Below are 57,671 nucleotides of genomic sequence, written 5' to 3'. Positions count from 1 at the left end.
CCGATTTCATCTTTCAGCTCAGTCGGGAAAGGACCGTCGCCGACACGAGTCGTATATGCTTTTGATACACCGACAACGTGCTGAATTTTGGTCGGACCGACACCAGAACCGATCGTGACACCGCCGGCAACCGGGTTAGATGACGTAACAAACGGGTATGTTCCTTGGTCGATATCGAGCATAACCCCTTGCGCGCCTTCAAACAATACACGGCGCCCTTCATCAAGAGCATCATTTAAGACAACAGATGTATCGCAAACATACTTTTTAATCTGCTGGCCGTACTCATAATATTCGTCTAAAATATCCTCAATTTTAAATCCTTCTGTCTCGTACATTTTCTCAAGCAGACGGTTTTTTTCTTCCAGATTGCGTTCAAGCTTTTCCGCAAATGCGTCACGGTCTAACAGATCCGCGATGCGAATTCCGATGCGGGCTGCTTTATCCATGTAAGCAGGGCCGATTCCTTTTTTCGTTGTACCGATCTTGTTAGCCCCTTTTCGCTCTTCTTCCACTTCATCCAATTTCAAATGATACGGCAGAATGACATGAGCCCTGTTGCTGATTCTCAGGTTATCTGTACTGACGTTGCGCTCATGAAGATACGCAAGCTCTGTGACTAATGCTTTCGGATCTACAACCATTCCGTTTCCGATCACACACGTTTTATCCTTATAGAAAATTCCTGACGGGATTAAGTGAAGCTTGTATGTGATGCCGTCAAACTTGATTGTATGCCCTGCGTTATTTCCGCCTTGATAACGGGCGATCACTTCTGCATTTTCTGACAGGAAATCTGTGATTTTACCTTTCCCTTCATCGCCCCATTGCGTACCTACTACAACTACTGAAGACATGTCCGTGCACCTCCGTTAACCTTTCAAAACGATTCTATTCAAACAAATCAAGTTTATCAGTGAAGAAACAGAAAGTCAATTGTAAATCCGAACATTAAATTCTTGTAAATCTATATTCGTTCGCTTTCATTCGTTTTATAAGCGTTTTCTCACCGTTTTGTCATAAAAAGCTCGTGAAACTTTCATTCTTTAGCATAAAAAAGACTCACTTGCCTGATATTCCTTTTGTATTCATAAAAACGACTCGCCATCCATCCGGATCCTCTATTGTGACGCCGCCATGGCTCCAGTACGGATTCTCAGATTCGACCTCTTGATAGCCCATTCTTTTCAGCCTTAAAGTGATTGCTGTCAATTCCTCTGCATTCGGCACATAAAAAACGAGGAGGCTGTCGGGGTGAGGAACAGGGACACTGCTTTCCTCCTCATGCTGAGTGAATTCGAGATGATAATCGGCATGAGGGAGACCGAACATGACACCGTCATACCCATTATGCTTCGAAAACCCTCCTATTCGTTTTAAACCCAGCCCTTCTTCATAAAAAAGAATGATCTCACGAAGCTGGCCCGTAGGCCGCGCAATCCGTATTTGCGCTGCATGAAAATATGAAAAATGATTTCCCATATTACCATCTCCTTTTTGCACCATTTTATTAAAACGCTTTCAAATAAACATCCGCTGAGCGGACGGTATTTCTTCCGCCTTTCGAATGAAAAAACCCCAAGATCAGCTCTTGGGGGTTATGCGCCGGGCGGAACACCTGCGTCATCAAAACGCCGTTCCAGATTGACGAATTTGTTGTATTCTTTTACGAACGCAAGAGACACGGTTCCTACCGGGCCGTTACGCTGTTTGGCAATAATGATTTCGATAATGTTTTTGTTCTCTGTTTCTTTGTCATAGTAGTCATCACGATAAAGGAACGCAACAATATCCGCATCCTGCTCAATACTTCCTGATTCCCGGATATCAGACATCATCGGACGTTTGTCCTGACGCTGCTCAACGCCACGTGAAAGCTGAGAAAGCGCGATAACAGGGACTTGCAGCTCCCTTGCAATCGACTTCAGTTCACGGGAAATTTCGGATACTTCCTGCTGGCGGTTATCCTTCGAACGTCCGCTTCCCTGAATCAATTGCAGGTAGTCGATCAAAATCATGCCAAGTCCGCTTTCCTGCTTTAAGCGGCGGCATTTGGCGCGGATTTCACTCACACGGATCCCCGGTGTATCATCAATGTAAATTCCGCTGTTCGACAGGCTTCCCATCGCCATCGTCAGCTTGCCCCAATCCTCTTCCGTCAGGTTGCCGGTACGGAGATTCTGGGCATTGATATTTCCCTCGGCACAGAGCATACGCATAACCAGCTGCTCAGCACCCATCTCTAGACTGAAAATCGCTACGCTCTCGTCAGTCTTGGTCGCCACGTTTTGTGCGATGTTCAGGGCAAAAGCGGTTTTCCCCACTGACGGACGGGCAGCCACAATGATCAGGTCGTTGCGCTGGAACCCGGCAGTCATCCGGTCAAGCTCGGTAAACCCTGTCGGAATCCCCGTGATATCGCCTTTTCGATTGTGAAGCTGTTCGATATTGTCATAGGTCTGCACAAGGACGTCCTTAATATTTTGAAAGGCACTCGTGTTCTTGCGCTGCGCCACTTCCATAATCGTTTTTTCCGCTTCACTGAGTAAATCCTCGACCTCATCCTCACGGGTATACCCATCTTGAGCAATCGTTGTCGCTGTTCTGATCAATCTGCGAAGAATCGATTTTTCCTCAACGATTTTCGCATAATATTCTATGTTAGCCGCTGTCGGCACCGAGTTTGCGATATCTGTCAGATATGAAATCCCGCCGACTTCTTCCAGCAGGTCTGTATTCGCAAGCTCTGACGTTACCGTCACTAGATCAACCGGTTCACCTCGGTCACCGAGCACAAGCATCGCATTATAGATTTTTTGGTGGGACATTCTATAAAAATCATCTGGAATCAATACTTCTGAAGCCAGTGTTAAAGCAGACGGCTGTAAAAAAATAGCGCCTAACACGGCTTGTTCAGCTTCTATATTTTGCGGAGGAAGCCGATCATTCAGAAGGTCTGTCATGCTAAGCACCGTCCTCTCATTAAAAAATCTCCAAACTCCATTCTACCATTTCTGCAGAAAAAAAATAGAAGAATTGTCTGTTTCCTGTTTTTTTCAGCTAGCAGATTGAATCGTTTCGGACCATAACAGGGCGGGAAAAATGCAATAAAACATAAGGGAGGAATGAAAGATGATCAAAAAATATGCGGTTACACCTAATGTTGATGCGGATGGCTGGTTTATTAAGGTGGAGAATGTGGCCCCGACAGCTTTGTATACATCTAAAGACGCCGCGATTGAAAAAGCCAAACAGATGGCAAAGGAAAACAGCCCGGCAAAGCTTGTGATCTATGACCAGTTTAAGAATGTGGAAGAAGAACACTCATTTTAAAGAATGAAAACCTTCGCTGCAGCGAGGGTTTTTTAGCGAATATCAGCTTATTTCATCCATTGGATGCCTGTGTGCATCATCAGATCCGCCGCCTTTTGATACAGATCCCACTCCTCGAACGAAGCACATTTCCCCATCAACTCCTGAAGCTTTAGCCTCACCGCTATATATTCTTCAAAAGTGTCAGCCTTCTCAGAGTCTAATTGGTGTTCCTTCAGCATTTGTTTTAATAATGACAACGGTGCATACATAAGACCCCTCCTTTCCTCTTTTATAACGGTCATTTTCGGATTGCTCCATTCCTTTGTGACATCTTCTTACATTTCACATCTGATTCTTGTACAATGGACAGAAGAGAGGAGGGATCTTTTGTGAGACCTTTGCAAATTTCTGCTGAAACTGCACAAAAGCTTGCAGCGTCCTTGAATCTGCCGCTTGAACAAATGATGCATATGCCTCAGCATATCCTGCTTGCCAAGTTGGCTGAATTGCAGAAAGAAGAACAACAATCGTAGCGTTCATTCGCATACTTGCTTACACCTTACGGAATCATAATCATTATATGTTAGAAAGAAGGAGTAACTGCTTTGCCACATACACAAAATAAAAAAGTCCAATCATTTTGGCTGATCGCCGGCATTATCTTTATCGCGTTTAACTTACGGCCCGCGATCACTTCAGTCGGTCCGGTCATCAGCTCTATCCGCGCAGAGCTGCACATGTCCAATGGGGCAGCCGGGTTTTTGACCGCACTTCCGCTACTTTCGTTTGCAGTTCTCTCTCCGCTTGCGCCTAAGCTCGGACAGCGACTCGGAAATGAGCGAACCTTATGGCTGGGTCTCATGGTACTTTTTATCGGGGTTTTGACTCGTTCTATCGGCTATACTGCCGCTTTGTTTTTCGGAACAGCACTCATCGGTGTCGGAATTGCGATTGGAAACGTGCTTTTGCCAAGCTTAATCAAACATAAATACCCTGAAAAGCCAGGGATTATGATTAGCCTGTATACGACATCAATGAACATATTCGCTGCTTTAGCATCGGGTGTCAGTGTTCCTTTAGCGACCCAGATGGACGGCGGATGGAAGCAGGCCTTTCTCTTATGGGGCGGACTGGCTTTCCTTGCATTGCTGATCTGGATCCCTCAGCTGCGCCACCGGGATACGGCAAACCAGACGATGAAACTTCAATCAAGTTCCATATGGGCTTCCAAAATGGCATGGTTTGTCACAATCTTTATGGGACTCCAATCATTTTTATTTTACAGCAGCATCGCCTGGTTTCCTGAAGTACTCCGTTCTCATGGGATTGATACGTCAACAGCCGGATGGATGGTGTCACTCATGCAATTTGCGAGTCTGCCCTCCACTTTTCTGACACCGGTTTTAGCTGACCGTGTGAAACATCAGCGCGGAATCGTTGCGGCGCTGGCCGCAGTCTATTTGATCGGCCTATGCGGATTATTAGCAGGCGGCAGCCACACCATGCTTGCCATCTGGATGGTGATTATCGGTATCGGGCAGGGCTCCAGCATTAGTTTGGCGCTCACTTTGATTGGTCTCCGCAGTGAAAATGCCCAGCAGGCCGCGGCGCTGTCAGGCATGTCACAGTCATTCGGCTACCTGCTTGCAGCCGTCGGGCCTATCTTTGTCGGCTATCTCTTTGACCAGACACATTCATGGACAATGCCGTTAGTGCTTCTCATAGCCGCCTTGATCGCTATGGGTGCAGCCGGGCTGGGAGCCGGACGAGATCGATACATTCTTCAGACAGAGAAGCAAAGAAATTCAGCATAATAAAGCGGGGAGATATCTCCGCTTTTTTCTTTGAAATTCTACGAATATTTATGGTTTATTCATAAGTTTTTCATATTTTTTTTTTACAATAAGACACCATAAAGAGGTGAAAAACGATGAAAACCAAACGACTCGACTTCATTCTTATTCTCATTTTGCTTACAGCGGCTTTTCTGAATATGTACAACATTTGGCAGGATGACACTGCGAACCAGTACTATTTGGCAGCGGTGAAAAGCATGACGCAAAGCTTCCACAATTTCTTCTATGCATCATTTGACCCTTCCGGATTTGTAACAGTGGACAAGCCGCCAGTTGTGTTATGGATTCAAACGATTTTCGCACTGATTTTCGGTGTTCACACGTGGAGTGTGATTCTTCCTCAGGCTCTCGCGGGAGTTGGATCTATATTCCTTCTCTACAGAATGATCAAACCGGCCTTTGGAATCGGGGCGGCCCGCATTGCCGCGCTTGTCATGGCACTGACGCCTATCTCAGCGGCTGTCAGCCGGACAAACAATATCGACAGTATGCTGGTCTTTACCTTATTGCTCGGTTCAGCTTGCCTGCTTCAGGCAGTGAAACAAGGCAAGCTGATTTGGCTGCTGACAGCATTTAGCCTGATTGGACTCGCCTTTAATATGAAAATGATGCAAGCGTTTATGGTATTGCCTGCGTTTGTGTTATTCTACTTGATTGCATCTTGGGCATCTCTGAAGAAAAAAATCGGGTCACTGATTCTGTCTCTCGTCCTTCTGACGGGCCTTTCCCTCTCATGGGCAGTTGTGGTGGATTCAACCTCATCCTCCAGCCGGCCTTATGTAGGAAGCAGCCAGACCAACTCAGTGTTAGAATTGGCCTTCGGCTACAACGGCACAGAGCGTCTGCTAGGACAAACCACCGGCCTTGCAAGGGGTGATATGAATGCCGTTGGCGGCGGGAAGATGCAAAATCAAAACACCACGCAGGTGCCAAACGGAAGCGAATCATCTTCCTCTCAGAACGGAAACAGCAGGCCTGACGGAAGTGCCGCTAATCAAAATGGCAATCAGTCATTCGGGAATCATTCGGCGCCTCAGCCGCCTAGCGGACAAAACGGCACCTCCAGTGAAGGCAGAGGCACACCACCAATAGGCGGTGGCGGACCTGGAAAGGGAGGGCCTGGCGGTGGCGGCGGAAAAAGCATGAATATGTTTGGCACCGGTGATGCTGGACCGCTTCGTCTCGTCCAATCGGCGCTTTCCGGCCAAATCAGCTGGATGCTTCCATTCGCATTGATCGGATTGCTGGGCGGTATCGTCAGCTGGTACCGTGATCGCCGAGGACAGGCAGCTGAAATGAAAGAAACGATTTTCTGGACGGCTTGGCTCGTTCCTGTGGCTGGTTTCTTCAGCATCGCAGGATTCTTCCACCAGTATTATTTAATTATGCTGGCACCTCCGATTGCTGCCCTTTCCGGTATCGGATGGTATACGATGTACCGCTTATACAAAAACAATAAAGACTGGGCCAGCTATCTTCTGCCGGCAGCCGTTCTGATCACAGCCGTGTTCCAGGTGTATATTCTAAGCGATTATACAAGCCAAATCGGCAGTGTATGGATGTACGTACTGGGCCTCTTAGGACTCGGCATCACCCTTGCGCTTCTGATGCTTAAACGCAGCCATCCGTTCAGTAAGCAGCTGACCATCATCAGCTTATGCATTCTGCTGCTCACACCGGTCTACTGGTCAGCAACGCCGCTTCTATACGGAGGCAACAGCGTCCTACCTGAATCGGGCCCGCAGCTCAAAAGCCCAACAAACGGCGGGAACATGTTCTCCTCGGAGGTTGATACCGGACTCCTGTCCTATTTGAGAAAACATAATACCGGCGAAGAGTATCTATTTGCTACTTTGACAACCGTAACCGCTGCGCCATACATCATTCATGAAAATGAATCAGTGATGGCAATGGGCGGATTTAACGGCACAGATCCCATTCTGACTGTGTCCGAACTGAAAAAGCTGGTCAAAGAAGGCAAAGTGAAATACTTCCTTCTCACCGAAAATAACTCAGGCAACAGCGAACTTGTTTCTTGGATTAAGAAAAACGGAAAGGAAATATCAGCTGACAAGTACAGCAGTTCCACAGGCAGCTCAAACAGCAGCCTGCAAGGCATGAGAGGAGGACCTGGCGGAGAAAGCCAGCAAACTCTTTATCTCGTGGAATAAAAAAAGAGGCTTGGGTTGCCCCCAAGCCTCTTTTCTATTAAGCTTCTTCTTTCACATGTACCTTCAACACAGCCTGCACCTCAGGATGCAGCTTCACAGGCACGTTGGTATATCCTAACGCACGAATGCCCTCCGGCAGTTCAAGCTTCCGCTTATCCACTTTAATATTATGGTCTTTTTGGAGCTGTTCAGTAATTTGTTTGCTTGTCACAGAACCAAATAACCGGCCGCCTTCACCTGATTTTGCACTAAGCTCAACAGTCAGTTTTTCTAATGTCTCTTTTAAGCTCTTTGCCTGCTCAAGCTCAGCGATGGCTTCTTTTTTCTCTTTCTGCTTTTGTCCGTTTAACGCGCTGATGTTTGACGCGTTCGCTTCAACCGCGAGGCCTTTTTTAATCAGAAAGTTATGCGCATAACCGTCTGCTACGTTTTTGACTTCGCCTTTTTTCCCTTTTCCTTTTACATCTTGTAAGAAAATAACCTTCATCTCTGTACGCCTCCCTCAAAATACTCATCTATGGCGTGCTTCAGCCGTTCCAGCGCTTCAGAAACTGATATGCCGGACAGCTGAGTCGCCGCATTTGTTAAATGTCCTCCGCCTTCCAGCGCCTCCATGATGATTTGAACATTTACCTCGCCAAGTGACCGTGCACTGATACAAACGGTTTGTTCATCCCGTCTCGCCACCGCAAACGAAGCCTCAACCTCACTCATCGACAGCAGCGAATCAGCCGCCTGCGCAATCAGCACTTGATCGAAGTATTCCTCTTCATTTTCAGGAAGAGAGGCAATCGCAATGTTCTCTTTATAGAGGACCGTATGCTGAATCAGCTTCGCCCGTTTAATATAGGAATCAACGGTTTCTTTCAAGAACTTCTGTACAAGCACCGTATCGGCGCCCTTTGCCCTTAAATAAGAAGCCGCATCAAAAGTCCGCGAACCTGTGCGGAGAGAAAAGCTCTTTGTATCCACTATTATACCAGCTAATAGGGCAGTTGCTTCAATCATATTGATTTTTAAGCGCTTCGGCTGATATTCAAGCAGCTCTGTGACCAATTCCGCTGTCGAAGAAGCGTACGGCTCCATATAGACGAGCAGCGGGTCTCTGATAAACTCCTCACCCCTGCGGTGATGGTCGATGACTACGATATGTTCAATTTTATTGACCAGCCGTTCCTCCATGACAAGTGACGGCTTATGTGTATCAACGATCACAAGCAGCGTGTCATCATTGGAAATCTCCATTGCTTCCTCAGGGGTAATAAACCTTGACCACAGTTCTTCATATTTTTTGATTTCCTCAATCAAACGCTGCACACTGGAACCGATTTGATTTGGGTCAATCACGATAAACCCATCTTTGTTATTTGCCTGAGCCACCTTTAAAATCCCGATCGCAGCGCCGATAGAATCCATGTCGGGGAATTTATGGCCCATGATAATCACATTGCTGCTTTCGGAGACAATTTCCTTTAAGGCATGAGAAATCACGCGGGCCCTCACCCTTGTTCGTTTCTCCATCGGGTTTGTTTTACCGCCGTAAAACTTCACCTTGCCGTTCGGCAGCTTGATGGCTACTTGGTCTCCCCCGCGTCCCAACGCTAAGTCCAAGCTGGATTGCGCCAAATCGCCAAGTTCTTTCAGTGAGGAGACGGAAGCTCCAATACCGACGCTTAACGTGAGGGCTACACCGTCAAAAGAGGTTTTTTCCCGTACCTCATCAAGGATCGAAAACTTCGAATTTTCGAGTTCAGTTAAGATGTGTTCATTAAGTACAGCGATAAAGCGTTCTGAAGACGTTCTTTTCAGGAAGATCCCGTACTCCTGTGCCCAGGCGTTCAGCAAGGATGTCACCTGGCTGTTCATCGTGCTTCTCGTCTGGTCATCTAATCCTTGTGTCACATCATCATAGTTATCAAGGAAAATATACGCCAGCACGGTTCTTTCGTTTTCATATCGCTTTTCAATCTGGATTTGTTCCGTTACATCAAAAAAATACAGAAGGCGCTCATCCCGTTTGATGACAACCTTAAACTTGCGGTCATTCAATGTAACCGTTTCCGATTCCACCTCTTGTTTGATGAGCGGCACAACCGATTCACACGTGTCGTAAAGGGATCTCCCCACTAATGTGCTTTCATTAAAGCAAGAAGAAAGAAACGGATTTGCCCATTCTATATAATATTGGTCATTAAAAAGCATGATGCCGATCGGCATTTCCATCAATGCCTCTTCACCGACTTTTTTCAACCTGTAGGATAACGTAGAAATATAAGCATCAATCTCTTGCCGAATAAGAGAATCAGCACGTTTAATAAAAAACAAAATAACTGCAAGCAGCAGCACTTCGACGGTTCCTAAAATCCAGTTAAAATAAAAGCTGATGAGGATTGTAATGATTGACAAAGCAATCAAAGCATAGATGGGATACCGAAACAGCGGTTTTTCATAAAAGCTTGGCATTTCTATCACTCCCCACCATGTGAGTAAAACTCATGTTCACTTCACCTTATTCCTTATATTAAAGCCCATATCTATAACGCCTAAAATGCGAATGGCTGCCATAAAGATCGGAAGCATCAGTCCAAGAACCACCGCAATCACAGCCGCAGCCTTCGGATAATTTTTCTTATGGCAATAGAAAAAGATAAATGATAAACCTTGGATGAAAATCAGAAACCCGAGTATAAACTCCCCATTTAAAGCGATAGAGTACAGCATATGGCCTTTTTCTAAAGGCAAAAATGATAGCATGACAATCATTAAATACAGCACTACAACACTTTGCGGAAACTTCAACTCTCTAAAAGGCTTTAGATTAGGAATATCGGGGGAGAATCGCCTTAAGAGCGGCTTAGCGATAAGGTAACTGAGGAAAGAAAAAATAGCTCCTACCATCACAATAGCTGTTGGAAAAAGATATTGAACGATACCCAATTGTTCTTCCATCAGTTTCAATTGCTTCTCAAGCTGTTCAGCATTCCCCGACTGCTTCACTACATTTTCTACAATATCAAGGGACTGCCGGTATTGTGTCATCGCTTCATCAATGATATTGATACCCAAAAACTGAATGCTTATCACAAAATAGATGACAATACAAAGCATATAAATAAGAGCGCCCGAAATAATGGCGTGCCCGGGTTCTTTCCTTTTGAAAAAATGCCCCATGGCAATGCCGGCGCATGCTGACATAAAAGCTACAGTAAGCCCGGTAAAGGACCCGACAATAAAAACAACCGGAAGACTGACAGCACCCATCCATATCCCTAACCTCAATCCATGTCTGATTGTATACAGGATCATGGGCAGCGGCAGTGCAAATAACAGAATTGTTCCAATCACAGGAACATAAACGACCAAAAGCGTGATGATCGCAAACAGACTGATTAAAATAGCACCTTCCATTAATGCTCTCGTTTGTTTCACTTAGTCACCTCGTATCATCCTGAACATACGAATAGAAAAGAGCAGCATAAACGACTGCTCTTTTTTCATCGCTGCAACATGTTTTGCACCGAATGTTTTTATATCATCTCTACATTTTGCTTTTATATTTTAACATAAGTCCAAATCGCAAGTAAAATGACGCTAATGTTTCATGTGGAACATTGCAAATGAAAAGACATTCTTTAAAAAAGAATGCCCATCTCGATTAATGTTTATCATCCATAAAGCCAGAAGATTCCTTGTTTTTCTTTTTTGTTTTTCTGACATACATAAAGATTAAGATCACCAGTAAAAGGGTTGTTGCTTGCAGAACGCCGCTGCTAAACAAGAAAAAGTCCTTTATCATGTCCCACATCGTGTTTCACCTCTTTTGCATGTTCTCAACCCGTATCCTATATAATGTGAATTTCCCTTTTTAAAAACTTCAAAACATCATGAACAACATTGAGCGCTGGGCATATGCTGATATGGAATCTGATTGATAAAGGAGAATTGTTACATGGATGAACGCAGAACATTGGCTTGGCATGAAACATTAGAAATGCACGAGCTGGTTGCTTTTCAATCAAATGGACTCATTAGACTGAAGAAAATGATAAGAGAAGTAAAAGACCCTCAGCTCAGACAGCTTTATAGTGTGTCCATTCAGGCCGTTGAGCAAAATTTAAGAGAGCTTCTTCCATTTTTTCCGCAGGCGCCGCACAGAGAGGATGAAGAAGAAGAACGTGCAGATAACCCTTTTTACAGCGGTGATCTGCTCGGTTTTGCCAAAACATCTGTCCGAAGCTATGCCATCGCGATTACAGAAACAGCAACACCTCAATTAAGAAACGTACTGGTCAAACAGCTGAATGCCGCCATCCAGTTGCATGCCCAAGTTTATCGATACATGTATCAGCATGGTTACTATCCATCTTATAACCTGGCTGAACTGTTGAGAAATGACGTCAGAAATGCCAACAGAGCCATTTCAATGAAATAAAACAAGCAGCAAAGGAGCTCCCTTTGCTGCTATTTCTGCTGATCCTTCAGCATGCCGTTCGAACGATAAGATTCTAGGACATCTCTGTTGGATTCTCCCCATTCTTTCATTTGCAATACAATCGGTTCAAGCGTTCGCCCAAATTCCGTCAGAGAGTATTCGACCTTGGGCGGCACCTGGTGATACACCTCGCGATGCACGATGCCGTCTGCTTCCAGCTCCCGCAGCTGAAGGGTGAGCATTCTTTGGGTGATACTCGGACAGATTCGGCGAAACTCATTAAACCGTTTCTTGCCATCTATCATGTGATATAAAAGAATTCCTTTCCACTTTCCGCCAATGACATCTAGTGTAAATTCAACTGGACAGCCTTCTTTGTTCGGGTATATATTCTTTTTTTCACTCATTCTTGACCCTCCAATAGTACCTTTTTTGATACTACACTACGTTTCGCAACTAAGCTACCCAGTATTTTACACACCTTTCCTTCTCAGCTCAACGAAAATGCTTCTTATTCACATCAATTTTTAAGGGTTTGCATGATTACACCTGCAGCAAGACGTGTTAAACTATATAAAGATTACACTACTTAAAAAAGGATAAGGAGCTATCATGGAAAAGATACTTATTTTCGGACACCAAAACCCAGACACAGATACGATTTGTTCTGCGATTGCTTATGCTGATTTGAAAAACAAACTCGGCTTCAATGCTGAGCCAGTCCGTCTTGGACAAGTCAACGGCGAAACACAATACGCGCTTGACTATTTCAAACAAGAAAGCCCGCGTCTTGTTGAAACCGTTGCAAACGAAGTCAACGGCGTCATTCTGGTTGACCATAACGAACGCCAGCAAAGCATCAAGGACATTGAAGATGTTCAGGTTCTTGAAGTAATCGACCACCACCGCATCGCTAACTTTGAAACAGCGGAGCCGCTTTACTATCGTGCTGAGCCTGTAGGCTGTACAGCTACAATCTTAAACAAAATGTACAAAGAAAATAACGTGAAAATCGAGAAAGAAATTGCCGGCCTTATGCTGTCTGCGATCATTTCCGACTCACTGTTATTCAAATCTCCGACTTGCACAGACCAAGACGTAGCGGCAGCAAAAGAGCTTGCGGAAATCGCTGGCGTAGATGCTGAAGAATACGGCTTGAACATGCTAAAAGCTGGCGCTGATCTAAGCAAGAAAACAGTGGAAGAGCTGATTTCTCTTGATGCGAAGGAATTTACACTCGGCAGCAAAAAAGTCGAAATCGCACAAGTGAACACAGTGGACATTGAAGATGTGAAAAAGCGCCAAGCTGAATTAGAAGCTGTGATCTCAAAAGTTGTGGCTGAGAAGAACCTTGACCTGTTCCTTCTTGTCATCACAGACATCTTAGAAAATGATTCACTGGCGCTTGCGATCGGCAACGAAGCAGCGAAAGTGGAAAAAGCGTTCAACGTTACATTAGAAAACAATACAGCCCTCTTAAAAGGCGTTGTCTCCCGTAAAAAACAAGTCGTTCCTGTCTTAACAGACGCAATGGCTGAATAATCAAAAAGCATCCCGTCATCGGGATGCTTCATATTTACTGACAAAATCCTAAAACGGTTTATCGTTTTAGGATTTTGTCATCTTTTCAGCGTGATTAAACCCTTGAAGTCTAGGAAGGTCGGAGCACAGGCCGGACAACAAATGTGAGGTTTTGTCTGTTACTCTAATTTTTCTTATTCGCCAAGCTTTTCAATCTGTCCCATCACATCAGTGATTTGCTTTGCATTTTGGACAAGATCTGACTGCTCCAATTCTTCAAGTGACACCTTGCCTTCCTCCACTTGTTTCAGCACATCTTCAGCACTTTTCTGCAAGGTTTCATTATGCTCCTGAATGGATTGATGGATCTCTGCGGCGGCATCAGGCGGTGTTAATTCATTAAAATCAGCGGCGGCCTTCTGAATCGATTCAAGCTGTGCCTCTAGTTTTTCTTTCGCCTCGGTGTCATTCACAGCCTTCTCTGCCAATTCTGGCGCCTCCTCTGCAAAAGTCTTGACCTTCTCCACATAGCCCGTTGCTTCGCTCGTATAGTTCAAACCGTCATTCACCTGATCAAGCATGCCGCATCCGCTCGCACTCATAAGCCCCACTCCGGCAAGAACAGTCAAAAAGATTTTCATCGTCAGCCTCCTCATCGTTTCTTCTTCATTTTTTCTTTTAAGATCGGAATCAATTTCTCTTTCGCTAACGGTAGCCCTTTCTTCACCAATTCACGCTTTAGCCACTTTTTCAGCTTAGACATCCTGACGCTCCTCTCCCTTTTTGATAAAAATGAAAAAACTCCACCGATTTGGTGAAGATCCGAAACAAAAAGACCTTCACCAAATCAGATTTGGCAAAGGTCTCGCTAACAATTAGATTGCCAGCAAAGCCGAGGACGCCTTGTCCCGTAATGACGACTTTACTGTGAAAGCTACTCCCCTTTGGAGTGTTCATTTTTATTACTTTCATTTTAAAGTACAGGGCTTTTCCAGTCAAATTCCTGCTGTCCGTTTACACAAAAGCGCGCTGTGGTATTTAAAATTTGAATGGTATTTCCATTAGGAGATCATGCTATGACAGAGGAGGTTTTCATCATGAGTCAAGAGCGCGTGAAACGGCCTGGGCATACCAGATGGTACATATCTTCGTTACTTAGCGGCATTATTATTCTAAATTACTTTGACCGAGTGGCCATCTCAGTAGCGGCCCCTGCGATACAAGAGTCGTTTCACCTTACAGCAACTGAACTCGGTATCGTGTTTTCCATATACACTTATTCCTATACACTGATGCAGCTGCCTGTCGGAAGCTTGCTGGACCGTTTTGGGGTCGCATGGGTCACGAGGGTTGGAATGACAATATGGAGCTTTTTAACGATCCTTCTTGCTTTTTTACAAGGAAAACTGCTGTTGTATCTGTTCCGGTTTCTCATTGGCCTGACGAGCGCCTCTGCGTTCCCTGCTGCCTCAAAGGCAACCGCTCTTTGGTTTCCTCCAAGTGAGCGGGGATTGGCAAACTCACTGTTCGATTCGGCCGCCAAGTTTTCAAACGTCATCGGAGCGCCATTGGTCGCCTTTCTTGTCACCACATTTGACTGGCGTGTCGCCTTTTTGACGATTGGATGCATCAATGTGCTGTTTACGATCTTTTTCTGGCAGTATTATGAGCAGCCGGAACGGCACAAACGAATTTCCAAAAGCGAATTAAACTATATTCAAAAACACAATACCATCACAACAGAGCAAATCCCTTACAAAACGGGCCCGCTTTTAAAAAAGCTTTTCACCAACCGCAAAGTATGGGGCTTAATGATCGGATTTACAGGGTACGGCTATACGTTCAACCTGCTGCTTACCTGGCTTCCGACTTTCTTTAAACATACATACGGAATGGATCTCATGTCGTCCGGTTTATTTACAGCCGTGCCATGGCTGATCTCAACCATTTCCGGAATCGCGGTCGGCGGATGGCTCGTCGATTACTTTATTAAGAAAGGCTATACTAACACCAAGGTGTACCGAACCGTGATCATTGTCGGAATGAGCTTCGGCTTTTTCTTTTTAGGCTCCATTCTGACGGACAATATCACCGTAGCGATTATCTGTATTTCAATCGGCCTTGCCGGGATTTCTGCAACGGCCCCAGTCGGCTGGTCCATTTCCGCAGAACTGGCGCCCATCGGTTCTGTATCTATGCTGAGCTCCATGGTGAACCTGGCAAACAACCTGTTTGGAGGCATTATTGCTGCGTCACTGACGGGATATTTGTTTGATGTGACAGGCTCCTTTACGCTCAGCTTTCTGGTAGCCGGTTTTGTGCTGCTGCTGGGATTGGTTTTTTATGTGTTTGTATTAGGGGATGTGAAACGAATTAAATTGGAATAAAGAGTGCTTGCTGAAAAGGCACTCTTTTTTGCATACATGTATCTTACGTTAGGCTGCTCCCGAAAATTGAAACATTCTGGCGGTCATACGAAAATCCCCGCCCGTTCCATTTCAATACAGTTTGGACATATCCCAGCGAGTCAGCGTTATACCTCCCGGCGATTCGTTGATACGCCACAAGTTCGTATGTGCCGTCTCTGTCAAAATCAACTGGATATAAGCCGGATAAAGGATTCACCCAGCCTTCTATTGGCATTTTCAACACACCCTGGCTGGTATAAATCTCATTCAAATATTCCCTTCCCTTGTAAGTTAGATCAAGGGTATACGTTTCGTTTTGATGGTGGCTGATGACATTTGCTTTATACTGATTTTGATAACTCACACTGTACTTAAATTCATTATTAAACACATCCGAATTGAAAATCTGCCTGAACTGCCGGTTGAGATAGACAAAAAGATACGCATATATAGCGCCCCCGCTTCCCCCGGTGTCTATTACCACTGCCACATCATCAATCTTGTCGCCTGTCATATCCCCAAGAATAAGAGACGGATTGTATCCCATATTGTTTTGGAGCTGTATTCGCTGTTCCTGACGGGTTCTGCCATCACGGATCACCAATGTGATATTTCTCCATAAAGGGCTTCCGGACATTTGGCTGCCAGTTAAAAAGACCTCGTCAATAACGCCGTCACCCGTTACATCGCCGCGAGTAGATGCAATGATTGCACGTGAGGAGACAGGCTGCCGAAATACGTATGGATGTTGAACAAGTCCTCTGCTTTCATAAAACCAATAAGGAGCCATTCTGATGTCATACACATTCAATTGTGTCACCTTCCCTAATCAGCTGAATGAATCATTATATGCAGGAATGGCACATCAAAGACATATCTTACACACCAATTACATCCGTACCATATGAGTTATCGATTACACAAAGCCACTCGCCTTGCGCATTCTTCTTAAATACATAGGTCGCCCTTCTTTCCATCGCATACTCGGAGTCCTTTTTATCCGAATCAAGCAGTGTCTGAGAAAGGACGAGTACCGTGTCACCTGCTTCCAGGAGGATCATTTCCCCTTGTGTCGGGACAATATGATGATTGAAATCGTTCGCGGTCTTATTACATGCTTTTTTTGATTTCTCTCTTGCCGATTGAATATATTTTACATTGTTTACCTGCTGAAACCGTAAAAACAAAATGAAAAGCATTCCTATTTCCTATATAATCAAATAAATATATTTAACAAAGTACCCAAGTGAAGGGGTGGACGATATTGTCTGCGGAAGTAACGTTACATGACAATACACATCATAGTTTAAGAGCGGATTGCCAGCATTGTTTTGGCCTGTGCTGCGTTGCCTTGCCTTATGCGAAATCAGCGGATTTTGCTTTTGATAAGGACGGGGGCACGCCATGCCGCAACTTACAATCAAACTATCAATGTTCGATACATAAAGATCTTAGAGAAAAAGGGTTTCGGGGCTGTTCTGCATACGAATGCTTTGGCGCTGGCCAGAAGGTATCCCAAATCACTTATGAGGGAAAGGATTGGCGAACCAACCCGGAAACGGCCAACGAGATGTTTGACATTTTTCCTATCATACAGCAGCTGCATGAAATGCTCTGGTACTTACATGAAGCCCTTTCGATAGATATAGCTAAACCGATTCATCATGAGCTGCGAACCTGTTTCGAAAAAATAGACAAGCTCACCAGACTCAGCAAGGAAAACCTGCTGGCACTGCAGGTGCACGAGCACCGAGCTGAAGTCAATGAATGGCTGTTAAAAACGAGTGAGCTGGTGCGCGCCCAAGCACGTAATACAAAACTGCCGAAAAAAATCAGCCGGGGAAGTGTCCTGATCGGCGCAAAACTGAAAGGGCTTGATCTGCGAGGAGCAAACCTAAGAGGGGCACTGCTCATAGCCGCCGACTTGAGAAAGGCTGATCTGAGAATGACAGACATTATCGGTGCAGATATGAGAGACGCTGATCTCAGCGGAGCCGACCTGACCGGAAGCATCTTTCTGACGCAGGCACAGGTAAATGCCGCAAACGGCGATGCAAACACAAAGCTGCCGCCGTCTTTACGAATCCCTGCCCATTGGAAATAAAAAAGGACCCGCTTATGGTCCTTTTTTGCTGTCATCAATTGAATCCTTTTTCGTTGCTTTTATCCGGCACTTTCGCACTTCTTGCCAAGTATCCCGACAGCCATAACGCAATCAGCAGCATGAAGGTGATCATACCGACAACGCCCAGCCAATGAAAACCAGACCAGAATAGCCCTCCGATTGTTCCGAAAACACTTGAACCGGCATAATAAAAGAACAAATACAGCGATGAAGCCTGTGCTTTGTTGTGAAGGGCTCTCCGTCCCACCCAGCTGCTGGCAACTGAATGCCCTCCGAAAAAACCGAAAGTAAAGAGGGCAATCCCCAGAATTTTCACTGCCAGCATACTATTTATCGTGAATAAAGCACCTGCAATGACGATGAAAATATTCATCACCAATATTTTCGGATAGCCATACCGATCAACCATTCTTCCAATGAAAGACGAGCTGAAAATGCCTACAATCATCACAATAAAGATCCAGCTGGAAAATGCTTTATTAAGCGAATACGGCGGGCCCAACAGCACATACACAATGTAATTAAACAAGGCAACATTGCTTCCGAGCAGCAAAAAACCAATGAGAAACAAGCTGAATAGTTTTCGGTCCTTCAAGTGGCCGATCAGAGACATTCCCAATTTCCCGAGCTTCAATTTTCTTGGCGTAAAATGCCTGGATGGCGGCAAATTTATAAAAAATATAACACTAGCAATCAAACTAATGACACCAATTGATCCCATCGCCATATGCCAATTCAAGTACTCGCTCAGGAGCCCGGAAACGATCCTTCCGAAAACGGCGCCGATTGCATTTCCGCTGATATATAGCCCCATCGCTGATCCAAGACTTCCAGGTTCAATTTCTTCCCCAAGATAAGCCATCGCAATCGATGGAAGGCCTGCGAGCGCCACGCCTTGAATGGTTCTCAATACGAGCAGCGTATGAAAGTTCGGACTAAAGGCCGATGCCAGACAAAGAACCGATGCGGCTAGCATGGAAATACCCATAATCGGCTTGCGCCCCCACACCTCGGATAATGAACCAAAGACAAGCATGCTCACAGCTAACAGCATTGTGGTAACAGATAAAGAAAGACTCGCCGCAGTAGGCGTTACATGAAATTCCCTCGTGAATTCCTCCATGAGCGGCTGTACGCAATATAGAATTGCAAATGTATTGAAACCCGCAGCGAAGAAAGCAAACGTAATTTTTCGAAAAACCGGTGTGCCTTTTTGAATGTATGTCATCGGGACTTTATCGGTCCCTCATCATGTTGTGGAGCACTGCCATTCATAAACAATCATCCTTTATTTCTTCCGACTTCAAACATCCTCGAGTCTGTTTATATTATTATCTTAGCACCGTTGATATATGTTGTATAATGCATATAAAATATCCTTTTCATGCTTATATGTAATAAGGAGGGATGATAATTGGAATGGGAACAACTTGAATATTTTCAAACACTGGCCCGGATACAGCACGTCACGAAAGCCGCAAAAAGCCTCTCCATCACACAGCCTGCGCTTTCACGCTCTATCGCCAGGCTGGAAAATCATTTGGGCGTCTCGCTATTTGACAGGCAAGGACGATCCATCAGCTTAAATCAATACGGACACATTTTTTTGCGACGGGTTCAGGCGATGATGAAGGAGTACACCGAAGGAAAAGAAGAAATCCAAGCTTTATTAAAGCCAGACCAAGGCATAGTCTCTCTCGGTTTTTTACATACATTAGGCACCATGCTCGTGCCCGATCTCATCGGCTCCTTTCAGCAGGAATACCCCAACATTGCCTTCCAGCTGAAGCAAAACCACTCTTATTGGCTGCTTGAACGATTAAAATTCGGGGATCTGGACCTCTGTCTCCTCGCTTCGATTAAGCCTGAAGATCCGATCCAATGGATCAAGCTGTGGAGTGAAGAACTCTTTGTATTTGTGCCAAATGATCACCCATTAGCCAGTCGCGAAAGCATTACCCTGAATGAGATTTCAGGGGAGCGTTTTATTTTATTGAAAAAAGGCTACGCGCTTCGGATGACGGTCGATGAGCTGTTTGAGAAGGCCAATATACAGCCGAACATTATGTTTGAAGGAGAAGAAGCAGCTACTGCCGCAGGTTTTGTGGCAGCCGGTCTGGGCATATCTATTCTCCCAGACCTGAAAGGCTTAGACCAAAGCAAAATCACCAAAATCCGCGTCAGCTGGCCGGAATGTCAGCGTGTCATAGGAATTGCCTGGATAAAAGGCAGGTTTTTATCACCGGTTGCTGAGACCTTTAAACAATATGTGATCAGCCATTTTTCTGAGTAGGGGGATTCAAGCATGAATATCAAAAAAATCACGTCAGAACATGATTTACATACAGCGTTTGAAATCAGAAAAACAGTATTTGTAGAGGAACAAGGCTGCCCCGTTTCCGACGAATTCGATGCGTTCGATACACTCCGCGAAGATTGCCGGCACATCCTCATTTATCATGAGAATGAACCCGTTGGCACTGCCCGTGTCCGTATCGTCGATCAGGTGGGGAAACTGGAAAGAATCTGTATTCTGAAACCCTATCGCAAACTCGGGCTGGGCAAAGTAATCGTCGATGCGTTAGAACGCATTGTGAAAGAACAGGGCATTTCTGCCTTTAAACTGCACGGCCAGACACAAGCGGCAGTCTTTTATGAAAAGCTAGGCTATCAGACAGCATCAGAAGAATTTATACTCGACGGCATTCCGCATGTACTGATGATAAAAAAAGATGATTCCCGCCTATAAATTATTCACAATTTTGTCACTTATGAGCATGAGTGGTTCATTGGTATACTAATCACCGATTATGGAGAGAAGGATTGATTGTATGCCAACAAATAAAAAAGAAGGTCTGATATTTGGCGTGATGATGTGCTTTGGAATGGTCTGCATCATGTCGATTTACAACGCTATCATCAACGGAGCCATTAAGGATTTTTCACTGGTGACGGTTTTCGAAATGGTCATCGGTTTTATGGTCGCACTGCTGTTAGATTTACTGTTAGTGGGTCCCCTTGCCAAAAAGATTGCATTCAGTTTGCCGTTCGACAAGTCTAAAAAAATATATGTCATCCTCGCCATGTCAACGTGTATGGTGATCGGCATGGTGCTTTGTATGTCTGTGTTCGGTTTAGTGACAGCAGCTTTATCAAATGGACTTAACGGGGACAGCCTCTTCAGCGCTTACCTGATGATTGTATTGAAAAATTTCATCTTGGCTTATCCCCTGCAATTACTGATTATGGGTCCATTAGTTAGAGGGATTTTTATGAGATTTGTAAAACCAAAGTTCACAGCTGCAGTGTAAACAGAAAAGGAATGAGCCTGATCCTCACTCCTTTACTCACAAATCAAATGTAAAACAAGCTCCGCAAAAGCCTCTGCGGCAGGCAGCTGCCATTTCTTCTTTTTAAGTACAGATGAGAGTAAATCAGATCAAAGATTTCAGCTTGTTGAAGGATTTTCACGGTGATATGAGGCAAAACAGAAAATCCAGGCCGCTCGTGACGTTTGTTTGATCGCTTCAATACTCCACAGCTCCATTGTTTGAAAGCTGCGTATGCCATTCTTCATAAGATAACTGTAGCTCTCTTCGGCCCGATTGACTTGTTTATATAAGAAACCCTGATCAGAACCTCATTAAAATTTTCTGAGTATGTTTAAGTTTCTCTGCACAAACCAATTTTGATTGGTATGTTTTTTACTTGGTTAGTCCCTATACCTTAACACATAGCTTTTATACAACTCTTCGTTATAAAAAATTTCTTCGCCATGTGAAGAGCAAATGAGTGTTGGTTTGATTTCATCTATGATTGCGCCGCTATCGATATTATCATTCATATCGATGCTGAATTTTCTGACAGGTGGATGTAAAGCTTCCTTACTTGTCGTAAAAAGATCTCCTGTTAATAGAATACGATCGATTTGATGATGATACACGACATGCCCCGGGGAATGTCCGGGTGTTAAGTAATATTGCAGAGGCAAGTGAGCCAGCGTTTGCTCCGTCAGCGGCTGGACAATATGGGCTACCCCTGTATGCTCCAATTCATTTTTGTTCGGATATGGCGCTTCTCCATTGATATACACGAGTTCTTTTTGATGCGCATAAATCGGAAGATCAAATCTCTCTAGCCACTTTGAAGCCCCTTGAATATGATCGATGTGGCCATGAGTAAGCAAAATGGCTTTTGGATTGCCGATCGCTAACGCTGCCCTAATTTGAGCATCAGCAAAACGTTCTATCCCCGTATCAACAATATAAACATCATCACCATCTTTGATAAACCAGGTATGAACCGGGACGCGAAGGGGCACATCAAGCTCAAATTCACATTGAAAGACATGTTCTGATAGTTGTCTCAAGTTCATGCAAATCACTCCCTTTGGAAATTTTTGATATCATTACTGTAATACATCTGAGTTAGATATGTAAGGACGCACATTTTTGTAACTTACTTTGCGAGGTGACGGGTGTGGGAAACCGGTTAAATGGATTTACCGCTTGCAGTGCAGAAGTAAAAAAGGCTTGTCCTGTGGAAATGACTTTGCATATTATCGGCGGAAAATGGAAAGGAATCATCATCGATATTCTATCTCGGAAAACAGTCCGGTTTAATGAGCTGAAACGATTCATACCAGGCATTACACAAAGAATGCTGACGCTGCAGCTGAGAGAACTGGAAGCAGATGGTGTTGTGAAGAGAAAAGTAGAGCATACTGTGCCCAAGAAGGTGGAATATTCCCTAACCGAACTCGGTGAAAAGCTTTCTCCCATTATTGCATCCATGAGGACGTGGGGGAATGAGTATATGAGTGAAAATGAATGAAAATGACTTTAAAGTTTTTACAGCAAACAGAAGGGATTCCTTTTACGTGAACAGAACATTTTCAAGGCAGATTATCTTGAAAATGTTCCTATACTCCAGCAGGACGGTTCTCGCCAGGATCAGCCCGACTTGTTACGTTTTCCATTAATAATCCCTTTTGTTCCCCTTCTTCACATCTTCCCAATCACGTTCTATATTTTTCCTGACTCTGTATAGAAGTGCAGAGATTGTTTCCTTTTCCTCAGGTGTAAAACCCGACAAGGCCACTTCCGTGGAATGTTCTCCTTCTCTTCTTAACAACGGATAAACCTTTTTTCCTTTCTCAGTCGGGAACAGCTTTTTTATTTTTTTATTCTTCTCATCCGGCTGTTTTTGAATAAACCCTTGCATTTCAAGCTTCTTAATGGCCCGTGCGGCCGTTGTTCGGTCTACTTTTATCATTTCCGCCAGCTTTTCTTGAATGATTCCCGGATTTTCGTATATACGTACAAGATAGAGATACTGCCCTCTAGTTAAGTCCAACTCTTTAAATTCGATATTGCTTATGGAATCCAGCGCTCTTGCTATCATGCCGATCTCTCGCAAAATGTCATTCATTCCTAAAACCCCTCACGTACTTTTGTTGCAATTACAACAAAATTATTTTACCCTTACTATTATAAGACCACATGCATGCTGTACAGTCCAGACTCATACAGAAAAGGATGGATGGAATAATGAATATAAAAAGAATAACAACTGAAAGTGATTTACACATTGCTTTAGATATTAGAAGAACGGTATTCATCGAGGAGCAACATGTAACTGAATCCGGTGAGTTTGATGAATTTGATACGCTCCAAGATCAGTGTCAGAAATATCTTGGCATATTATGAAAATCAGCCTGTTGACACAGGCCGTGTGTGCGTCGTTGGCCATACAGCTAAGCTGGAAAGAATCTGCATCCTAAAACCTTACCGTAAGTACGGATTGGACAAAGCCTCATAAGCGGGTTAGAAAAAATAATGCAGGAAAAAGGAATTACAAATTAATTATTCAGAAGAAAGATTAATCCAACGTGCTTTAAAGTATGGAGTAAAAGTATATCCTACTAACATTTATTTCGTTAATAGAAATCCTAATAGACCAATCATAAAGTTAGGTTTCGCTCATCTCGACTTGGATGAAATAACACAGGGTGTAAAACTATTGAAAAGTGTTTGGTTGTAATACACATATCTTCGTTTTCTCGTTAAAAAATACTCCCATGCCAGCGAACCAGCAATAAACCCATAATGAAAAATAAGTTCCATCTTAAGTCTCCTTTTCAATTTAATCACGATTTTTATATTGGTTTTATAACGCTTTTCATTCATGATTTTAGGCAGTTTTTGGAAAAGGAGAATTAAATAAATAAAATGTGGTATGTTATCTTTAGATAAATTCAGAAAGAAGGTGATCCCATGCCAAATAAAAATAAACCCAATAGATTAATCGCTGAGAAATCACCATACTTACTTCAACACGCCCACAACCCCGTAGACTGGTTCCCCTGGGGAGAAGAAGCCTTTGAAAAAGCAAAACGCGAAAACAAGCCGGTTCTCGTCAGCATCGGCTATTCGACATGTCATTGGTGCCATGTCATGGCCCACGAAAGCTTTGAGGACGAAGAAATTGCACGTCTTCTCAATGAACGGTTTGTGGCGATTAAGGTCGACAGGGAAGAGCGGCCTGATGTGGATTCTGTTTATATGAGAATCTGCCAGCTGATGACCGGGCAGGGCGGCTGGCCGCTGAATGTGTTTATTACGCCTGATCAGAAGCCGTTTTACGCGGGTACATATTTTCCAAAGACGAGTAAATTCAATCGTCCTGGCTTTGTTGATGTGCTTGAGCATCTGTCTGAGACGTTTGCGAACGATCGTGAGCATGTCGAGGATATTGCAGAAAATGCCGCTAAGCACTTGCAGACCAAAACAGCCGCAAAATCAGGCGAAGGCCTTAGCGAGTCTGCAATTCACCGGACATTTCAGCAGCTTGCCAGCGGATTTGATACGATCTACGGCGGTTTCGGGCAGGCGCCCAAATTTCCGATGCCTCATATGCTGATGTATTTGCTTCGTTATGAACACAGCACGGGGCAGGAGAACGCTCTATACAACGTGACGAAAACGCTGGACAGCATGGCGAATGGCGGCATTTACGATCATATCGGTTATGGGTTCGCCCGCTATTCAACTGATGATGAGTGGCTCGTTCCCCACTTTGAAAAAATGCTGTACGACAATGCGCTGTTGCTGACTGCTTATACAGAAGCCTATCAGGTAACACAAAATAAGCGCTATAAAAAGATTTGCGAGCAGATTATCACGTTCATCCAGCGGGAAATGACCCATGAAGACGGAAGCTTTTTCTCCGCTTTAGATGCGGACACAGAAGGAGAAGAAGGAAAGTACTACGTGTGGTCAAAGGATGAAATCCTGAAAACGCTCGGAGACGATCTTGGAACGCTGTATTGCCAAGTGTATGACATTACTGAAGAAGGAAACTTTGAAGGCAAAAATATTCCGAACCTCATTCACACAAAGCGGGAACAAATCAAAGCAGATGCCGGGTTAACCGAGGAAGAGCTCCGCCTCAAGCTTGAAAACGCAAGACAACAGCTCTTGAAGACTCGCGAAGAAAGAACCTATCCGCATGTCGATGATAAAGTGCTGACCTCATGGAATGCGCTGATGATTGCGGGTCTTGCTAAAGCGGCAAAGGTATACCAGAAACCGAAATACCTCAGCCTAGCGAAGGACGCTATCACATTTATTGAAAACAACTTAATCATCGACGGCCGTGTGATGGTCCGATATCGCGACGGTGAAGTGAAGAACAAAGGGTTTATCGATGATTACGCTTTTCTTCTATGGGCCTATCTGGATCTCTATGAAGCTTCGTTTGATCTTTCTTATTTACAAAAAGCGAAGAAACTGGCAGACGATATGATCGGCTTATTTTGGGATGAGGAGCATGGCGGATTCTATTTTTCCGGACACGATGCAGAAGCCTTAATCGTCCGGGAAAAAGAAGTGTACGACGGCGCCGTGCCTTCTGGAAACAGTGTGGCAGCCGTTCAGCTGCTGCGTCTCGGACAAGTCACAGGCGACTTATCACTGATTGAAAAAGCAGAAACGATGTTTTCCGTATTCAAGCCGGACATCGACGCGTATCCGAGCGGCCATGCTTTCTTTATGCAAAGTGTGTTAAGGCATGTGATGCCTAAAAAAGAAATCGTTATTTTTGGCAGCGCAGACGATCCAGCCAGAAAACAAATTATAGCGGAGCTTCAAAAAGCCTTTAAGCCCAACGACTCCATTCTGGTGGCGGAGCATCCTGATCAATGCAAAGACATTGCCCCCTTCGCGGCAGACTACCGCATCATAGACGGCAAAACAACCGTGTATATTTGTGAAAACTTCGCCTGCCAGCAGCCGACAACAAATATTGAAGAAGCCATCCAAACATTAATAAGCAGCAGGGATTAAATTCCTTGCTGCTTGCTTTTTGATTTCTTATGGTACCATAACGCGATCCCCGCAAAAACAAGATTGACCGTTATCGTAAATAAAGCCTCCCACATCGGGTTCCCCCGCGTAACCGTAAATAAAGAGGGTATTCCTCCATACACACTGTTTTTTTCTGTGAAAAACATACACAAAAACATATTATTGGCGGCATGGGCGCCAAGTGATATTTCAATACTCCCTGTTTTAATCGTGTAATAGGTCCACACAAAACCAAATGTTAAATACTCAATTCCTGCCCAGACAGCGCCGTTGTTCATTTCTGGATTAGCAAAATGCAATACGCCAAACAATCCTCCGACAATCAATGTCAAGATCAGAGGGTTTTTCGTTACTCTTCCGAAAGCCTGAAGCAAAAATCCCCTGAAAAACAGTTCCTCAGCTGATGTTTGAAACGGGACCAAAATGAGGGAGGCCGCTAACAGCCAAATAAACCGTGATGCATCAAACTCCTGCATTGAATAGCTGCCAGGGTGAATCGCAAAATCAATTAATTGTACGGCGATCATCAGCAAGAAGTATGCAATAAAGCCAAACAAAATTCTCCGCCAATTGATCTTTGCATTTGGTGTAATCACAGTTCGGAAAGGCCGTTTCAGAATGAAACGCACAGCCAGCCATACTCCTGGAATCGCAAATAAATAAATGACATGGGACAAATAAAGATCAACTAGAGGATCACTCAGCACAGCTTCATCCAAATCAAACGTGATATCGGGATTCACAATAACCGTAAACAGTATAGCGAAAAGGTAAGCAATATTCCCGAATAGATATAACCCTACCATCACCAAAAAGGAGAAAAAGTATCTCCACAACGTATTGTTTCCTTCTAGAGGACGGATAAATGAATTCATTCCTTCTATGTCTCTTCCTTTCAATGAGAATATTCCTATATATTTGCATAAATTGGTCTATGAATCTACTATTTTGGAAATCTTTTAAGCCAAAATGACAAAAAAAGTGTGAATTTAGTTCTCCCATCTAGTGATTTGAACTCTGTCGCCAATGAACCAAGATACTTATAATATTCACAAGAGGAGAATTTTCAGTCTTTTCTTACTACTCAAAAGGGGGTTTTTTATGAATACGATCTTTAAACAGAAAAATACACATCCTTTCTCAAACGCAGCGAATCGTTTAGACCGCCTTCCGATTTCGCGTGTTCACTTCCAAGTATTAACCGCTCTCGGCATTGTTTATTTCTTCGATCTTGCAGATTTATTTACCCTCAGCAATGTAGCGCCGGCACTGATTGAACATTGGGGCATCCCGCTTTCAACCATTGCCAATGTAACAGCGGCTTCGTTTTTAGGCATGTTTTTAGGCGCCTCATTAGGAGGAAGGCTGTCGGATCGAATTGGCCGAAAAAAAGCCTTAAATCTATTTGTCTTTGTTTTCTCAATTGCATCGCTATGCAATGCCGCAGCATGGGACATCCCGTCTTTAATGATATTCCGTTTTCTCACCGGGTTTGGCGTCGCAGCCGCCATGGTCATTACCAATAGCTATTTGGCGGAAATTTTCCCTTCCAGTGTCCGCGGAAAATATATATCTTTCTGTGCCATGATTGGATTGATCGGCGTTCCAATTACCAATATTGTGTCTGCCTTTGTCATTCCACTCGGCTCATGGGGATGGAGGCTTGTGTTTGTATGGGGTGCCGTCGGCCTTATTTATTTTTTCTTCATCCGCCGGCTGGAAGAATCACCTCGCTGGCATGAAAATCGCGGTGAATATGCGAAGGCCGATGCGATCCTCAACCGTATTGAAGCACAGGTTGAAAAGGAGAAAGGCCCGCTTCCAGCACCAGCCCAGCCTAAAGTAAGTGAAACTGTTCAGAAACATGCTGGTTACGCAGGATTATTGAAAGGAAGAAACCTCAAAATCACCATCGTTTTATCTGCTGTATGGATTTTTGAAACGTTTGGATTTTACGGATTTGCCTCATGGGTTCCAAGCCTGTTAAAAAGCAATGGCGTCACCATGGAAAATACGTTGTGGTATAACGTATTGCACTCCGTCGGCGCTCCGCTTGGCGCACTGCTCGGTTCAATGATTTCTGAAAGATTTCAAAGAAAATGGATTTTAGCCGCCAGCGCGTTTCTGACAGCCATCGCCGGTCTCTTATACGGCATGACTTTTATTCCGATCATGATCATTGTGTTTGGCTTTATCGTGAATATCACGGAACGGGTTTTCACCTCGAACTTATACGCTTATACGTCAGAACCTTATCCGACTGAATACCGTTCGTCCGGCAGCGGTTTAGCCTATGGCCTCGGCCGTTTTTCAAACATTTTCGGCTCACTGCTTGTCGGGTTTATCGCTGTTCAGCTCGGCTATGTCAGCGTCTTTTTATTTATCGGCGGATGCTGGCTCGCGTGCTCCTTGCTGTTAATTTGCTTCGGTCCTAATACGAACGCAAAACAGATTTAAAAAAAAGTCAGTGCGGATCTGCCGCACTGATCTCACTGCATTTCCTCAACTTCCTCGCGGGCTTTCCGCGATGTCAAATTGTAATCTCAATCAAATTCCCTTCATCATCTTCAATCACACTTTCATAGTAGCCGTCTCCGGTTGTCCTTGGGCCGTTGACTACTGCAAAACCATCCTTCTTCAATCGATCAGTCAGTTCATCAACCTTCTCCCGGCTTCCAACGGAAAAGGCAATGTGTGCCCAGCCTGTCATTGTTTGTGAAGGCGGGTCAGTCACATTCCCTTTATTCATAATTTCCAGCCTTGCTCCGGAATCAAACGTAATAAAATAAGACTTAAAATCTTTTTTCTCATTATGATACAAATCATTCGCTTCGCCATTAAAATACGTTTCATAAAAAGACTTCATTCGCTCTAAATCTTTGACCCAGATCGCTGTATGTTCAATCCGCATGTCTTCCTCCTCCTTCACCTTCACTGAAGTTATAAGGTATGAAATGCATTTCAGTTCAAGCCTTTTTCTCAAATTGATGCTGAATTTTAATATCAACGGGTTCATCCTGCAAAAATAGGGAAAATGCTGCGATGCCGAGCTGCTCAAGATTCAAATCAAGCGACGGAAAACCAAGAACACGGCTGATAGAAGAATTCCCCTCACCGATGATTTCAACATCCCATTTATTCTTTTGGGCAAATACGTGAATTCCAGCTGCCACTTCATCACTATTTGCATAAATAGCCGTTGGAACCTGTCGGCTATTATAAAAGTGTTTAGCTGCCCGCTCACCGTCATTCATATCGTTGCATCCGGACAGCATATGACGGTTCTCCAGGCTCCCGCAGACGGCTTTATAGGCCGCAGCTTTATCAGCCGTGCTCGGACTCCTGTCGGCTTCTCTGACGCACGTAAAAGCGATATTCTCATGTCCGCGGCTCTTTAGATAGCGAAAGCTCTCTGCATAAGCAGTCTTTCTGTCGTTGTACGCACAAGGCACATCAATGTCGCTGGTATCCTCACAAGCGATGATCGGCCCATACTCCTGATAAGCGATAATGCTGTCCCAGTCATTGGCACGGGATGTAATAATGAGACCATCTATTTTCTTCGTTCTTAACAGCTCTAAATATTTGATTTCAATAGCGGGGTTATAATTGGTGGGGAGGAGAGTCGTTGCGTATTCATGCTGAAAGGCCGCCTTGGTGATCCCGTTTATGATTTTATCAAAGCAAGGATGGTCGTTATAAGGCAGAATCACACCGACCGTATGGGTTTTCCCGCGAATGAGATCGATTGCAGTTCGATTTGGTGTGTAATCTAATTCCTTTATGACTTGATGAACATGTCTTCTCTTTTCTTCAGACACGTACGGATGATGATTCAATACACGTGAAACAGTCGAAACAGATACATTTGCCAGTCTCGCAATCTCTTTTATGTTTGCCATCTCTTTCTCCTTTTTCAAATAAAAAAGCAGTAAGTGTAAAATCCTTACTGCTATCACATCATATATTGATCATAAGTTCAACAGGACAATGGTCGGAACCCATGACGCCCGCTGATATGCCGGCATCCTCAATCTGTTCCTTAAGCCTTTCAGAAACAATAAAATAATCGATGCGCCATCCAATATTTCTGTCCCGGGCGCCGGCACGGTACGACCACCAGGAATAAGCGCCTTCAAGATCTGGATAGACATGACGGAAGGAGTCAATAAATCCAGCTTCCAAGAAACGAGTGAATGCTCCTCTTTCTTGATCTGAAAACCCAGCGTTATTCCGGTTCGCCTTTGGATTCTTCAAATCAATTTCCTGATGCGCTACATTCAAATCACCGCATAAAATGACTGGTTTTTTCTTGTCCAATTCGAGGATATATGATAATAAAGCCTCTTCCCATTGCATACGATAATCGATCCGCTCCAATCCTCTTTTAGAATTAGGCGTGTAAACGGTCATCACAAACACGTTTTCAAACTCCAGCGTAATCACTCTGCCTTCTTGGTCATGCTCTTCTATTCCGATACCGTACATGACACGCAGCGGCTCTTGTTTTGAAAAAACAGCCGTGCCAGAGTATCCTTTTTTTACTGCATAATTCCAATACACATGATAGCCATCAGGCTGAAGATCAACCTGGCCGGCCTGTATCTTCGTTTCCTGAAGACATATGATATCTGCATCCTCTTCTTTCAAATAAGAGAGGAAGTCCATCTTTCTCATGACAGCCCGCAGGCCGTTTACATTCCAAGAAATCAGCTTCATGTTCATCCCCCTATAAAAAAGAGCAAGAACCCGAAGGCCCTTGCTCTTTACGTATCAGCTTACTCACCGCTTACGTACGGAAGTAAAGCCATTTGACGAGCGCGTTTGATCGCTGCAGTCAATTTACGTTGGTATTTAGCGTTTGTTCCAGTTACACGACGTGGTAAAATTTTACCGCGCTCAGAAACAAACTTTTTAAGAAGATCTACATCTTTGTAGTCGATGTGCGTGATACCGTTAGAAGTGAAATAACACACTTTACGGCGTTTCGCACGACCGCCTCTGCGTCCTCCTGCCATTGTCATTTCCCTCCTTTCTTTTTCATTTTAGGCGATAATCACATTAGAATGGAAGATCATCATCCGAGATGTCAATCGGTTTGCCATCGTTGGCAAATGGGTCATCATTAAAGCTATTCCCCTGATTTCGTCTCTGGTTGTTTTGATTTCCGCCGAATGGATTATCGTTTTGGCCTCCGCCAAAGTACTGGCCTCCGCCGCTGTTTCCTTCGTTGTATCCACCTGAACCAGAACCGCCGCCGCCGTTTTTCGGCTCAAGAAATTGAACACTTTCAGCTTGGACCTCGGTCACGAAGACACGCTGTCCTTGCTGGTTTTCATAATTTCTTGTTTGTAAACGGCCATCTACGCCTGCAAGGCTCCCTTTTTTCAGGAAGTTTGCAACGTTTTCGGCTTGTCTTCTCCAAGTGACACAATTAATGAAATCGGCCTCACGTTCTCCGGACTGGTTCGTAAAAGTACGATTCACAGCAAGAGTAAACGTAGCAACAGCCGCACCGTTTGGCGTATAACGAAGCTCTGGGTCTTTTGTCAGTCTTCCGACTAATACAACTCGGTTAAGCATAAGAAAGACCACCTTTTACCATTATATATTTCAATATTGCTTACTCTTCTTCTTTAACAACAATGTGGCGAATGATATCGTCACTGATCTTAGCTAGACGGTCAAATTCTTGAACTGCCGCAGCTTCAGATTGAACGTTTACGATTTGGTAGAAACCGTCGCGGAAATCGTTGATTTCGTAAGCAAGACGACGTTTACCCCAATCCTTTGTTCCAGTGATCTCCGCACCGTTAGAAGTCAGAACGTTGTTGAAACGCTCGATAACTGCTTTTTTAGACTCATCGTCAATGTTTGGGCGGATAATGTACATAACTTCGTACTTTCTCATCTGTTTGCACCTCCTTTTGGACTAAGCGGCCCATAATGGGCAAGGAGCAATAATTCTATTACTCACAATTTTATATTATACCAAAGCTCTTGTCCCTTTACAACTGCATCCTATACATTAAATCGGAAATGAATGACATCTCCGTCTTGGACCACATATTCTTTTCCTTCGAGACGGACTTTTCCTGCTTCTTTGGCTCCTGCCATGCCGCCTCCCGCAAGAAGATCCTCATAAGCAACAGTTTCAGCACGAATGAAGCCGCGCTCAAAGTCACTATGAATAATTCCTGCACACTCAGGGGCTTTCATGCCCTTTTTGAATGTCCAAGCTCTCACTTCCTGTTCACCTGCTGTGAAATATGTTGCAAGGCCTAGAAGGGAGTAAGATGCTTTGATCAGCTGATCTAAGCCTGATTCTTCGATACCCAGCTCCTCTAGGAACATTTGCTTTTCTTCGCCTTCAAGCTCAGCGATTTCAGATTCGATTTTCGCACACACAACGATAACTTCCGCATTTTCGCCGGCAGCATATTCACGAATCTTCGCTACATACTCATTGTCAGACGGATCAGCCACTTCATCTTCGCTCACATTCGCTACGTACAAAATAGGCTTAGATGTAAGTAAATGAAGCTGTTTCACAAGCTTTTGCTGCTCGTCAGTAAACTCAACAGAACGGGCTGGCTTTTCGTTCTCAAACGCTTCTTTCAGTTTAGACAAAATCTCAAACTCAAACACAGCGTCTTTATCTTTTTGCTTCGCAAGTTTGCTGACGCGTGTAATCCGCTTTTCAACCGTTTCCATGTCCGCGAGAACCAGTTCAAGATTAATCGTTTCAATGTCATCAATCGGATCAACTTTTCCGGAAACGTGTGTTATGTTGTCATCAGAAAAAGCGCGGACAACGTGGCAAATTGCATCAACCTGGCGAATGTGGGAAAGAAATTTATTTCCGAGCCCTTCTCCTTTGGATGCGCCTTTCACGATACCTGCAATATCAGTAAATTCAAAAGCAGTTGGCACAGTCTTCTTCGGTTTGACCAGCTCAGTCAGCTTTTGCAGACGTTCGTCGGGTACTTCTACAATTCCCACGTTCGGATCAATTGTACAGAACGGGTAGTTGGCTGATTCGGCACCGGCCTGAGTAATTGCGTTAAATAGTGTTGATTTCCCGACGTTTGGCAAACCAACAATTCCAGCTGTTAAAGCCATTCTTTCATCTCCTCTATATAAAACCATCATTGTATAAACGTATTTTGAACCTAGAGCAATTATAAGGAGGTTCACTGGAAAAGACAAGCTGACAAAACTGCATTTTCAGCCTGCCAATCCCTTTGATTATGCTTTTTTCAAGCCTACTAAACAGTCAAAAAGCGTACTTCCCATGCCATTATCGGAATTTGTATCATTTGTAAGCGCATTGACTGAACCTCCAAAAGCCGCCCACATGCCTTCATCTATATTAATCGTCTTCGGATGAGCCTGCTTCATCACTTTCACCTTGCCCGCCAAGCGCCCGCGGTCATTAAAGACAGCAACCTCGTCTCCGTCCTGAAGATTCTGCTCAGCCGCTATATCCGGAGAAATATCCACTTGAATGTGCTGAAGCTTTTCAATAAACGGCACATGCTGCGAATGGTTAGAGCGCTGCGGGTGAATTGATAAAAGTGTGTAAGGATACTTTTCAGCTAACTCCTCATTATGGAATACAGATTCTTCAGGCACATGTAATCGAAGCAAACCGCTCAATCCTTTTTCCTCAGCTAGCGACGAAGTAAATTCATATTTACCGCTCGGCGTCAGGAACTTATAATCATCCCATGGCACCTGCTTAACTGGAAGAGGGAGGTGCCCTTTTTCTTTCAATCGCTCCAGTGTCACATCCTCAGTTTCCAATGAAGAAAGCCCCATCTCCAAAAACTCGTCAGTACTGTATTCAAACAGCTCACCAAATCCGAGGCGTTTTGCAAGCTCTGACCAAATCCAGCTGTCCGGCTTCGCTTCCCCTTGCGGCTCCACAAGCTTCTTCCCGTACTGAACGTAATGATGATACATACTAGAATAGTAGATATCCTCTTCTTCAAAAACAGTGGCTGTCGGCAGCACATAATCACACAGCTTTGCCGTATCTGTCATGATAGAATCAATCGCCACCGTCATTGGCACGTTTTCAAACGCTTGTCTTACCTTATTGGTATTCGGCACCTGAGTCAGCGGGTTCCCGCACGTCACAATGATCATCTCAATCGCTGGATCAGAAGCCGTCAACACCTCTTCAGCCTGTGTCATCATTGAAAACGAACGCGACGTTGTTTTTAATTCCGGCAGTGTCAGCTTCGTTTTTGCAAAGCTCTCCCCAACCTGGACATTCCCGAAATTTGCGCCGCCGCCTTTGATTCCAACATTTCCGCTTGCCGCAACGAGTGCATCAATCCAGCGAATCGTTTCGCCGCCGTTTTTATATCGCTGCATGCCAAGCCCCATAAAGGTGGACACCGGGCCGTCAGCATACAAACCAGCCAGAAACTCCAGCTCCTCCATTGAAGTTTCTGTTTTCACAATAAACTCCTCTAAAGAAACGCTGTCCAAAAGCTCTTTTACATCATCAAAACCGACAGAGTGCTCAGAAATAAACGTCTCATCCGTTCTTCCTGTCTCAATCAGAACCTTCAACACAGCCGCCGCAAGCCATCCATCCATTCCAGGCTTTACAGAGATATAGCGGTCTGCAAGCTTGGCAGTCGGGTTGAAGATCGGATCAATCACTGTAAGCGTGGCACCCTTTTTCTTTACCTGCTGCAAATGATGGTATAAGTGCATATTCGTTCTCGATACATTTCTTCCCCACACCACAACATGCTTGCTGTTGTAAATATCAAGCGGGCCGTGCCCATATGAACGTCCGAAATCCCAGCTTTGCGCCTCGATACCGGAGCCCCAGCATATGCTCCCGACAATTTCAGTCACGCCGCCATATCCATTAAAAAAACGCTGATCTAGCGCTTTTAACAAACCGTTATTGGCATAATCATGGCTGTGCAAAACAGCAGTCGTTTCTGACGTTTCCTTGATCTCCCGAAGCTTATCGGCAATTTCATCTAGCGCCTGCTCCCAGGAAATCCGCACAAACTCGCCATTTTGTTTTTTCATCGGATAGCGAAGCCGCTCAGGCGAATTTGTTTTTGTCTCAAGCATTCTGCCGCGGCCGCAGATTTTGCCTTCCGTAATCGGGTGGTTCGGATCTCCGTCCACTTTTGTTACCTTTCCGTCATCAACCGTCACCAAAAAGCCGCAGCTGTCCCAGCAATTCAGCGGACATGCTGACTGATGCACTTTGCTCATCGCCGTCTTCTCCTTACCTTCTATATGAAAAAGCATGAGTGCCAGCCTTTTACGAAGTAGGCTCCTCATGCTTAATTAGTACTTTTTTTAGTTTTCTTTCAAATTCTTTTCTCGGAATCATCACACTGTGAGAACATCCCTCACACTTAATTCGAATATCCATTCCCATGCGTATAATTTTCCAGCTGTTCGCGCCGCATGGATGCGGTTTTTTCATTTCTACAACATCATTCAGGCCAAAGTCTTTATCCGCCAAGACCCTTCACCTCTTTTCATAAACTGCTGTATCTATTGTACAAAAAAACTGATCATAAGAGCAATCAAGATATCCGAAAAGAGAGAGATCCTCTTATTTCCATTTACTCAAAATAGGATATAACAGCAAACAAACCAACAAATACAAATTCAGCATCCCGTATATCGGGTACAAAAACGCGATCAAATCAGAAAAGCCGAAAGAAGTAAAAGGCACCATCAACGCTAATAGAATCAACACAATCATCCATCTCGGCAAATGAACAAACGCCATCAGCCGGCTGGACAGCCCCAGCAACCCTGCTACCGTCGTCGTGTAAATCGCCAGGCACAGCACCGCTGTCATACATAAAAAAAGAAGATAAGGCGCACCCTCCAGAACAGCAAACAACGGTATTTCAAACTGAGAAAGGGAGCCAGCCAGCTCCACTAACGTTTCATTATAAACAAAAGAGATCACGCCAAAAATAAGTCCGCTTGCCACACTTGCAATCTTCGCTTCTCCGAGTCCTTTCATTTCTTTCCCAACTGAGGATAAAATCGCGACAACTGAAAGGATGTTTAAAGAGGTAAAGGTAATGCTTGCAGGCCAGTTATACTGCCGAGTCAAATCAATCGTCCACGTATGGTGATGCGTGCTCTGAAAGGAAATCAGCGCATACAGCAGCCCCGCTACTAAAACAGGTATTAAAATGCCATTCACTGATAATATTCCTTTCACATCCCAGAAAAACAAACACACTGTCACAATGCAAATCAGCGCGATTCCCCACCAGAAAGGAAGCTTGTACATTTGAAGTGTCACACCGCCTCCGGCAATCATCACCATAGTCGTCGAAAACAAATAGAAAATGATGAGGACATCATAAACTTTCGCCAGCCATGGTCCCATCAAATGTTCCAGAACCGGCAGAAAATGAGTGGATTGAACCTTAAAGCTGATTTTCATCACAATATAAGACGTGAAAATGAACATGATTGTAAACAACACAATAGCAAGGCCGCTTTCCGCCCCAAAAAACTGCCAAATCTCCTGACCGCTCGCATATCCGGCCCCGATCAGGCTCCCTAATATGAGCAGCATCCACTTCATTCCGGCTCTCCACAACATCATCACCTCATAGCACAGAGTTCAGCTTGTTCCCGTTATTGCTACTATATAAATAACAGAAAGCAAACATGCCATATTTTCACAGACATTGGCCACAAGGTGAAATTATCATACGAAATACACATAAAAATACTGCCGATGAAGGCAGTCTAAAATGGGATATTAGTTTGTCCGCGGAAATAAGGAAAGACCCTCTGCATGCATCTTCCCCAGCATCCTAACCTTTTTCGGTATGGCCCTATCCCAATATAAACATCTATTCATTATCAACTGTTTTGTCAGCAGACCACAGCTTGATCATCATCGAGGCATCGGGGCACAATACGTATAAGCAACCAACTAACCACTCATATCATTCCTCTATTTTGATACCATACACAAAGCATAAAAGAACGTTCTGCTGGATATACTGTAAACAACCTTACATATCTACACAAACACCATAGCTATTCTGTTACCTACTATAACAAGGAAGTGAAACCTATGAATCGAAAAGGCGGGCTTTTTTCCTCCCAGGAACGAGTAAAGCAATATGTTTCACATACAGATGCAGCTGCACCAAAACAAATCCAAACCATCCTTTCATCATCCTTACGTAAAGCTGCCGGCAAACCAATTGTTGTGGTTTGTATCGGAACAGACCGTTCAACCGGTGATTCATTAGGCCCGCTCGTAGGAATGAAACTTAATCAGATGCAGCTCTCCAGATTCCACGTCTATGGCACCTTATCAGACCCCGTTCATGCTGTGAACATGAAGGATAAAATCAATGATATTCAAAAATTACATAAAAACCCATTTATTATTGCAGTCGATGCATGCTTAGGACGCGTCAAAAGTGTAGGGTCGTTTCAGATTGGAGACGGGCCATTAAAACCCGGAGCCGGCGTGCAAAAAGACCTTCCTGAAGTGGGAGATCTTCATATTAATGGAATTGTGAATGTGAGCGGTTTTATGGAATACTTTGTTTTACAAAATACAAGGCTGAACCTGGTCATGAATATGGCAAATGTTCTGGCTGAGGGACTAAGTTTAACAGATCGGACAGAGTGGAGGCAGGAACGCCTGAGCCCGCTGCAAAGACTCACCGGACGAATATAAAACAAAAACCATCTTCACTTGAAAGATGGTTTCTTCATTTACGATTCTCGTTCAGACAAAAGCTCTAAAATCCGGTCAAGGTCTTCATTAGAGAAAAATTCAATTTCAATTTTGCCTTTTTTCTTCTGTCTTTTAATATTAACAGTTGTTCCAAAATAATTTTGGAGATAGGATTCCCGTTCCTTTAGAATCGCGTCTTTCACAGGTTCTTTTTTCTTTGTTTCACGTGGAACATTCTGATTTAACTGCTGAATCAGCTGCTCAAGCTGACGGACATTGAGCTGCTCTGCAATCACCTTTTGAACAAGCGGCTCAAGCTTATTTTTGTTTTTCAAGCCAAGAAGCGTGCGTCCATGTCCCATAGAAAGCGTACCTTCGGCAATAAGCTGTTGAATGTTTTCTGGAAGTGTCAGCAATCTTAAATGATTCGCAATATGCGGTCTGCTTTTCCCAAGACGTTTGGCAAGCTGTTCTTGCGTGAGGTCTAAGTGTTTCAGTAATGAATCATAGGCCTGAGCCTCTTCAAGCGGTGATAAATCTTCACGCTGAAGGTTTTCTAATAAAGCAATTTCTCTCATTAATGCCTCTGATAATTCACGGACAATCGCCGGAACCGTGTCTAAGCCCGCCAGCTTTGCCGCTCGAAAACGCCGTTCACCCGCAACAATATCATAGCCTTTTAAAGATTTTCTGACGATTAGCGGCTGAAGAATGCCATGCTGCAGCACAGATTCTTTTAGTTCAGCTAATGCCTCGTCATCAAAGTGTTTTCTTGGCTGATAAGGATTAGGGCGTAAATCGGCAACTTTTATTTCTTCTACTGTCTCTTCAGACAAATCGACCTGATTAAACAACGCATTAATCCCTTTTCCAAGGCCTTTAGCCATTCGCAGCCACTTCCTTTGCTAAATCTAAATATACTTCCGCACCTCTTGACCGCGGATCGTATAAAATGATGGGTTTTCCGTGACTCGGTGCCTCGCTCAGACGGACATTACGCGGAATAACCGTCTTATATACTTTATCTCTAAAATATTTTTTAACCTCTTCAATAACTTGAATGCCGAGATTTGTCCGTGCATCAAGCATTGTCAGCAATACTCCTTCAATCATTAAATCAGTATTCAAGTGCTTCTGCACAAGGCGTACTGTGTTTAATAACTGGCTGAGCCCTTCTAAGGCGTAATATTCGCACTGTACAGGAATCACCACGGAATCTGAGGCCGTAAGCGCATTAATCGTCAGGAGTCCCAATGACGGCGGACAATCAATGATAATATAATCATAATTCTGCTTTACTGCTTCAAGCGCCCTCTTTAGTCTTACTTCTCTTGAAATCGTCGGAACCAGCTCGATTTCAGCTCCGGCAAGCTGAATCGTTGCTGGAATTACGTCCAAATTCTCTACTGTCGTTGCTTTAATAATATCTATTACATCTGCATCATCTACTAAAATATCGTACACACACTGCTCTACATCGGCTTTTTCAATCCCTAATCCGCTTGTCGCATTTCCCTGCGGATCAATATCTACCAGCAGAACCCTTTTCCCTATGTAAGCCAAACATGCCCCAAGGTTGACAGACGTCGTTGTTTTGCCGACCCCGCCTTTTTGGTTCGTAATTGCTATGATTTTTCCCACGATGTCACCTACTTTCACATGAACATGTACTATCTTGCTTCTATTCTATCAAAAAAAGATTAAAGCGTTTCATTTTTTTCATCATTTTGTTCCGATTCAGAAGGGAAATAATTGAAAATTCAAGCACGCTTTATGCTTTCCCTTATAAATTCTGCAATTTCTATGTTTTTTTGACTTAAAAAAGGTATTTCTTAAAGAAAAAAAGAAGAAGTAACAGTGCATAACGCGGAAACAGGACGGTGAGATAATGGTTTATCAAACAAAGAGAGATGTACCCGTTACGCTGATGATTGTGTTTCTCATATTACTGATACAGGCAGATGCCATTGTTCCTTTCGTACTGGTAAATATGAGTGTTTCCGGTTGGATCATTTTCACTCTGCTGACTCTTTTAAATGTGCTCATCATTTGGAGCTTTATTGACCTGAGATATCTATTGAAGGAGCACCACCTGATCATTAAAGCCGGACTGATCAAACATCAAATTCCTTACGAAAAAGTTGAAAGAGTGGTTCAAAAAAAGAAGCTATGGTCAGGGTTTCGACTGATCGGCTCTCGCCATGCCATCACGGTATATTATCAGGGGGGATGGGGACATGCAGTGATATCACCGCGACATACAGAAGAATTTATCCACAAGCTCAAAGAAAAGAATTCTAATATAACAATACACACTAAAAGTAATTAAATTCCTTTTAGTGCAATTATAAAAAGCTCTCCTGCTTTTCAGGAGAGCTTTTATTTTGGTATGCGAATCGTTAATTGAATATACTCTTCAAATTCTTCTTCTTCCGTATTCAATTTTACACCGCTGTCTTCAACCATTGATAGAGACTGGCGAATCGTGTTCATTGCTATTCTTGTATCTCTGCTGAACGCTTTGCGCCTCGGCTTTGGTTTTCTTTGACCTTGCTCCAGCATTTTCACCACGCGGTCTTCCGTCTGCTTTACATTTAGACTTTTCTCAATAATCTCTGTGAGCAGTGTAACTTGGAGCTCAGGCTGTTTCAGCGGAATCAGCGCTCTGGCATGACGCTCGGTGATTTTCTTCTCCATAATCGCGTCTTGGACCGGCTGAGGCAGCTTTAATAACCGCAGCTTATTCGCAATTGTAGACTGCCCTTTTCCTAAACGTTGTGCAAGTGCTTCCTGTGTTAAATCATGCAGTTCAAGAAGCCGAGCATAGGCATGCGCTTCCTCAATAGAAGACAGTTCTTCCCGCTGCAAGTTTTCAATTAACGCAACAGAAGCGGTTTCCGTGTCGGAAAAATCCTTAATAATTGCCGGAATCTTTTCCCACTCGAGCGATTGCACCGCTCTCCAGCGTCTTTCACCTGCAATGAGTTCGTATTGGCCTTCTTCTTCTGTATGCCTGACAACAATCGGCTGAATAATGCCGTGTGTATGAATGGTCATTGCTAACTCTTTGATTTTTTCATCTGAGAAAATGGTGCGTGGCTGAAAACGGTTGGGAACGATAGCATTTACCGGTATTTCCAGAATCTCTTCTTTGTTTGTATCATGTTCAGCAATCTCCGGTTCCTGTTCCTTCTCACCAAGCCCGAAGAAACGAGAGAATGAATGCTTCATGTACCTACACCACCTTTAAAAACTGCCATTTTTATAATTCTATTTTCTCATGGTTTTTCCTGCTGTACATCCATCAATTTTGATGAAAATATGATGGTATTGTCATATCAGGCTGGCTAAATTACCCTTCAATTGGCGATTTATTAGGAGTTCCCGGTTTTCTTGGATACTTCTTAGGTGTATTTTTTGTCTTGCGTATCACCATAATATTACGATCGCTTTCTTCAATAGGCAGCTTAAAGGAATGGATATTCTCAAGTTCTCCTCCAAGCGTCGTGATTGCTTTTTTACCTGCATTCAGTTCTTCTTCAGCTGATGCCGCTTTTAAAGCAACAAATAAACCGTTTTTCTTCACTAGAGGCAGGCAAAGTTCACTTAAAACAGATAGTCTTGCAACTGCTCTCGCCGTCACAATATCATAGCTTTCCCTAACGTCTTTCCGCTGTCCGAATGTTTCAGCCCTGTCATGGCAGAATGTCGTATTCTCCAATTGCAAAGCTTCAGACAATTTCTCTAAAAACGTAATCCGTTTGTTTAGTGAATCCACGATTGTGACATGAAGGTGCGGAAAGCATATTTTAATCGGAAGACTCGGAAAACCCGCTCCCGCTCCGACATCACAAATCGTGTTCACCTGATTGAAGTCGACATAAAAAGCTGCTGTAATGGAATCATAAAAATGCTTAAGATACACTTCTTTTTTCTCTGTAATTGAAGTCAGATTGATTTTTTCGTTCCATTCAACCAGCATGTCGAAATACAGTTCAAATTGCTCCAGCTGACGGGGAGAAAGGGAGATCCCTTTTTCCGCCAAACCAGAAGTGAATTCTTCAATATTCATGCCGTCATCCTTTCTATTCGGCTATCTTCGCAATGCGTCCCTGCTCTAAATATACCAATAGAATTGAAATGTCCGCCGGGTTTACACCGGAAATGCGGGAAGCTTGGGCAACAGACAAAGGCCGCACGTTTTTCAGCTTTTGACGCGCCTCAGTCGCAATCCCTTTAATTGCGTCATAATCAATTCGATCCGGAATTTTTTTATTTTCCATCTTCTTCAGTTTCTCCACTTGCTGAAGAGATTTTTCAATATATCCTTCATATTTCACTTGGATTTCTACTTGTTCTGCCACGTCTTGAGGAACCGGCACTTCTGGCGGCGCCAGTTTTGTGACTGTTTCATAGTTCATTTCAGGACGTTTCATCAAGTCTGTGCCGCGAACGCCATCTTTCAATTCGCTTCCGCCAAGAGAACGGATATATTCTTGATTTTCCGGAGACGGCTTGATAATCACAGAATGCAGACGTTTTTTCTCCGCTTCAATTGCCGCTTTTTTCTTTTCGAAAGCAGCATAGCGCTCATCAGAAATCAATCCAATGCGGTGTCCGATTTCTGTCAGACGCAAATCAGCATTGTCATGACGGAGAAGCAATCTGTATTCAGCACGTGATGTCAAAAGACGGTATGGTTCATTTGTTCCTTTTGTCACAAGGTCATCAATCAGAACACCAATGTAAGCGTCAGAACGGCTCAGAATCACTTCTTCTTTTCCAAGCGCTTTTCGACCTGCATTGATTCCCGCCATAATGCCTTGTCCCGCAGCCTCCTCATAACCGGATGTTCCGTTAATTTGGCCTGCAGTATAAAGGTTTGCGATTTTTTTCGTTTCAAGTGTCGGCCATAGCTGTGTCGGTACAATCGCATCGTACTCGATCGCATAGCCGGCTCTCATCATTTGCACGTTTTCAAGACCCGGAATCGTTGCAAGCATTCTCTGCTGTACATCTTCTGGAAGACTTGTAGATAATCCTTGGACATAGACTTCCTGCGTATTTCTGCCTTCCGGTTCAAGGAAGATTTGGTGGCGCGGTTTATCATTAAAACGGACCACTTTATCCTCAATGGATGGGCAGTATCTTGGGCCTGTACCCTTAATCATACCGGAATACATCGGTGAACGATGCAGGTTGCTGTCAATAATCTCATGTGTCTCAGGGCTCGTATATGTCAGCCAGCAAGGGAGCTGATCTGTAATATACTCCACTGTTTCATATGAGAAAGCGCGCGGCACTTCGTCACCAGGCTGAATTTCCGTTTTGCTGTAATCAATCGTGTCACTTTTGACGCGAGGCGGCGTACCTGTTTTAAACCGAACAAGGTCAAACCCCAGTTCCTCCAAATGCTCAGAAAGCTTAATAGAAGGCTGCTGGTTGTTCGGACCGCTTGAGTAAGACAGATCGCCAAGGATGATTCGTCCTCTTAAATATGTCCCTGTTGTCATGACAACTGCTTTCGCACGATAATGTGCGCCGGTTTGTGTAATCACACCGCGGCATTCGCCGTCTTCAACGATCAGCCGCTCCACTATTCCTTGGAGCAATGTTAAGTTTGGTTCTTTTTCAAGCGTATTTTTCATTTCGTGCTGATATTGGAATTTGTCTGCTTGCGCACGCAATGCACGGACCGCAGGACCTTTTCCAGTATTCAGCATTCTCATTTGAATATGCGTTTTATCGATGTTTCTGCCCATTTCTCCGCCTAGCGCGTCAATTTCGCGGACGACAATCCCTTTTGCGGGGCCGCCGACAGACGGATTACATGGCATAAATGCAACCATATCTAAGTTGATGGTCAAGACAAGCGTTTTGGCGCCTTGGCGTGCAGATGCGAGGGCAGCCTCAACACCGGCATGCCCGGCGCCAATCACAATCACATCGTATTGGCCTGCTTCATACCCCATGATTCTTGTTCCTCCTTTTATTATTTTCCTAAACAGAATTGTGAAAAGAGCTGATCAATTAAGCTTTCGTGGACGGAATCTCCGATGATCTCGCCTAAAAGCTCCCAGCATCTTGTAAGGTCAATTTGCACCATGTCGATCGGGACATCCTGTTCAATGCCGCTAAGCGCATCTTCAATGGCACGTTTTGCTTGCTGTAAAATAGAAATATGACGTGTATTGCTGACATAAGTCAGATCTCCGCTTTCAATGGCACCCGTGTAGAACAGCGACTGAATCGCTTCTTCCAGATCATTGATGCCTTCCTCTTTTAAAAGAGATGTCGTAACAACTGGACGTCCATTGGCAAGCTCACGGACACGCTCAGTGTCGATCTTCGCCTCAAGGTCAGTCTTATTCATAATCACGATAACGTCCATGCCCTCAACGGCTTCAAAAAGCTTCACGTCTTCTTCAGAAAGCTCTTCACTATAATTAAGCACAAGTAAAATCAGATCTGCTTCCTTTAGAACCTGGCGAGAACGTTCAACACCGATTCGTTCTACAATATCCTCTGTTTCACGAATACCTGCTGTATCAACCAGACGAAGCGGAACACCTCTTACATTGACGTATTCCTCAATTACATCCCGAGTCGTTCCGGGAATATCGGTGACAATAGCTTTCGCTTCATGAACGAGACTGTTCAAAAGTGATGATTTTCCTACATTCGGCCGGCCGATAATGACAGTAGAAAGACCTTCACGCAAGATTTTCCCTTGCTCAGAGGTCCTCAGCAGCGCCTCGATTTCTTTTTTCACGGCTGTTGCCTTTTCAACCAAAAGCTGATGCGTCATTTCTTCTACATCATCGTACTCCGGATAATCGATATTTACCTCAACATGAGCCAGTGTTTCTAAAATCTCACTGCGCAAACGGCGCACCAAAGCAGAAAGACGCCCTTCCATTTGATTCATGGCGACATTCATTGCCCGATCCGTTTTCGCTCTGATTAAGTCCATAACCGCTTCCGCCTGTGAAAGATCGATTCGGCCGTTTAAAAACGCACGTTTCGTAAATTCCCCCGGCTCAGCAAGTCTCGCTCCCTCTCTCAATGCGAGCTGAAGCACTTGGTTCACAGTCACAATTCCCCCGTGACAGTTAATTTCGATGACATCTTCACGTGTAAAAGTTCTCGGTGCCTTTAACACTGATACCATTACTTCCTCAACGACACGATCCGAAGGTCTGTCTACGATATGACCATAATGAATCGTATGTGATTCGACCGAGCTAAGTGTTTTCCCCTTCGGCCCTTTATAAATTTTATCTGCGATTTGAATTGCCTCTGGTCCGCTCAACCGCACAATCGCAATCGCGCCTTCACCCATCGGTGTGGAAATTGCTGCAATTGTATCCATGCTGTTCACCTCTCTTTACTTATACTTTCATCTATATAAAAAAATTTTTATTATGCCAAAACTAAAAGATAACATAGTTTGGTTCGAAGTGGAAGACGTGTTATCCACAGAATTAGGAATTCGCCCCTTATTACTTTAACTTATCCACATGTGAATAACAATTAATTTTATTTCCTGAACTTCCTTTTTATCAACAGGATACACCTAAAAAGAAAAAACTTAAACGGCAAAAGCTTGATATTACTAGGAAAAATAGATTTTTTCATATAAAAAAACCGAAATCCGATTTTTACCGGACTTCGGTTTTATGCTATCTTTTATGGGAAATAACGAGATGACGATTTTCGCCTTCACCCATTGAATACGTTTTGATCTGGTGATTTGCATATCCAGAAAGAGTATCATGAATGATTTTTCTTTCACTGGATGGCATAGGTTCAAGATGAACTGCCTTTTTCGTTTTCAAAACCTGGTCTGCAAGCCTGATAGCCAGCTGACTCAGTGTATCTTTTCTTTTCAAACGATAATTTTCTGCATCCACCGTCACATTTTTATATTGGCCTGGATACCGATTAAGGACAAGCTGTGTCAAAGTTTCAAGGGCATTCAAGGTTTGTCCTCTTTTCCCAATCAACAATGCCGCTTTTTCACCAGTTATATGGAAACGTACTGTCTTTTTACTTTCTTGAACAGTCACATCAGACTTCCCGGCAATGGCTTCGGCAATCCCCTGAAGATAAGACTTCGCTTGCTGAATCGGATCTATCTTTTCAACAAGCTTTACGACCGCCGGCTTTTTGCCGAAAATACCGAGAAACCCTTTGTTTCCCTCTTCGATAACGGTGATTTCTACCTTATCCTTCGTTAATTCCAGCTCTTGCAATCCGGACTGTACTGCTTCATCGACATTTCGCCCTGCAGCAGTCACATTCCTCACTTTTTCTTTCCTCCGGCCTTTTGCGGTTCAGGATCTTTTTTAATATCAGGTCCTTTGATGAGGAAAGTTTGCGCAATCATAAACAAGTTACCGACTACCCAATAAAGAGAAAGTGCCGCCGGGAAATTGATCGCAAATACGATAATCATAATTGGCATAATCCAAAGCATCATCGCCATTTGCGGATTTTGCTGCGCGTTGCCCGCCATCATCAGCTTTTGCTGAACAAATGTAGCGACACCGGCAACGATAGGAAGAATATAGTAAGGATCTTTTTCTCCTAAGTCAAACCATAAGAAACTATGCTCTGAAATTGCCTGCGTTCTCATGATCGCATGATAGAATCCAATTAAAATCGGCATTTGGATTAAAATCGGGAAACATCCCGCTAACGGATTGACACCATGCTTTTGGAATAAAGCCATGGTTTCCTGCTGAAGCTTTTGCTGAGTTTTTTGATCCTTTGAGCTGTATTTTTCTCTAAGCTTTTGCATTTCCGGCTGTAAAGCCTGCATCGCTTTCGAACTTCTCAGCTGCTTAATCATCAGCGGTAAAATTAATAAACGAATTAAAATGGTAACAAGAATAATTGAAAGTCCATAGTTATCTCCCGTCAATTTCGCTACATACGTAATGAGCTCAGACAATGGATATACTACGTACTTGTCCCAAAAATGCGGACTATCTGCAGTGATCGGCTCTTTCACACTCGAGCATCCAGCCAAAAGCATGAATACGCCAACCATACTTAATAGCAACCCTATTCTCCTTTTCAACAACATTTCCTCCTATAATTAATCTTTACTCTCTTTTATTGCAAAGCATACTTGTATGTATTTTAGCATCTTTCAGTTTTAAATGGTGTCTTTTTCTGATCAACCAGAAAGGAAGCGCTTTTAAAAGTAGTAAGAAAGCAGTCGCAATGCTTACTTTGACGAAGATTTCTTATATAAAGAAGACTTCCTGAATAGATGCTGCAGACTTTTTTTCGTTTCCTCATATGTCAGCTGGCTCGCCGGTTTTCTGGCAATAATGATGTAATCCTTTTCCTTCAGTCTCTCTTTCTCTTCAAGAAAAGCCTGCCGAATCAAACGTTTGATGCGATTTCGCATCACAGCGTTGCCAATTTTTTTGCTGACGGAAAGCCCGACACGCAGCTCATCGTTTTCAGGCTGATCAAGCGTATATAAGACAAACTGGCGGTTCGCTACGGATGTCCCCTGCTTAAACACTTTTTGAAAGTCTTCATTTTTCTTTAAACGATTTCGCTTCTTCAATTGACTCACTCCATACTGGCTGGCAGAAACTTTTAAAAATTTATTATGAAAATGAGATGCACCAGAACCAGGAAGCATGCCCCGGTTCATTATGCATCACATCTATCTTTTCCCATAACGTGAAAAAAGACCACTGACATTATTCAGTGGCCTAAGCTGATAATACTTTTCTGCCTTTGCGGCGACGGCGTGCTAAAACTAGACGACCGTTTTTTGAACTCATACGGCTTCTGAAGCCATGAACTTTACTGCGTTTACGGTTATTCGGTTGGAATGTTCTTTTCATTTATGACACCTCCCTCGAGGAATAGCTGTTAAAGACAGTCTTACTTATTATATTTGCGTTACCTATTCATTGTCAACTTCACTAGTGCGTTTATTTCTTGCAACCATAATAGGATACCATACCTTTTCAACTTTCGAAACCTTATTTTTCAGATTCCTTAATTTAACGAAAAAAAGTCAAATCCAAACAATTTACCTCTAAAATCACGATGTGTGGATATCTTTTTCGCCTTTTTTTAATATCCACAGAGGTTATCGACAACATTTTCACATTACCAACCCCTGTGGACAAGATTTTTTCAACAGGTTGTCCGCTTTGTGGATAAGATTGTGACAACCATTGCAAGCTCTCGTTTATTTTGGTATTATATTTGTGTTTTAACTCTTGATTACTAATCTTGCCTTCTTCCTTTATCCACAAAGTGTGGATAAGTTGTGGATTGATTTCACACAGCTTGTGTAGAAGGTTGTCCACAAGTTGTGAAATTTGTCGAAAAGCTATTTATCTACTATATTATATGTTTTCAACAATTAATGTGTACGAATGGCCAGCGCCATTTGCTCTTTTTTTGTGTTCTATAACAGAGAAAGACAACATTTTCTACGAAAAGGAGGGACGTGCCGGAAGATGGAAAATATATTAGACCTGTGGAATCAAGCCCTTGCTCAAATCGAAAAAAAGTTGAGCAAACCGAGTTTTGAGACTTGGATGAAATCCACCAAAGCCCACTCACTGCAGGGAGATACATTGACGATCACTGCTCCTAATGAATTTGCCAGAGACTGGCTGGAGTCCAGATACTTGCATCTGATTGCAGATACTATATATGAATTAACCGGGGAAGAATTGAGCATTAAATTTGTCATTCCCCAAAATCAAGATGTTGAAGACTTTATGCCAAAACCGCAAGTCAAAAAAGCGGTTAAAGAAGAAACATCTGATTTTCCTCAAAACATGCTCAATCCAAAATATACTTTTGATACTTTTGTCATCGGATCTGGAAACCGATTTGCACACGCAGCTTCTCTTGCGGTAGCGGAAGCACCAGCAAAAGCATACAACCCTTTATTTATCTATGGGGGCGTCGGCTTAGGGAAAACACACTTAATGCATGCAATCGGCCATTATGTAATAGATCATAATCCTTCTGCCAAAGTGGTTTATCTGTCTTCTGAGAAATTTACAAACGAATTCATCAACTCTATCCGAGATAATAAAGCCGTCGATTTCCGCAATCGCTATCGAAATGTTGATGTGCTTTTGATAGATGATATTCAATTTCTAGCGGGGAAAGAACAAACCCAGGAAGAATTTTTCCATACATTTAACACATTGCACGAAGAAAGCAAACAAATCGTCATTTCAAGTGACAGACCGCCAAAAGAGATTCCGACACTTGAAGACAGATTGCGCTCACGTTTTGAATGGGGCCTGATTACGGATATTACGCCGCCTGATTTGGAGACGAGAATTGCGATTTTAAGAAAAAAAGCCAAAGCGGAAGGCCTCGATATTCCAAACGAGGTTATGCTTTACATCGCAAATCAAATCGACAGCAATATTCGGGAACTTGAAGGAGCATTAATCAGAGTAGTTGCTTACTCATCTTTAATTAATAAAGATATTAATGCTGATCTTGCCGCTGAAGCGCTGAAGGATATTATTCCTTCTTCAAAACCGAAAGTCATTACGATAAAAGAAATTCAGAGGGTAGTAGGCCAGCAATTTAATATTAAGCTCGAAGATTTCAAAGCAAAAAAACGGACAAAATCAGTAGCTTTCCCGCGTCAAATCGCTATGTACCTATCAAGGGAAATGACTGATTCCTCTCTTCCTAAAATCGGTGAAGAGTTTGGAGGCCGCGACCATACGACCGTTATTCATGCGCATGAAAAAATTTCAAAACTGCTGGCAGACGATGAACAGCTTCAGCAGCATGTTAAAGAAATTAAAGAACAGCTTAAATAGCAGGAACGAGGATTATTCGGGGAAAGTGTGAATAACTTTTCAGGAGTCATACACAGTCTGTCCACATGTGGATAGGCTGTGTTTCCTGTCTTTTTCACAACTTATCCACAAATCCACAGGCCCTACTATTACTTCTACTATTTTTTTAAAAATATATATATTAATCCATTATCCGTTAGGAGGATAAAAATGAAATTCACGATTCAAAAAGATCGTCTTGTTGAAAGTGTCCAAGATGTATTAAAAGCAGTTTCATCCAGAACGACTATTCCGATTTTGACTGGTATTAAAATCGTTGCATCAGATGACGGAGTATCCTTTACAGGAAGTGATTCAGATATTTCTATTGAATCCTTCATTCCAAAAGAAGAAGGAGATAAAGAAATCGTCACAATTGAACAGCCCGGAAGCATCGTTTTACAAGCCCGCTTCTTTAGTGAAATCGTAAAAAAACTGCCGATGGCAACTGTAGAAATCGAAGTGCAAAATCAGTATTTGACGATTATTCGTTCTGGCAAGGCTGAGTTTAATCTAAATGGGCTTGATGCTGATGAGTATCCGCACTTGCCGCAGATTGAAGAACATCATGCGATCCAGATCCCAACTGATTTGTTAAAAAATCTAATCAGACAAACAGTATTCGCAGTGTCCACCTCAGAAACACGCCCTATCTTGACAGGTGTAAACTGGAAGGTGGAGCAAAGTGAATTATTATGCACTGCAACGGATAGTCACCGTCTTGCATTAAGAAAAGCAAAACTTGATATTCCAGAAGACAGATCATATAACGTTGTTATTCCGGGAAAAAGCCTGACTGAACTCAGCAAGATTTTGGATGACAACCAAGAACTTGTAGATATCGTGATCACAGAAACTCAAGTTCTGTTTAAAGCGAAAAACGTCTTGTTCTTCTCGCGGCTTCTGGACGGAAACTATCCAGACACAACCAGCCTGATTCCGCAAGACAGCAAAACAGAAATCATTGTGAATACAAAAGAATTCCTTCAAGCCATTGATCGTGCATCTCTTTTAGCTAGAGAGGGACGCAACAACGTTGTAAAACTGTCTGCAAAACCGGCTGAATCCATTGAAATTTCTTCCAATTCGCCGGAAATCGGTAAAGTTGTGGAAGCAATTGCTGCGGATCAAATTGAAGGTGAGGAATTAAATATCTCTTTTAGTCCAAAATATATGCTGGATGCACTAAAGGTGCTTGAAGGAGCAGAAATACGCGTAAGCTTTACAGGTGCAATGAGACCTTTCTTAATTCGCACGCCGAATGATGAAACGATTGTACAGCTTATCCTTCCTGTCAGAACCTATTAATCCGATACACTGCTGCCGACCCCTTCGGCAGCTTTTCTATTCGGTGTCTGCTCCGACAAGTTTTCCCTTTCCCTAATTCGTTTTTTTTTAGTACAATTAGATATTAGTGATATTTGAAAGAGGTCGATATAATGGCAAATCCGATTTCAATTGATACAGAAATGATTACACTCGGACAATTCTTGAAATTAGCCGATGTCATTCAGTCAGGCGGTATGGCGAAGTGGTTTTTAAGTGAACATGAAGTGCTTGTGAACAACGAGCCGGACAATCGCCGCGGCAGAAAGCTGTATGTTGGAGATGTGGTAGAGATTGAAGGATTTGGTTCATTTCAAGTCGTCAATTAAAGCGGGTGACACTGATTGTATATCCAGAACTTAGAACTGACATCTTACCGCAACTACGACCATGCTGAACTTCAATTTGAAAATAAAGTAAATGTGATCATCGGAGAGAACGCCCAGGGGAAAACAAACCTCATGGAGGCGATCTATGTCTTGTCCATGGCGAAATCGCATCGGACATCAAATGACAAAGAACTTATACGGTGGGACAAAGACTATGCTAAAATAGAGGGAAGAGTGATGAAGCAAAACGGGGCGATCCCGATGCAGCTCGTCATCTCCAAAAAGGGTAAAAAGGGCAAGGTCAATCATATTGAACAGCAAAAGCTCAGCCAGTATGTCGGGGCCCTCAATACCATCATGTTTGCTCCGGAAGATTTAAATCTTGTAAAGGGAAGCCCTCAAGTGAGAAGGCGGTTTCTTGACATGGAAATCGGACAGGTTTCTCCTGTCTATCTTCATGATCTTTCTCTTTACCAGAAAATCCTTTCCCAGCGAAATCATTTTTTGAAGCAGCTGCAAACGAGAAAACAAACCGACAGAACGATGCTTGATGTTTTGACCGATCAGCTTGTAGAAGTTGCGGCAAAAGTTGTCGTAAAACGCCTGCAGTTTACAGCTCAGCTCGAAAAGTGGGCACAGCCTATTCATGCGGGCATTTCCAGAGGGCTTGAAGAGCTGACCCTGAAGTACCATACGGCTCTTGAGGTATCAGATCCTGCAGACTTGTCGAAAATAGGAGATAGCTACCAAGAAGCGTTTTCTAAATTAAGAGAAAAAGAAATTGATCGCGGTGTCACGCTGTCAGGGCCTCATCGTGATGATGTTCTTTTCTATGTAAACGGACGCGATGTGCAGACGTACGGTTCTCAAGGGCAGCAGAGAACGACGGCATTATCCCTTAAGCTGGCGGAGATTGACCTGATCCATGAAGAAATTGGAGAATACCCCATTTTACTATTGGATGATGTACTGAGTGAACTGGATGATTATCGCCAGTCACACTTGCTTCATACGATCCAAGGCCGCGTACAAACGTTTGTCACAACGACAAGCGTTGATGGCATTGATCACGAAACCTTACGTCAAGCAGGAATGTTCCGTGTGCAAAATGGTGCGTTAGTGAAGTGAAGAAATGAGGTGGGCAATTGTATATTCATTTAGGTGATGACTTTGTGGTTTCAACACGAGATATTGTCGGCATTTTTGACTTTAAAGCCAACATGTCGCCTATTGTTGAAGAATTTCTGAAAAAACAGAAACACAAGGTGGTGCCTTCCGTAAATGGCACGCCCAAATCTATCGTAGTCACGGTTCAGAATATATATTACTCTCCCTTATCTTCCAGCACATTAAAAAAACGTGCGCAATTTATGTTTGAAATAGATTCTTAGAAATTTTTATCACGAATATATCGTTTAGAAAAGTGTAGGTGAATGACGTGGCTATGGAACAGCAGCAAAACAGTTATGATGAAAATCAGATACAGGTATTAGAAGGATTAGAAGCTGTTCGTAAAAGACCGGGGATGTATATCGGTTCAACAAACAGCAAAGGCCTTCACCATCTGGTATGGGAAATTGTCGACAATAGTATTGACGAAGCTCTCGCCGGTTATTGTACGGACATCAATATCCAAATCGAAAAAGACAATAGCATTACGGTGACAGATAATGGCCGGGGTATTCCAGTCGGTATTCATGAAAAAATGGGCCGTCCTGCTGTAGAGGTCATTATGACAGTGCTTCACGCCGGAGGAAAATTTGACGGAAGCGGTTATAAAGTGTCCGGAGGATTGCACGGTGTAGGTGCATCAGTCGTAAACGCGCTTTCAACGGAGCTTGATGTGACGGTACACCGCGACGGTAAAATCCACCGCCAAACCTATAAACGCGGGGTTCCGGTTTCAGATCTAGAGGTCATCGGTGAGACAGATCATACGGGAACGACGACACACTTTGTGCCGGATCCTGAGATTTTCACGGAAACAACAGAGTATGATTATGATCTGCTTGCTAATCGTGTGCGCGAATTAGCCTTTTTGACAAAAGGCGTCAACATCACGATTGAAGATAAACGTGAAGGACAAGAGCGCAAAAATGAATACCATTACGAAGGCGGAATTAAAAGTTATGTAGAGTATTTAAACCGTTCTAAAGAAGTTGTCCATGAAGAGCCAATTTACATTGAAGGCGAAAAGGACGGCATTACGGTTGAAGTGGCTTTGCAATACAATGACAGCTACACAAGCAACATTTACTCGTTTACAAACAACATTAACACGTACGAAGGCGGTACCCACGAAGCTGGCTTCAAAACGGGCCTGACTCGTGTTATCAACGACTACGCCAGAAAAAAAGGGCTTATTAAAGAGAATGACCCAAATCTAAGCGGAGATGACGTAAGAGAAGGGCTTACAGCGATTATTTCAATCAAACACCCTGATCCGCAGTTTGAAGGCCAAACGAAAACAAAACTAGGCAACTCAGAAGCGCGGACGATCACCGATACGTTATTTTCTGCAGCATTGGAAACATTTATGCTGGAAAATCCAGATGCGGCCAAAAAAATTGTCGAAAAAGGTTTAATGGCGGCAAGAGCAAGAATGGCTGCAAAAAAAGCGCGTGAATTGACACGCCGCAAGAGCGCTTTGGAAATCTCAAACCTTCCCGGTAAGTTAGCGGACTGCTCTTCGAAAGACCCGAGCATCTCTGAGTTATATATCGTAGAGGGTGACTCTGCCGGAGGATCAGCTAAACAAGGACGCGATAGACATTTCCAAGCTATTTTGCCGCTTAGAGGTAAAATCCTGAACGTTGAAAAAGCCAGACTGGATAAAATTCTGTCTAACAACGAAGTTCGCTCTATGATCACAGCGCTCGGCACAGGTATCGGGGAAGATTTCAACCTGGAGAAAGCCCGTTACCACAAAGTTGTCATTATGACAGATGCCGACGTTGATGGCGCGCACATCAGAACACTGTTGTTAACGTTCTTTTACAGATATATGCGCCAAATTATCGAAAATGGCTACGTGTATATTGCGCAGCCGCCGCTCTACAAGGTTCAGCAAGGAAAACGTGTTGAATATGCATACAATGACAAGGAGCTTGAGGAGCTCTTGAAAACTCTTCCTCAAACGCCTAAGCCTGGGTTGCAGCGGTACAAAGGTCTTGGTGAAATGAATGCCACCCAGCTATGGGAGACAACCATGGATCCAAGCTCTAGAACGCTTCTCCAGGTAACTCTAGAAGATGCAATGGATGCGGATGAGACATTTGAAATGCTGATGGGTGACAAAGTAGAACCGCGCCGAAACTTCATAGAAGCTAATGCGAGATACGTTAAAAATCTTGACATCTAATCATAAAAGCCTTATTTCCAATAAGAAATAAGGCTTTTTTCTGAACAAGATCAGACGCAGCAATGCTTGTAATACCTATATATTCTAGCAATTTAATGTGTATAATCATAAGTTTATTGATATAATGGAGAATAGTGAATTCGTATTGAAGATCATAATGGACAATCTACTCCCACATATTTCATGTGATACTTCAGGGAGGTTTTTTAATGAGTGAACAAAACACACCACAAGTTCGTGAAATAAATATCAGTCAGGAAATGCGTACGTCCTTCTTGGATTATGCAATGAGCGTTATTGTGTCCCGTGCTCTTCCGGATGTTCGTGACGGTTTAAAACCGGTTCATAGACGGATTTTATACGCAATGAATGATTTAGGCATGACGAGTGACAAGCCTTATAAAAAGTCTGCTCGTATCGTCGGAGAAGTTATCGGGAAATACCACCCGCACGGTGATTCAGCGGTATATGAATCCATGGTCAGAATGGCGCAGGATTTCAACTACCGTTATATGCTAGTTGACGGCCACGGAAACTTCGGTTCTGTTGACGGGGACTCAGCGGCTGCCATGCGTTATACAGAAGCAAGAATGTCTAAAATTTCGATGGAAATACTGCGAGACATCACAAAAGACACAATCGATTATCAGGACAACTATGACGGATCGGAAAGAGAACCTGTCGTTATGCCTTCAAGGTTCCCGAATCTGCTCGTAAACGGTGCTGCCGGCATTGCGGTTGGTATGGCAACAAACATTCCTCCGCACCAGCTCGGTGAAATTATTGACGGCGTACTTGCGGTCAGTGAGAATCCGGATATTACAATTCAAGAGCTGATGGAAGTCATCCCAGGTCCTGATTTCCCGACTGCTGGTCAAATCTTGGGACGCAGCGGTATCCGGAAAGCATATGAATCCGGCCGAGGCTCTATTACAATTCGGGCAAAAGCTGAGATCGAACAAACATCTTCAGGTAAAGAACGAATTATCGTTACCGAGATTCCTTACCAAGTAAACAAGGCAAAATTAATCGAAAAAATCGCTGATCTCGTTAGGGACAAGAAGATAGAGGGCATCACAGATCTGCGTGATGAATCAGATCGTACAGGTATGAGAATTGTCATTGAAATCAGACGCGATGCCAATGCAAATGTTATTCTGAACAACCTATATAAACAAACTGCTCTTCAAACATCTTTTGGCATTAACCTGCTTGCACTTGTTGACGGTCAGCCGAAAGTTTTAAATCTTAAGCAATGCCTTGAGCATTACCTTGACCATCAAAAAGTCGTCATCAGACGCCGTACAGCTTATGAATTACGTAAAGCGGAAGCAAGAGCTCACATCTTGGAAGGTTTGAGAGTAGCTCTGGATCATCTCGATGCAGTTATTTCCCTCATCCGTAATTCTCAAACGGCTGAAATCGCGAGAACAGGTTTAATTGAACAGTTCTCACTGACAGAGAAGCAAGCACAAGCGATCCTCGATATGAGGCTGCAGCGTTTAACAGGACTGGAACGCGAAAAGATCGAAGAAGAATACCAATCTCTTGTTAAATTAATTGCAGAGCTAAAAGACATCCTGGCAAATGAATATAAAGTGCTTGAGATCATCCGTGAAGAACTCACAGAAATCAAAGAGCGTTTTAACGATGAAAGACGTACGGAGATCGTCACTTCTGGATTAGAGACAATTGAAGATGAAGATCTCATTGAGAGGGAAAATATCGTAGTCACTCTGACACACAACGGATACATCAAACGTCTTCCTGCATCAACTTACCGCAGTCAAAAACGGGGCGGAAAAGGCGTGCAGGGAATGGGAACAAACGAAGATGATTTCGTTGAGCATTTGATCTCAACCTCAACTCATGACACGATTCTCTTCTTCTCGAACAAAGGGAAAGTGTATCGTGCAAAAGGGTATGAAATCCCTGAATACGGCAGAACAGCAAAAGGAATCCCGATCATTAACCTACTGGAAGTAGAAAAGGGTGAATGGATTAATGCGATTATTCCAGTCACTGAATTCAATGAGGATCTGTACCTTTTCTTCACAACAAAGCATGGGGTTTCAAAACGAACTTCGCTGTCCCAGTTTGCTAATATCCGGAACAATGGTTTAATTGCCCTCAGTCTTCGTGAGGATGATGAACTGATGGGTGTGCGTCTGACTGACGGCACAAAACAAATCATCATCGGTACGAAAAACGGATTGCTGATCCGTTTCGATGAAACAGATGTCCGGGAAATGGGTAGAACGGCTGCAGGCGTTAAAGGCATTACTCTTACAGACGACGATGTTGTTGTCGGCATGGAGATATTAGAGGAAGAATCACATGTCCTTATTGTAACTGAAAAAGGTTACGGAAAACGAACTCCGGCCGAAGAGTACAGAACCCAAAGCCGGGGCGGAAAAGGACTCAAAACAGCTAAAATTACTGAGAACAACGGCCAATTAGTAACAGTGAAAGCCACTAAAGGCGAAGAGGATCTAATGATTATTACAGCCAGCGGCGTACTCATTAGAATGGACATCAATGATATTTCAATTACTGGACGTGTCACACAAGGTGTGCGCCTCATCAGAATGGCTGAAGAAGAGCATGTCGCTACAGTAGCATTAGTAGAGAAAAACGAAGAAGATGAGCAAGAAGAAACACAAGAAGAAGCGTAAGAAAAAGCGCAGCTGAAGCAGCTGCGCTTTTTTGTATCAAACCCCTTTACAGCTATAAGAATTATGGTATAATCATTTCTGTTGTCTTTTAAAAGACACACTCATAACTAGTTAAAAACTTTTTCAAAAAAGTATTGACCTAGTTAACTAAAAATGTTACTATTAAGTAGTCGCTTCGAGAGAAGCACACAAAGTTCTTTGAAAACTAA

General features: G+C 43.5%; 58 protein-coding genes and 4 pseudogenes (1 of these 62 running past the window's edge). 25 read left to right on the top strand and 37 right to left on the bottom strand.

The annotated features are described in order from the left end of the window. The 3 genes from purA to dnaB all read right to left on the bottom strand — a co-directional run. A protein-coding gene (gene purA, locus MOB98_RS19585; protein ID WP_268358598.1) for an adenylosuccinate synthase crosses the window boundary here: on the bottom strand, positions 1-857 show its 5' portion. Its footprint begins 436 nt before the window's first position; 857 of the gene's 1,293 nt are visible here — the first part of the coding sequence; the start codon lies at positions 855-857; its stop codon lies off the left edge, out of view. 205 nt (positions 858-1,062) lie between these two features. Next, positions 1,063-1,482: a VOC family protein gene (locus MOB98_RS19580; RefSeq protein WP_268358599.1), complete on the bottom strand. Its 420-nt coding sequence runs from the start codon at positions 1,480-1,482 to the stop codon at positions 1,063-1,065. A gap of 116 nt (positions 1,483-1,598) precedes the next feature. After that, a complete protein-coding gene (gene dnaB, locus MOB98_RS19575) occupies positions 1,599-2,963 on the bottom strand; it encodes a replicative DNA helicase (RefSeq protein WP_003226923.1) in 1,365 nt (454 codons plus the stop codon). 169 nt (positions 2,964-3,132) lie between these two features. Between dnaB and MOB98_RS19570 the strand changes: the two genes are divergently transcribed. Continuing rightward, entirely contained in the window at positions 3,133-3,333 is a 201-nt protein-coding gene (locus tag MOB98_RS19570; RefSeq protein WP_268358600.1) for a DUF2188 domain-containing protein, read from the top strand. Positions 3,334-3,380: 47 nt separating this feature from the next. Here the strand turns inward: MOB98_RS19570 and MOB98_RS19565 are convergent, their stop codons facing one another. Further along, positions 3,381-3,584 (bottom strand): hypothetical protein, encoded by a 204-nt coding sequence (locus MOB98_RS19565; protein WP_268358603.1) that lies wholly within the window; start codon positions 3,582-3,584, stop codon positions 3,381-3,383. Positions 3,585-3,704: 120 nt separating this feature from the next. On the opposite strand from MOB98_RS19565, the gene MOB98_RS19560 reads away from it, so the two are divergent. The 3 genes from MOB98_RS19560 to MOB98_RS19550 all read left to right on the top strand — a co-directional run bounded on the left by MOB98_RS19560 (position 3,705) and on the right by MOB98_RS19550 (position 7,342). Continuing rightward, on the top strand, positions 3,705-3,848 hold the full coding sequence (locus MOB98_RS19560) for a YycC family protein (RefSeq protein WP_268358605.1): 144 nt from the start codon (positions 3,705-3,707) through the stop codon (positions 3,846-3,848). A 72-nt stretch (positions 3,849-3,920) separates the two neighbouring features. After that, complete coding sequence (locus MOB98_RS19555; protein WP_268358606.1) at positions 3,921-5,129, top strand: CynX/NimT family MFS transporter; 1,209 nt, start codon at positions 3,921-3,923, stop codon at positions 5,127-5,129. A gap of 116 nt (positions 5,130-5,245) precedes the next feature. Next, positions 5,246-7,342, top strand: coding sequence for an ArnT family glycosyltransferase (locus MOB98_RS19550; RefSeq protein WP_268425380.1), 2,097 nt, complete (start codon positions 5,246-5,248; stop codon positions 7,340-7,342). 37 nt (positions 7,343-7,379) lie between these two features. Here MOB98_RS19550 and rplI read toward each other — a convergent pair whose 3' ends face one another. The 4 genes from rplI to MOB98_RS19530 all read right to left on the bottom strand — a co-directional run bounded on the left by rplI (position 7,380) and on the right by MOB98_RS19530 (position 11,147). Continuing rightward, complete coding sequence (rplI, locus tag MOB98_RS19545; protein WP_268358609.1) at positions 7,380-7,829, bottom strand: 50S ribosomal protein L9; 450 nt, start codon at positions 7,827-7,829, stop codon at positions 7,380-7,382. Continuing rightward, a complete protein-coding gene (gdpP, locus tag MOB98_RS19540) occupies positions 7,826-9,805 on the bottom strand; it encodes a cyclic-di-AMP phosphodiesterase GdpP (RefSeq protein ID WP_268358611.1) in 1,980 nt (659 codons plus the stop codon). The genes rplI and gdpP overlap by 4 nt, the downstream gene beginning before the upstream one ends. A gap of 36 nt (positions 9,806-9,841) precedes the next feature. Next, the gene (locus MOB98_RS19535; protein WP_268358613.1) at positions 9,842-10,771 is read right to left on the bottom strand and encodes a YybS family protein; all 930 of its coding nucleotides are present in this window, start codon (positions 10,769-10,771) and stop codon (positions 9,842-9,844) included. A gap of 226 nt (positions 10,772-10,997) precedes the next feature. Beyond that, complete coding sequence (locus MOB98_RS19530) at positions 10,998-11,147, bottom strand: hypothetical protein (RefSeq protein WP_003236551.1); 150 nt, start codon at positions 11,145-11,147, stop codon at positions 10,998-11,000. Between the two features lie 144 nt (positions 11,148-11,291). Here MOB98_RS19530 and cotF point away from each other — a divergent pair, with 144 nt between their 5' ends. Next, the gene (gene cotF / locus MOB98_RS19525) at positions 11,292-11,774 is read left to right on the top strand and encodes a spore coat protein CotF (protein ID WP_268358615.1); all 483 of its coding nucleotides are present in this window, start codon (positions 11,292-11,294) and stop codon (positions 11,772-11,774) included. A 29-nt stretch (positions 11,775-11,803) separates the two neighbouring features. Here cotF and hypR read toward each other — a convergent pair whose 3' ends face one another. Beyond that, entirely contained in the window at positions 11,804-12,181 is a 378-nt protein-coding gene (gene hypR / locus MOB98_RS19520; RefSeq protein WP_268358617.1) for a transcriptional regulator HypR, read from the bottom strand. A 205-nt stretch (positions 12,182-12,386) separates the two neighbouring features. Here hypR and MOB98_RS19515 point away from each other — a divergent pair, with 205 nt between their 5' ends. After that, complete coding sequence (locus tag MOB98_RS19515) at positions 12,387-13,316, top strand: manganese-dependent inorganic pyrophosphatase (protein ID WP_268358618.1); 930 nt, start codon at positions 12,387-12,389, stop codon at positions 13,314-13,316. A 173-nt stretch (positions 13,317-13,489) separates the two neighbouring features. Here the strand turns inward: MOB98_RS19515 and MOB98_RS19510 are convergent, their stop codons facing one another. Further along, complete coding sequence (locus tag MOB98_RS19510; protein ID WP_268358620.1) at positions 13,490-13,936, bottom strand: DUF6376 family protein; 447 nt, start codon at positions 13,934-13,936, stop codon at positions 13,490-13,492. Between the two features lie 435 nt (positions 13,937-14,371). On the opposite strand from MOB98_RS19510, the gene MOB98_RS19505 reads away from it, so the two are divergent. Then, the gene (locus MOB98_RS19505; protein ID WP_268358621.1) at positions 14,372-15,682 is read left to right on the top strand and encodes an MFS transporter; all 1,311 of its coding nucleotides are present in this window, start codon (positions 14,372-14,374) and stop codon (positions 15,680-15,682) included. 43 nt (positions 15,683-15,725) lie between these two features. On the opposite strand, the gene MOB98_RS19500 is transcribed toward MOB98_RS19505, so the two are convergent. After that, on the bottom strand, positions 15,726-16,514 hold the full coding sequence (locus tag MOB98_RS19500) for a hypothetical protein (protein ID WP_268358622.1): 789 nt from the start codon (positions 16,512-16,514) through the stop codon (positions 15,726-15,728). Between the two features lie 67 nt (positions 16,515-16,581). Beyond that, positions 16,582-16,836 (bottom strand): annotated as a pseudogene (locus MOB98_RS19495) (YybH family protein); the annotation flags it as partial. Positions 16,837-16,967: 131 nt separating this feature from the next. On the opposite strand from MOB98_RS19495, the gene MOB98_RS19490 reads away from it, so the two are divergent. Then, entirely contained in the window at positions 16,968-17,807 is an 840-nt protein-coding gene (locus tag MOB98_RS19490; protein ID WP_268358624.1) for a pentapeptide repeat-containing protein, read from the top strand. 34 nt (positions 17,808-17,841) lie between these two features. Here MOB98_RS19490 and MOB98_RS19485 read toward each other — a convergent pair whose 3' ends face one another. Then, on the bottom strand, positions 17,842-19,056 hold the full coding sequence (locus MOB98_RS19485; RefSeq protein ID WP_268358626.1) for an MFS transporter: 1,215 nt from the start codon (positions 19,054-19,056) through the stop codon (positions 17,842-17,844). Positions 19,057-19,242: 186 nt separating this feature from the next. Here MOB98_RS19485 and MOB98_RS19480 point away from each other — a divergent pair, with 186 nt between their 5' ends. The 3 genes from MOB98_RS19480 to MOB98_RS19470 all read left to right on the top strand — a co-directional run bounded on the left by MOB98_RS19480 (position 19,243) and on the right by MOB98_RS19470 (position 21,139). Further along, positions 19,243-20,121, top strand: coding sequence for a LysR family transcriptional regulator (locus MOB98_RS19480; RefSeq protein ID WP_268358627.1), 879 nt, complete (start codon positions 19,243-19,245; stop codon positions 20,119-20,121). 12 nt (positions 20,122-20,133) lie between these two features. Continuing rightward, positions 20,134-20,577 carry a GNAT family N-acetyltransferase gene (locus MOB98_RS19475; protein ID WP_268358628.1) on the top strand — a complete coding sequence of 148 codons (444 nt, stop codon included), beginning with the start codon at positions 20,134-20,136 and terminating at the stop codon, positions 20,575-20,577. Positions 20,578-20,659: 82 nt separating this feature from the next. Then, positions 20,660-21,139: a DUF2798 domain-containing protein gene (locus MOB98_RS19470; protein ID WP_268358629.1), complete on the top strand. Its 480-nt coding sequence runs from the start codon at positions 20,660-20,662 to the stop codon at positions 21,137-21,139. A gap of 32 nt (positions 21,140-21,171) precedes the next feature. Here the strand turns inward: MOB98_RS19470 and MOB98_RS19465 are convergent. Together MOB98_RS19465 and MOB98_RS19460 are read right to left on the bottom strand one after the other, a co-directional pair. Then, a pseudogene (locus MOB98_RS19465) lies at positions 21,172-21,411 on the bottom strand (LysR family transcriptional regulator); the annotation flags it as partial. A 129-nt stretch (positions 21,412-21,540) separates the two neighbouring features. Further along, positions 21,541-22,203: an MBL fold metallo-hydrolase gene (locus tag MOB98_RS19460; protein ID WP_268358631.1), complete on the bottom strand. Its 663-nt coding sequence runs from the start codon at positions 22,201-22,203 to the stop codon at positions 21,541-21,543. Between the two features lie 104 nt (positions 22,204-22,307). Between MOB98_RS19460 and MOB98_RS19455 the strand changes: the two genes are divergently transcribed. Continuing rightward, the gene (locus tag MOB98_RS19455; protein WP_311766012.1) at positions 22,308-22,661 is read left to right on the top strand and encodes a helix-turn-helix domain-containing protein; all 354 of its coding nucleotides are present in this window, start codon (positions 22,308-22,310) and stop codon (positions 22,659-22,661) included. Positions 22,662-22,805: 144 nt separating this feature from the next. Here MOB98_RS19455 and MOB98_RS19450 read toward each other — a convergent pair whose 3' ends face one another. Then, a complete protein-coding gene (locus MOB98_RS19450; RefSeq protein ID WP_268358632.1) occupies positions 22,806-23,258 on the bottom strand; it encodes a MarR family transcriptional regulator in 453 nt (150 codons plus the stop codon). Positions 23,259-23,377: 119 nt separating this feature from the next. On the opposite strand from MOB98_RS19450, the pseudogene MOB98_RS19445 reads away from it, so the two are divergent. The 3 genes and pseudogenes from MOB98_RS19445 to MOB98_RS19435 form a co-directional block, all read left to right on the top strand. Then, positions 23,378-23,689, top strand: a pseudogene (locus tag MOB98_RS19445) (GNAT family N-acetyltransferase); the annotation flags it as partial. Next, positions 23,682-23,870 (top strand): annotated as a pseudogene (locus tag MOB98_RS19440) (PLP-dependent aminotransferase family protein); the annotation flags it as partial. The pseudogenes MOB98_RS19445 and MOB98_RS19440, both read left to right, overlap by 8 nt. A 233-nt stretch (positions 23,871-24,103) precedes the next feature. Continuing rightward, complete coding sequence (locus tag MOB98_RS19435; protein WP_268358633.1) at positions 24,104-26,173, top strand: thioredoxin domain-containing protein; 2,070 nt, start codon at positions 24,104-24,106, stop codon at positions 26,171-26,173. Here the strand turns inward: MOB98_RS19435 and MOB98_RS19430 are convergent. After that, on the bottom strand, positions 26,170-27,069 hold the full coding sequence (locus tag MOB98_RS19430; RefSeq protein WP_268358634.1) for a CPBP family intramembrane glutamic endopeptidase: 900 nt from the start codon (positions 27,067-27,069) through the stop codon (positions 26,170-26,172). The two genes, MOB98_RS19435 and MOB98_RS19430, sit on opposite strands and share 4 nt — an antisense overlap. A gap of 226 nt (positions 27,070-27,295) precedes the next feature. Here MOB98_RS19430 and MOB98_RS19425 point away from each other — a divergent pair, with 226 nt between their 5' ends. After that, positions 27,296-28,651, top strand: coding sequence for an MFS transporter (locus MOB98_RS19425; RefSeq protein WP_268358635.1), 1,356 nt, complete (start codon positions 27,296-27,298; stop codon positions 28,649-28,651). Between the two features lie 73 nt (positions 28,652-28,724). On the opposite strand, the gene MOB98_RS19420 is transcribed toward MOB98_RS19425, so the two are convergent. The 10 genes from MOB98_RS19420 to MOB98_RS19375 form a co-directional block, all read right to left on the bottom strand. Then, on the bottom strand, positions 28,725-29,105 hold the full coding sequence (locus MOB98_RS19420; protein ID WP_268358637.1) for a VOC family protein: 381 nt from the start codon (positions 29,103-29,105) through the stop codon (positions 28,725-28,727). 55 nt (positions 29,106-29,160) lie between these two features. Further along, positions 29,161-30,096, bottom strand: a complete 936-nt coding sequence (locus tag MOB98_RS19415; RefSeq protein ID WP_268358639.1) for a LacI family DNA-binding transcriptional regulator — start codon at positions 30,094-30,096, stop codon at positions 29,161-29,163. 58 nt (positions 30,097-30,154) lie between these two features. After that, positions 30,155-30,913 carry an exodeoxyribonuclease III gene (gene xth, locus MOB98_RS19410; protein ID WP_268358641.1) on the bottom strand — a complete coding sequence of 253 codons (759 nt, stop codon included), beginning with the start codon at positions 30,911-30,913 and terminating at the stop codon, positions 30,155-30,157. A 59-nt stretch (positions 30,914-30,972) separates the two neighbouring features. Further along, positions 30,973-31,212 (bottom strand): 30S ribosomal protein S18, encoded by a 240-nt coding sequence (gene rpsR, locus MOB98_RS19405; protein WP_003219224.1) that lies wholly within the window; start codon positions 31,210-31,212, stop codon positions 30,973-30,975. A gap of 43 nt (positions 31,213-31,255) precedes the next feature. Beyond that, on the bottom strand, positions 31,256-31,777 hold the full coding sequence (gene ssbA, locus MOB98_RS19400) for a single-stranded DNA-binding protein SsbA (protein WP_268358643.1): 522 nt from the start codon (positions 31,775-31,777) through the stop codon (positions 31,256-31,258). A 40-nt stretch (positions 31,778-31,817) separates the two neighbouring features. Continuing rightward, positions 31,818-32,105 (bottom strand): 30S ribosomal protein S6, encoded by a 288-nt coding sequence (gene rpsF / locus MOB98_RS19395; RefSeq protein ID WP_268358645.1) that lies wholly within the window; start codon positions 32,103-32,105, stop codon positions 31,818-31,820. Between the two features lie 110 nt (positions 32,106-32,215). Continuing rightward, positions 32,216-33,316: a redox-regulated ATPase YchF gene (ychF, locus tag MOB98_RS19390; RefSeq protein WP_268358647.1), complete on the bottom strand. Its 1,101-nt coding sequence runs from the start codon at positions 33,314-33,316 to the stop codon at positions 32,216-32,218. A gap of 126 nt (positions 33,317-33,442) precedes the next feature. After that, on the bottom strand, positions 33,443-35,446 hold the full coding sequence (locus tag MOB98_RS19385; RefSeq protein WP_268358648.1) for a molybdopterin-dependent oxidoreductase: 2,004 nt from the start codon (positions 35,444-35,446) through the stop codon (positions 33,443-33,445). A 49-nt stretch (positions 35,447-35,495) separates the two neighbouring features. Continuing rightward, positions 35,496-35,702 (bottom strand): DUF951 domain-containing protein, encoded by a 207-nt coding sequence (locus MOB98_RS19380; protein ID WP_166846114.1) that lies wholly within the window; start codon positions 35,700-35,702, stop codon positions 35,496-35,498. A 93-nt stretch (positions 35,703-35,795) separates the two neighbouring features. After that, a complete protein-coding gene (locus MOB98_RS19375; protein WP_268358650.1) occupies positions 35,796-36,812 on the bottom strand; it encodes a hypothetical protein in 1,017 nt (338 codons plus the stop codon). A 483-nt stretch (positions 36,813-37,295) separates the two neighbouring features. Between MOB98_RS19375 and yyaC the strand changes: the two genes are divergently transcribed. Beyond that, on the top strand, positions 37,296-37,913 hold the full coding sequence (gene yyaC, locus MOB98_RS19370; protein WP_268358651.1) for a spore protease YyaC: 618 nt from the start codon (positions 37,296-37,298) through the stop codon (positions 37,911-37,913). 38 nt (positions 37,914-37,951) lie between these two features. Here yyaC and spo0J read toward each other — a convergent pair whose 3' ends face one another. Both spo0J and soj read right to left on the bottom strand, forming a co-directional pair. Next, positions 37,952-38,800 carry a stage 0 sporulation protein Spo0J gene (spo0J, locus tag MOB98_RS19365; protein WP_268358653.1) on the bottom strand — a complete coding sequence of 283 codons (849 nt, stop codon included), beginning with the start codon at positions 38,798-38,800 and terminating at the stop codon, positions 37,952-37,954. Further along, entirely contained in the window at positions 38,793-39,554 is a 762-nt protein-coding gene (gene soj, locus MOB98_RS19360; RefSeq protein WP_003219244.1) for a sporulation initiation inhibitor protein Soj, read from the bottom strand. The genes spo0J and soj overlap by 8 nt, the downstream gene beginning before the upstream one ends. A 247-nt stretch (positions 39,555-39,801) precedes the next feature. Between soj and MOB98_RS19355 the strand changes: the two genes are divergently transcribed. Next, the gene (locus tag MOB98_RS19355; protein WP_268358654.1) at positions 39,802-40,242 is read left to right on the top strand and encodes a PH domain-containing protein; all 441 of its coding nucleotides are present in this window, start codon (positions 39,802-39,804) and stop codon (positions 40,240-40,242) included. 50 nt (positions 40,243-40,292) lie between these two features. Here MOB98_RS19355 and noc read toward each other — a convergent pair whose 3' ends face one another. The 8 genes from noc to rpmH all read right to left on the bottom strand — a co-directional run bounded on the left by noc (position 40,293) and on the right by rpmH (position 47,785). Then, positions 40,293-41,144: a nucleoid occlusion protein gene (gene noc, locus MOB98_RS19350; RefSeq protein WP_014666147.1), complete on the bottom strand. Its 852-nt coding sequence runs from the start codon at positions 41,142-41,144 to the stop codon at positions 40,293-40,295. A gap of 121 nt (positions 41,145-41,265) precedes the next feature. Next, the gene (gene rsmG / locus MOB98_RS19345) at positions 41,266-41,985 is read right to left on the bottom strand and encodes a 16S rRNA (guanine(527)-N(7))-methyltransferase RsmG (RefSeq protein WP_268358655.1); all 720 of its coding nucleotides are present in this window, start codon (positions 41,983-41,985) and stop codon (positions 41,266-41,268) included. Between the two features lie 13 nt (positions 41,986-41,998). Then, on the bottom strand, positions 41,999-43,885 hold the full coding sequence (mnmG, locus tag MOB98_RS19340; RefSeq protein WP_268358657.1) for a tRNA uridine-5-carboxymethylaminomethyl(34) synthesis enzyme MnmG: 1,887 nt from the start codon (positions 43,883-43,885) through the stop codon (positions 41,999-42,001). Between the two features lie 20 nt (positions 43,886-43,905). Next, positions 43,906-45,285, bottom strand: coding sequence for a tRNA uridine-5-carboxymethylaminomethyl(34) synthesis GTPase MnmE (gene mnmE / locus MOB98_RS19335; RefSeq protein WP_268358658.1), 1,380 nt, complete (start codon positions 45,283-45,285; stop codon positions 43,906-43,908). A gap of 310 nt (positions 45,286-45,595) precedes the next feature. Then, positions 45,596-46,222, bottom strand: a complete 627-nt coding sequence (gene jag / locus MOB98_RS19330; protein WP_268367067.1) for an RNA-binding cell elongation regulator Jag/EloR — start codon at positions 46,220-46,222, stop codon at positions 45,596-45,598. Continuing rightward, positions 46,219-47,004 (bottom strand): YidC family membrane integrase SpoIIIJ, encoded by a 786-nt coding sequence (spoIIIJ, locus tag MOB98_RS19325; RefSeq protein ID WP_268358659.1) that lies wholly within the window; start codon positions 47,002-47,004, stop codon positions 46,219-46,221. The genes jag and spoIIIJ overlap by 4 nt, the downstream gene beginning before the upstream one ends. 144 nt (positions 47,005-47,148) lie before the next feature. Beyond that, positions 47,149-47,499, bottom strand: coding sequence for a ribonuclease P protein component (gene rnpA / locus MOB98_RS19320; RefSeq protein WP_003236647.1), 351 nt, complete (start codon positions 47,497-47,499; stop codon positions 47,149-47,151). A 151-nt stretch (positions 47,500-47,650) separates the two neighbouring features. After that, the gene (gene rpmH, locus MOB98_RS19315) at positions 47,651-47,785 is read right to left on the bottom strand and encodes a 50S ribosomal protein L34 (protein WP_003178075.1); all 135 of its coding nucleotides are present in this window, start codon (positions 47,783-47,785) and stop codon (positions 47,651-47,653) included. A gap of 627 nt (positions 47,786-48,412) precedes the next feature. Here rpmH and dnaA point away from each other — a divergent pair. The 7 genes from dnaA to gyrA all read left to right on the top strand — a co-directional run bounded on the left by dnaA (position 48,413) and on the right by gyrA (position 57,462). Then, positions 48,413-49,753, top strand: coding sequence for a chromosomal replication initiator protein DnaA (dnaA, locus tag MOB98_RS19310; RefSeq protein ID WP_003236652.1), 1,341 nt, complete (start codon positions 48,413-48,415; stop codon positions 49,751-49,753). Between the two features lie 189 nt (positions 49,754-49,942). Continuing rightward, positions 49,943-51,079: a DNA polymerase III subunit beta gene (gene dnaN, locus MOB98_RS19305; protein WP_003226811.1), complete on the top strand. Its 1,137-nt coding sequence runs from the start codon at positions 49,943-49,945 to the stop codon at positions 51,077-51,079. A 131-nt stretch (positions 51,080-51,210) separates the two neighbouring features. Beyond that, positions 51,211-51,426 (top strand): ribosome maturation protein RlbA, encoded by a 216-nt coding sequence (gene rlbA, locus MOB98_RS19300; protein WP_003219264.1) that lies wholly within the window; start codon positions 51,211-51,213, stop codon positions 51,424-51,426. Between the two features lie 15 nt (positions 51,427-51,441). Next, complete coding sequence (gene recF / locus MOB98_RS19295; protein WP_268358661.1) at positions 51,442-52,554, top strand: DNA replication/repair protein RecF; 1,113 nt, start codon at positions 51,442-51,444, stop codon at positions 52,552-52,554. A 17-nt stretch (positions 52,555-52,571) separates the two neighbouring features. Next, positions 52,572-52,817 carry an extracellular matrix regulator RemB gene (remB, locus tag MOB98_RS19290; protein ID WP_003219266.1) on the top strand — a complete coding sequence of 82 codons (246 nt, stop codon included), beginning with the start codon at positions 52,572-52,574 and terminating at the stop codon, positions 52,815-52,817. A 53-nt stretch (positions 52,818-52,870) separates the two neighbouring features. Continuing rightward, complete coding sequence (gene gyrB, locus MOB98_RS19285) at positions 52,871-54,787, top strand: DNA topoisomerase (ATP-hydrolyzing) subunit B (RefSeq protein WP_268358665.1); 1,917 nt, start codon at positions 52,871-52,873, stop codon at positions 54,785-54,787. A 209-nt stretch (positions 54,788-54,996) separates the two neighbouring features. After that, entirely contained in the window at positions 54,997-57,462 is a 2,466-nt protein-coding gene (gyrA, locus tag MOB98_RS19280) for a DNA topoisomerase (ATP-hydrolyzing) subunit A (protein WP_268358662.1), read from the top strand. Positions 57,463-57,671 lie beyond the last annotated feature (209 nt).

This window comes from Bacillus sp. N13C7 (assembly GCF_026790065.1).
Classification (GTDB): domain Bacteria; phylum Bacillota; class Bacilli; order Bacillales; family Bacillaceae; genus Bacillus.
The sequence above is the reverse complement of the archived record's forward strand: the minus strand, read 5'-3'. Positions and strand labels throughout refer to the sequence as shown.

Coding starts and splice junctions, on each gene's coding strand:
- ychF (WP_268358647.1), bottom strand. CDS start 33,316: ATGGCTTTAACAGCTGGAATTGTTGGTTTGCCAAACGTCGGGAAATCA.
- dnaB (WP_003226923.1), bottom strand. CDS start 2,963: ATGACAGACCTTCTGAATGATCGGCTTCCTCCGCAAAATATAGAAGCT.
- spo0J (WP_268358653.1), bottom strand. CDS start 38,800: ATGGCTAAAGGCCTTGGAAAAGGGATTAATGCGTTGTTTAATCAGGTC.
- MOB98_RS19415 (WP_268358639.1), bottom strand. CDS start 30,096: ATGGCAAACATAAAAGAGATTGCGAGACTGGCAAATGTATCTGTTTCG.
- MOB98_RS19470 (WP_268358629.1), top strand. CDS start 20,660: ATGCCAACAAATAAAAAAGAAGGTCTGATATTTGGCGTGATGATGTGC.
- hypR (WP_268358617.1), bottom strand. CDS start 12,181: ATGAGTGAAAAAAAGAATATATACCCGAACAAAGAAGGCTGTCCAGTT.
- rpsF (WP_268358645.1), bottom strand. CDS start 32,105: ATGAGAAAGTACGAAGTTATGTACATTATCCGCCCAAACATTGACGAT.
- MOB98_RS19385 (WP_268358648.1), bottom strand. CDS start 35,446: ATGAGCAAAGTGCATCAGTCAGCATGTCCGCTGAATTGCTGGGACAGC.
- dnaA (WP_003236652.1), top strand. CDS start 48,413: ATGGAAAATATATTAGACCTGTGGAATCAAGCCCTTGCTCAAATCGAA.
- ssbA (WP_268358643.1), bottom strand. CDS start 31,777: ATGCTTAACCGAGTTGTATTAGTCGGAAGACTGACAAAAGACCCAGAG.
- rplI (WP_268358609.1), bottom strand. CDS start 7,829: ATGAAGGTTATTTTCTTACAAGATGTAAAAGGAAAAGGGAAAAAAGGC.
- MOB98_RS19450 (WP_268358632.1), bottom strand. CDS start 23,258: ATGAATGACATTTTGCGAGAGATCGGCATGATAGCAAGAGCGCTGGAT.
- spoIIIJ (WP_268358659.1), bottom strand. CDS start 47,004: ATGTTGTTGAAAAGGAGAATAGGGTTGCTATTAAGTATGGTTGGCGTA.
- MOB98_RS19420 (WP_268358637.1), bottom strand. CDS start 29,105: ATGCGGATTGAACATACAGCGATCTGGGTCAAAGATTTAGAGCGAATG.
- noc (WP_014666147.1), bottom strand. CDS start 41,144: ATGAAGCATTCATTCTCTCGTTTCTTCGGGCTTGGTGAGAAGGAACAG.
- MOB98_RS19435 (WP_268358633.1), top strand. CDS start 24,104: ATGCCAAATAAAAATAAACCCAATAGATTAATCGCTGAGAAATCACCA.
- rpmH (WP_003178075.1), bottom strand. CDS start 47,785: ATGAAAAGAACATTCCAACCGAATAACCGTAAACGCAGTAAAGTTCAT.
- MOB98_RS19375 (WP_268358650.1), bottom strand. CDS start 36,812: ATGTTGTGGAGAGCCGGAATGAAGTGGATGCTGCTCATATTAGGGAGC.
- MOB98_RS19550 (WP_268425380.1), top strand. CDS start 5,246: ATGAAAACCAAACGACTCGACTTCATTCTTATTCTCATTTTGCTTACA.
- dnaN (WP_003226811.1), top strand. CDS start 49,943: ATGAAATTCACGATTCAAAAAGATCGTCTTGTTGAAAGTGTCCAAGAT.
- MOB98_RS19515 (WP_268358618.1), top strand. CDS start 12,387: ATGGAAAAGATACTTATTTTCGGACACCAAAACCCAGACACAGATACG.
- rsmG (WP_268358655.1), bottom strand. CDS start 41,985: ATGAATATTGAAGAATTCACTTCTGGTTTGGCGGAAAAAGGGATCTCC.
- MOB98_RS19355 (WP_268358654.1), top strand. CDS start 39,802: ATGGTTTATCAAACAAAGAGAGATGTACCCGTTACGCTGATGATTGTG.
- MOB98_RS19565 (WP_268358603.1), bottom strand. CDS start 3,584: ATGTATGCACCGTTGTCATTATTAAAACAAATGCTGAAGGAACACCAA.
- MOB98_RS19570 (WP_268358600.1), top strand. CDS start 3,133: ATGATCAAAAAATATGCGGTTACACCTAATGTTGATGCGGATGGCTGG.
- MOB98_RS19430 (WP_268358634.1), bottom strand. CDS start 27,069: ATGAATTCATTTATCCGTCCTCTAGAAGGAAACAATACGTTGTGGAGA.
- mnmE (WP_268358658.1), bottom strand. CDS start 45,285: ATGGATACAATTGCAGCAATTTCCACACCGATGGGTGAAGGCGCGATT.
- cotF (WP_268358615.1), top strand. CDS start 11,292: ATGGATGAACGCAGAACATTGGCTTGGCATGAAACATTAGAAATGCAC.
- MOB98_RS19505 (WP_268358621.1), top strand. CDS start 14,372: ATGACAGAGGAGGTTTTCATCATGAGTCAAGAGCGCGTGAAACGGCCT.
- yyaC (WP_268358651.1), top strand. CDS start 37,296: ATGAATCGAAAAGGCGGGCTTTTTTCCTCCCAGGAACGAGTAAAGCAA.
- rlbA (WP_003219264.1), top strand. CDS start 51,211: ATGGCAAATCCGATTTCAATTGATACAGAAATGATTACACTCGGACAA.
- MOB98_RS19580 (WP_268358599.1), bottom strand. CDS start 1,482: ATGGGAAATCATTTTTCATATTTTCATGCAGCGCAAATACGGATTGCG.
- MOB98_RS19485 (WP_268358626.1), bottom strand. CDS start 19,056: ATGACATACATTCAAAAAGGCACACCGGTTTTTCGAAAAATTACGTTT.
- rpsR (WP_003219224.1), bottom strand. CDS start 31,212: ATGGCAGGAGGACGCAGAGGCGGTCGTGCGAAACGCCGTAAAGTGTGT.
- xth (WP_268358641.1), bottom strand. CDS start 30,913: ATGAAGCTGATTTCTTGGAATGTAAACGGCCTGCGGGCTGTCATGAGA.
- mnmG (WP_268358657.1), bottom strand. CDS start 43,885: ATGGGGTATGAAGCAGGCCAATACGATGTGATTGTGATTGGCGCCGGG.
- gyrA (WP_268358662.1), top strand. CDS start 54,997: ATGAGTGAACAAAACACACCACAAGTTCGTGAAATAAATATCAGTCAG.
- gyrB (WP_268358665.1), top strand. CDS start 52,871: ATGGAACAGCAGCAAAACAGTTATGATGAAAATCAGATACAGGTATTA.
- MOB98_RS19530 (WP_003236551.1), bottom strand. CDS start 11,147: ATGTGGGACATGATAAAGGACTTTTTCTTGTTTAGCAGCGGCGTTCTG.
- MOB98_RS19475 (WP_268358628.1), top strand. CDS start 20,134: ATGAATATCAAAAAAATCACGTCAGAACATGATTTACATACAGCGTTT.
- MOB98_RS19510 (WP_268358620.1), bottom strand. CDS start 13,936: ATGAAAATCTTTTTGACTGTTCTTGCCGGAGTGGGGCTTATGAGTGCG.
- gdpP (WP_268358611.1), bottom strand. CDS start 9,805: ATGCCAAGCTTTTATGAAAAACCGCTGTTTCGGTATCCCATCTATGCT.
- MOB98_RS19460 (WP_268358631.1), bottom strand. CDS start 22,203: ATGAACTTGAGACAACTATCAGAACATGTCTTTCAATGTGAATTTGAG.
- MOB98_RS19425 (WP_268358635.1), top strand. CDS start 27,296: ATGAATACGATCTTTAAACAGAAAAATACACATCCTTTCTCAAACGCA.